This window comes from Candidatus Woesearchaeota archaeon (genome assembly GCA_016187565.1).
GTDB lineage: Archaea > Nanobdellota > Nanobdellia > Woesearchaeales > JACPJR01 > JACPJR01.
The window spans coordinates 57672-115342 of record JACPJR010000010.1 but is presented as its reverse complement, the minus strand read 5'-3'; the positions used below and the strand labels follow the sequence as shown (position 1 = coordinate 115342).

Genomic DNA, 57671 nt, shown 5'->3' with positions numbered 1-57671 from the left:
GTCAATCCAGCCCCCATAAGCTTACCGAAAGAATACCTTCAACGGAACAACCTCTTAGAGTTTACCGTTGATAGCGTTGGCTGGAAATTCTGGAAAACAAACGAATATCTGCTTGAAAATATCAAAGTAACTGGTGACATTACCGATCTTTCACGCCAGGAAGCACGAAATATTTTCCTTATTTCAGCAACAGAGCAGTACAACATGGACAAAGCAACCTTACGATTTTCAGCTGAGTGTACAACCGGGCAGGTTGGTGTGCTGCACGCCTACATCAATAATCAGGAAGTCTTCAGCGGCATTCCCGATTGTGGTGCCAGTCGTCCTCTTGAATTTTCTCCGGCATATCTGGACGTGGGAGAGAACAGTATCCGTTTCCGTACTGAACGTGGATCCTATCTTATCGATCAAGTTAAAATAACCACTCACTTAAAAGAGCTCCGTTATCCCTTGTTTTATTTTTCCTTGAGCACTGAAGAATTTGAGGATGTCAGAGATGGATTTTTGGAAGTAAACATGAGTTTGGAATTTCCTGATGATAATCAGGACCATGCTGCCCGCATTAGTGTGAATGGCAGGCTCTTCTACATTGACACCAGAGACCCTTTCTATGAACGCTCTATCACCAATTACGTTGATCGACAGGAGAATAACTGGATCAAGATCGAGCCAGACGGTATTAGCTTAGATGTCCCCCGTATGGTTGTCTATGTCTATAATGATGAGTGAATTCTCAACGGTTTGTATACGTGAAATATCACACCAAATACCATAATGCACAAAAATCCATACTTTCGTGCATTATACTTCCTCCATGAGATGCATAAATTTATAAACTTTTGTGCAGCATAACTCTAAGAAAAAAGAGCGTACGATGGATGACCCCAACGTTGTTACCAAGAGAAGGGTTTTAGGTGATGATAACACTACAGAACTCACCGCAAGGGCACGAGCAAAGTTAGACGACCATGCGGCATTTGATGCAGATCTCAGAAGAGCTGCACAGGGAGGAACTCTTTCTGCCGAAGATTCCCGAGGAATAGCAAGAGCAATGGCAGCAGAGGCGAGGGCGCAAGAGTCTCCACCATCAAGCAAAGTTACCGTCAATAAAAGCGAGCTGATCGTCGGGCTTTCCGAAGTCATTACCACAGATCACCAAATCCCTGAAGCTGATGTACGGGAGATCGTCAGAGCAGTTGAAAACGCACTTCCTGAAGAAACGAGTCATGAGGAACTTCAGCGTGTTCTCGGCCAAATTCTTGAAGAGTATAAACAGTGGAAAGCAAAACAGATAAAAAACGGTCTTGAGATTCAGCGAAGGCTTGCGACTCACCTTGGAGGGGATGTTGCTGCAGCCCAGCGAATGCATGAAACCGGCATGGGTTATTATGGTGCGCGAGATGTGGGAAAGGCTGCCTATGCTACAGGAAAATTCGCTGCCCGAGCAGTAGCAGAAAGATCGAGAGCCTATGCTCAGGAGAAGGTAGAATATGCGCGACAAAAGCATCTCTCGATACAAGCCTTTGGCCATCTCCTTAAAACCGCTGCATCTGCAGAAAGCAGTTTCAGTGATAAAAGAATGGCATTTGCTGGTATGGGTAGTATGATTAAAGATGCGTTCCAAAGAAATAAACAAGAGGAAGAGCAAGAAAAGAGCCTATTACAACAGCAACTTGCCTTGATTCAAGAACAGCGAGAAGCATTACGAAATTCAACGAATCCAGAAGATAAACTCAAGGAAATTGAGCTTCTCACAAGACAACAGCATGTTGAAGACGAAATCAAAAAAAAGGACGAAGAAAGAAGTGATGAAGAGAACAAGGAAAAAACCGAAAAAAAAGAAAATTGGAAGGGAAGGGGAAAAACAGCATGGGGAGGGATTAAAGGTGGCTTTGGATTGGCGAAGAGTGGTATTACCGGGGCTGTTCGTTCCTTTGGGTTATTTGTGGTCATAGCACTGGTGGTTCATCTTCTAAACGTAACTATTTTTCTATACAGCCCGGTGATCAATCTCATCTTTGCCTTGCTTTTGTTTTTTTATTTCTACCAACGAGACTTCAAATCAATACCCTTTATCATTGTGGGATTTCTCTTATCAACGTTTTACATTCAAAGCCTCTTGAGTAACCTTGTCAAGGGCATTGAAGCCAATATATTCATTGCACCCATTTATGCATTCCCCTGGCTCTGGGCATGGTACATCATCATAGATGCCCTCTACCGGGATACGGTGCTCAAGGACAAGGAAAATCCCTCCACAAAAATCTGGGCGACCTATATGTTTGCTTATGTCGTGTTCTTGCTCTTTACTCCGGGATTCCAAGGCGCATTCCAAGGCTGGATGGGAAATGTTGATCTTCCTGATGAACAACAACAGCTCATTGCCCAAGGAACCGTAAGCAAGAGCCAGCTTGGTTTGTTCTGGAGCAGCACTGTTTCCTGTATTGGCGGACTTTTTTCTGCAGACGCCACTGCATGCGAAAACTTTGGCAAACCGCCTAAGGAAAATAAAAGCCAAGAGCCGTTACTGAGCGGAGGTATTGACACCACAAAAGAAGAAGCAGTTACCGTCGACATTATTGCACCTCGCTACTCGATAGATGTCTACCAGGGAGATCCGGTGTTTGTTGATTTCCATCCGGTCGTGAGCGTTACGCAAGATGTGCTCTTCAGCTTTGGTTGTAAGGTTGAGGATATCTATACTGAAAATACTCCTTTTGCCGACCCCACCGAATGGCAGGTCTCCGTACCAAAAGGATTCACTAATCCACCAGCAACTAAGGAGAACACCGTAGTTATTTGTACCTTTCCGAAACAAACTCTTGGTCTCGAAAATGGGGCTAATAAACTTACCTTCAATGCACGCATGACTGACGGACAACTCAAGGTGGAGAGTAAATACGTGCTTTATTTTATTGAGCAAACTGCCTTGGATGAGTGGAAAACACGTTTTACAACTGATCCTGAATTTAATACCGCTGAAGAAGAGTACAACAAACGTATTACCCGGCATCAAACAGAAGAGGATCTTGTTGCTGCTGAGGTTTACAAATACCAACAATTATTTCCCGGAGTTATTGAAAATGATTACAAAAAAGGAAAGGTAGAATCAAAATCAGATCCTGGCTTTATCAAGCTCATTGTTGTTCCTGATCCACGGGTAGTCGTTGGTGTAAAAAACAGTACCTTGGTAAAGCTCAAGATTGCTGTGGAGAATATGGTTCCGAATGGAAAGCTTCTTGCCCTTACCTCAGGCAGTGTTACCATCCCATCATGGCTTGTACCAGCGACAAACTGCCAGCTCTTAGATCCAGCAAGCAAAATCTGCCAACAAAAAACATGCACCTACCCTATGAAGAAAGAATCATTGCAACGGTATAGCCAGAAAAGTCTCGAAGAGATAGCATACGGGAAACAGAAATCATTAGATTACTGTACGCTGGAAGTCCAAGGACAACCTGCTTTAGCAAACCAGAATAATTTAAACAGCGAAATTATTGATGTTTCGCTTAGCTATGATTATGAAGTAGAATCCTCTGCCAGTATTGTTGCCCATGATGTTCCTGATGCCGAGCTCTATGACACCGAAAAAGCAACCATTGGCATTCCAGCCTCTGGGAGTATGTGGGAACGAGCAATAACAACGCAAGATCCTACTGCTGACAATAGAGTGTACTACGACCTCATCCTTGATTATGTCTCTCAAGATGGAAGTTATGCCAGTGAAAAAAAAGGTGCTGATTTAGTCGCTGGGCTAATTGCGCAGGAATCCGCCTTTAATTACAAAGCAGGCTCGCCAACAGGCTGTTATGGCTTAGGACAGTTCTGTTATAGTACTGCATGTGAATATCAAAAAGCACCGTATCTTCTCTGTGCAAGGAGTGACGATAGTAGTAGGGGTTGTGGAGGAGCATGCGAGCCTTGCGATGAGCAATGTGAGCTTGTCAAGGGACGAGACAATCGAGCAGTACCCCATCGAAGCATCCAGGCAACCGTTAATTATCTTGCAAAATTGCGAAAGAGTTACGTAGGCTACAAAGACCAGGATAAATTTGCAGTAGCTGCCTACAATATTGGTGAAAAAGTTATTACCACGGCAATTCTTGAAACACGTGAAGCAGATCCGACCTGGGATCGAGTCTACCATGAGATTACACCAGAATTTTTGCTTCAGTTTCCTGGCTATAGCGGAACCTTCACTACCTCTAGTGGTAAAACAAAAGCATGGGATGATTCCATGCGTAAGAATAAAGTAAAGGAAGTAGGTACCCATGTTGCACGCGTCATGTATTATTATGAAGACTTCAGCACCAAAGAAATGCCAAGCTTTAGCTAATCTGGTTTGGATAATAAACGTATAACCATCATGAAGACGTCGTCAGGAATGAAGAAAAAAAGAAGAGTTCAGATGTTGTTACTCCTCACCGTAGTTTTCATAGTCCTCCTCGTTGTTGGCTGTCAGCGGCTAAAGCGTGATAACCAAGGCGATACGAGTATTAGAGTACTCGAGCAAAAGACAGGAAGGGATGGTTTAGTCATCACATTTCTGGATGAGATCACTCCCAGAGAAATATGGGCAGGAACGCCAGAAGAGCCTACTCCTTTTCAGATAGGTATTGAGATTAGCAACAGAGGCTACACCGAGGTAACCAATGGCTCTATTGCCCTTATGCGTTTCTCTGATTACATGGAAATTGTCCAACAACAAACCATGAAAAACACCATAATCAATGTTAAAGGCAAGGATCGCTTTAGTCAGACCGAGGGCTATCAGCTTGAAATTTTTGACGTTCGAAATACAGGCATTCCGACTGATGTCGAGAAGGATTTTCTCTTCAAGGCAAAGGTCTGTTATCCATACACCACGCAAGGAAGTGTGGAGGTTTGCATCGATCCATTTATGTATGACTATGCCAACAAGGATAAGGCAACATGCCAAGTCAAGGATGTTGCTATCTCTGGAGGGCAGGGCGCACCGGTGGCCGTAACTAAGGTTGAAGAAACCATCGTAAGCACAGGAAATCCTAATGAGTTTGAGGCACAATTCGTCGTTCACTTTAAGAATGAAGGTAAGGGCCTCGTAACCGGTATTGACCAGTACGCGAGCGCCTGTACGACGATTGCTCCGAGAACTGGGCTTGACAAGGTACAGGCAACCATAGAGCTTTCTGGCGAGATTATCGACTGCACAAACATCATTCAATCCTATGATGATCCGACAACCTCCAAGGCCTACTGTACCAAGACCATCCGTAAGGATCAGGGAAGTTTTGTCACGCCACTTTCCATAACACTCTCCTACGGGTATGTTTCTGAAGAGATAGAGCTAACAATAAAAGCAAAACATAAACCAACATGGATCCCAGATCAACCTCCAGAGCAAAACCCTGATGAAAACCCTCCTGAAAGTGGTACGACTTGCCAGCCTCCTGACGGATACTGTCAAAAAAAAGATATTAACGTGTGTGCAAAGGCGTATGGCACAGAAATTACGGGAAAGACCTGCCCAACTACTGATGAAGTTTGTTGCAGCAAGGAAAAGAGTTTGTGTGAAGAGCAAAAAGGGAGTAGTTATCAATGTATCGATGAGAGTACCTGTAGCCCACCATTCTTTACCGGACTCTGTCCTGGCCCAGCAAACATTATCTGCTGCGAGCCCTCATCCTAACGTACAGAATCTCAGCTTGTTTTATTTTCTGGAGATTCGTAGTTTACTTCTTCTCCTCCATCATGTAATACGCTCCCCTATACGAGCCTATTTTTCGAACATACTTAAACTTCACTAGCTCATTTAAGTCAAAAAAGTAAGTTAAAGTAAACTTAAAGTAATGTCTACTAATAAAAAATAAAATGGATTCTGGTTTCTTTATGGACTGGCAAACCACATCACGAATCGAAATCCTTATATACTCATAACCGTCTTAAAGACAGCAAATAACCAAAAAGCAAAAAAAGGCACGGCCATGAATAAGAAAAAAAGAGTGATGTTCATGTATCTTCTCCTGATCATTATGATTATTAGTCTTACCGGATGTACTGCCTTTAAGCGCAAAGGAAACGAGGATGATAAGCGTACGTATGATGTGCATACCGGCAGTGTCGGACTGGACTTACGATTCGTGAAGGACAATCCACCTGCTAACATCTTTAGTGATCAAGATCTCCAATTCATGATTGAAGTGCGAAATAAAGGGACTGAACCTATTCGAACTCCTGATGATGGCATTCTTTATCTCTCGGGATTTGATCCCATACTCATTCCTCTGTTCACGACAAGTAGCGATATCTTTAGTTGTCTCAATAATGGGCAACTCGAAGGAAAGAGCCTATTCAATCCTGAAGGCGGATACAGTATTTGCGATAAATTTTACACCACGGGGGGTATGGTCCTTGGAAAAATTGACGAATACAAACCAACAATTGTGGCAACTGCATGCTACAAATATGCTACGGATGCCAGTATTTCGCTCTGTGTTGATCCGGATCCAACAAAGATCATGGAGAATGAGGCATGTAAGGTTAAGGATGTTGCAACCACTGGAGGCCAAGGAGCTCCGGTTGCAGTAACCGGTATTTCTGTTGACTCATTTCAAGGTTCAACGTTAGTAAAGATCAAAATTAAAAATGTAGGTACCGGCCGAGTTGTTGACGTGGGCAGTGTACGGAGATCGAGTGGTGTTTCACCGATTACAGGAACATGCCCCTTTGAGCTCAAGTACCAAGGATTGGATAAAGTCCATTATTATTATGATGATATAAGACTTGGTACGCTAATAACGCCTATGAGTCCCTGCCAACCGGCTTCTCCGCTCACGCTCGTCGATGGCGAAGGTATCATTTACTGTAAATTTTATTTGGGTGAAGGTAATACTGCTGCCTTCACCACTGCGCTGAATGTTCGCCTAGAATATGGGTATATGGACTCTATCAAAAAAGATATCCGCATTATCAACACTGAGTTAACCCGGATGAGTTAAGTAAAGCAAAAGATTTATATAGAGGCAACACCCCATCTCTTGAGAACAAAAGAGGAGGATTTTTACCATGGTATCGAGAATGGTATCCAGATCTATCATTATTGCATTGTTGAGTCTTCTTATTTTACTTGTTGGATGTACCACCCAAGAGGATAATAATAACCAGGTATTGGGCTCATTTATCGGAGGCAGTGAAGGTCTTGATATGAATTTCCTTGAAGGAGCTCCTCCACAAGAGGTTTTTGATCACGATTTCCCGTTTGGTATTAATCTCCGTGTTGAGAATATGGGTGAATTTGACGTTCCTATCGAAAAAGTGAACATACAAATTACCGGCATAGATCCAAGCGATTTTGGAAAAACTCAGGATGACTTAAATACAAGCAGCGAAGAGGATATGCGTGGCAGACATAAAGATGTTGAAGGCAATATTATTCCAGGAAGTATTCTTAATTTTAACTTTGACGACCTCCAGTATCAGGGAAATGTCAGCGGCCAGGTTACCTTCAATATCAAAGCAGATGCATGCTACAGTTATGGTACTTTTGCAAACTCAAAGATCTGTGTGCTTGAGGATCTTTTAGGAACGACAAAGGCTGCTGCATTCTGTAATCCAAACGAAGAAAAGATCGCAGAAAGTTCTGGTGCTCCGGTAAAGGTCAGTGCGTTTAGAGAAAATGTAGCAAGCAAGAATAAAGTGAGTTTTATATTTACCGTTACCCATGCAGGAGAAGGATCTCCCCATCAAACTGGCAGCTCCTGTGATGAAAGCTACAGCAAACGAGATTGGATCCATGTAACCATAGATACTGGCTTAAGTGACGGAGACCTCAAATGTAGTGGTCTCAGGAATGGAAGAGCAGTTGGCAGTGGCTATGAAGGAGACTTCCAATTATATAGCGGAGAGCGCTCAATTACCTGCAATCAGGAGATAGATGATCTCGGTGATTATGAAAAACAGGTCAACATTGGGCTTACCTACGACTATAATCAACACATTGTCCAGGAATTAATGGTTAAGCATATCGATAGTTAAGAGAACAGTGATTTCTTTTTTTACGTTTACTAGTGAGGTTCTTCCCGACAGATTATATCAAGAGTTAATTCTAGTTTCTCGTGGTCAGCCAGAGAGGATTTTCCCTTCAAATCTGTTAGACGTGCATATCCATTTACAGGATCGTAAACAAATCGATGTCCTCTTTGATCACAAAGGACACTCAAATCACCAACTCCTGACATCGAACTATTGGCATCAGGACGTGCCTTATCATGATAAGCATCCCAATGAAAAGAGTATGTTCCCCCAGGTTGAGGTGGAGTTTCAGGTAATTTCATTACTTTGCCTTTTCTTTCTCAGCATTTTCAGAACCGAGTAAGGCAACATGAGCGAGTAATGCCTCAAGCTGTACATACTCGTCAGAACCCTCAGTCATCCTAAACTCAATATCGCCACACTTATCTATCAGCGTAACCATAGTTCTACCATCAATTGCCAAGTTCCAGACCTCACGTTGGATCTGTTTAATGATATCAGTACCAGACAAACCGTACTTGAGCATCACATCCAGAAGCTTTGTCCTTGCCTCGATAAATTTGTTGGCCAAGGCAAGATCAAGAACTTGCTTGAGCTCTTTAGGCTTTGCCACTGATGCTAATGAGTAGATCATCTCTTCGGTAATATGTTGGGCAACTGCAGCACAGCTCTGCAAAATATTCTCCATTCGTCGACAATCTCCTTCAGTAACCAGAAAGAGCGCTTCTTTTGTTGCCTCATCAATCTTGAGATGCTCCTCTTTTGCTATATGATCGATAAGGTGAAAAATTTCTTTCTTTTCAAGAGGCTTAAAACGAAAAACCGTACAACGGCTTTGGATGGGTTCAATGATCTTACTGGAATAGTTTGCTGAAAGAATAAAACGCGTTGTTGTCGTATAATTCTCCATGGTTCTTCGCAATGCCTGCTGAGCCTCTCTGGTCAAGGCATCACATTCATCAAGAAAAATGATCTTAAACGGAACATCACCCATCGCTTTAGTACGTGCAAAATCCTTTACCTTACTTCGAATGACATCAATGCCTCTTTCGTCACTTGCATTCAACTCAATGAAATTTTGCCGCCATGTTTCACCGAATAATTGGCGTGCAACAACCAATGCTAAGGTACTTTTTCCAATACCCGGACTACCAGCAAACATCAAATGAGGCAAGTTTTTCTGTTTGACAAAGGCTTCGAGCTTTGCAATGATTTCCTTTTGTCCACGTACCTGAGAAAACAATCTTGGACGATATTTCTCGGTCCAGATGGTAGATTCCATACAAAGGGTAAATAGCGAATGCTTTATATAGGTTTTGTTTACACAAAAACACCAAGGAAAACATCAAAAAGAGAGAGTGGCTAAATAATATCTTCCTCAGCAACTACGAGAAAATCACCGACGGCAATGACTGCACTGAACGGGATAAGGATGTGGCCTTCCCTGTCTTTCTCAAGTTCCAGTTTTTCCGTATAAGGTGTTGCATTTGAAAGAATAAGATGGATAAGTTCTCCTGAGCGTGTTTCAAAGATAATATCACCAACTTCGCCAAACCTTTTTCCACTTTTACTGACTACTGTTTTTCCCAACAATTGTCGTGAAAACTTTTTTTCATCTCCAGCCATAATATAACCCCCGCTTACCCGCGTATAGGCAATTCATACATAAATTCATACATAGTTCTATGCTAAGATTTGACACTGTACAGTGAGCCGTTCTATTTAAACCTTTCTATCAAATAAGAAAAAGTTTTAAAAAGCAGATGAACTACCCTTAAGATTCAGGAACAGCCCCGTAGTGTAGCGGCCAAATCAAGGAGGCCAATCATACAAGGCTCTGGACCTTGTGACCCTGGTTCGAATCCGGGCGGGGCTATATGTTCTTTGCCATAATTAAACATCTACACCAATATACGCACGCACTAGCCAACCAATAAAGAAGCTGATGAGGGCAACACCAAGTGAAATTGCACTCATTTCAACAAATCTCGGCCAAAACCTTGTTCCTTTTGCCGTTGCTATGTAAAAGGTGTAGAAAGCGATAATAGCTATAGTTGTAGAAAGCATGATAACCATAGCTGCCATGACATTGGTAAGCAAGAGAAAGGGCAAAATCAGTAAGGCTACGGTCACAAGATAAGCAACACCCGTGTAGATTGCTCCGGTAAGCGCTTTTTTCTCAGTTTCTTTTTCCTCTTTAGAGGAAAGGTACTCAGATGCTGCCATTGAAAGCGCTGCAGCAAATCCGGTTATCGAACCTATGATTGCAACAAGCTTTCCATTTGCCAAGGCTAAACTCAAGCCAGCAAGTGCTCCGGTAAGTTCTACTAAAGCATCATTTAAACCCAACACAATAGAACCAGCATAGGCAATTCTCTGATCGTGGAGCATGCCTATCAAGGCCTTCTCATGTTTCTGCTCATCCAGAAGCAGCACATCAAAGGGCGCTGTTTTCTGGGTATGGTAAAGTTTCTGAGCAAAAACTTCTCCTTTTTCCATAAATCGTAAACTAAAGGTTACTCCTAAAATGGATGCTAGCAAGAGGTGTTGGTTTACCCTCCAGCGATCTGGTTTTACCTCTTGATGTGTGTATTTCTTTAACAAGCGATAGTGCCGGAGTTCGTCCTTTGCAATACGCTCCAAGATCTTACGATTATGAGAATCATTTACTTTATTGGCTAACGCGTGATAGATCTGGTACTCAGTGATCTCATTTCGTTGGGCCTGCAACATAACATCCATAGACGTCAATAAACACTAGCCCTATATAAATATTTCAACATTTTAATCCACTATAGCAAAGGACACTAATAACCGTAACTTTATGTCCTTTGCTTATTAGGAAAAGACATACAAATTATTACGAAAATTAATGTCTTTTCCTATAGTTCAATGTTATTCCAACTCTTGAACATCATTATTCGGTTTAGGTTCATCGACAGTTGACTTCTTTCTTCCTCTTTTCTTTGGTTGCTCCTGAAGATACATTCTTCGTTTGGCATAATTTACCGGATTCTTGCACCTTGTGCAGATACGATCCTCGCATTTTACGCCAAGAGCAGTGTAGTATGCAGGATTATCGCAGTTAGGCGGCAGTATCTTTTTTTTGTTTGCCTTATGATACCTTATTTGGCCTTTGATAACAACCTCTCGCAATGGCTCATTATTGCACTTGTTCCATGCGAGTAACCGTTGTTCTATTTTTTCATAACTCCATCCAACGCTTTGGAGGAAATTAACAAGAATAAAAACAGCACGCTTACGACCATCAGGAAGGCCCTGTAATAACTTTTGAATACACGGAGGAAAAAGCTCCTCGGGAATAGCTTCTTGAGATTCCATAAACGTAAAGGAATTTTCCTTTTCTTTTCTTCTTTCGATCATCTCCGTAATCTGTGGCTTGTGATCATATGCCTGGACTAATAACTGTGTTGCCTCTCCAAGTTTTTCAGGTGTACGGTCTAAAAATGAATATCGCGAAAGAGGCACGACATCAGGACGAGCCATTACTGGTTGAAAATCAAGGATGCGTTTAGGGTTAATAGGCACTGAAATGAGACCACTTTTTTCATTAAAGGAGTAAGGGCTTCTAAAGAGATGCCGATGGGACAATAACAAGGTGTCTATATCGAGGATAGTAAATGGATCAAAAACGCGTTTATTGAGCAACTCTTCTTTTGGTTTACCTGTTTTTTTTTGGATAGTCTCAAAAGAGTCTTTCTTGAGCAGTTCTTTGCTGAGATGCGGCGCAATCATATCCTTAAGATAACGAGCAATCCGTCGAGGGGCTTCAGGAAACAAATCCTTGGTTGCAGAACCTAAACATCGTTCAGGAAAAGAAGCAAAAGGAACGCCAATATGAAATCCATGGTTCCCTGAGAATTTACACGAAATCGCAGTAATGCCGTGATATTGTAATGCATTAATAATAAGATGACCTGCAACAGCACTGTACTCAAGGATCTGACAATCAATGTCAATAACTAAATCCCATCCAACACGCAGCTCTTCTATCGTATGCTTGTTCATACCCGTTTGTAAAAGCAGTGGGTTATGCCAAAGTTCTTCTGAACAATGGAATGATGTAGCGCCTTCTTTTACCAGTTCAAGGACATCATTTGGATACCGTAAGATATCAGGACGTTTACCAAAACCCGCATTACCAAAGCGGACTGCCACCTCGCGTTGCTGAGCAGCAGCAACAATGGCTTCTTGAATTTCAGGACGCTTGTAAAAGCGTAAAAGCGTTCCTACAGGGATTACCGGATAAACTCTTTTATGCTGATCGTTTGATTCCTGAGGGGTTGGTGATTCCGACAGCTCCATACTCTAAAGAAGGCTTCTTTCCTTTATAAGAGTTGTGTGGGGTTGTTGTGAATCTGCGATACAAAAATATTAAAACTTGGCCACCCATATACTTTTACTGATAGAAAGATAGAAAAAACATGGATGGTGTATCCCTCGCTCGTTATCCTTATGAAAAAAAACCATGAAGTATTTTTTGCCTTGCTTGCCAAAGTAAAGGAAACGCAATTTCCGATTATCGTTGAAGGTAAGAAAGATATGGCAGCACTCCGTTCATTAGGGTTAACCAATACGATTGTTACCTTGAATAGTAAACCGTTATTTAGCATTGTGGAAGAAGTTGCGACCAAGTATCGTGATGCCATTATTTTGACTGATTTGGACGAAGAAGGAAAAAAATTATATGGTTCACTTCATCGAGGTTTGAACCATTACGGTGTACGAATCCACAATGAAATCCGCCATTTTCTCCTTCGGCATACTTCCCTGAGGCAAATCGAAGGATTATCTACGTACTATCAAGAGTAAGTAGAGAAGTAAATGTAAAGTCGCCCAAAAACTCCTCTTAGACCATTAATGCATAAGTTTTTTAAAGCATAAAGGTCTTCATATGCCGGTGATCGCTATGATGAAAAATCAGTTTAAAACATTTATCCTCCTTTCCTTTTTAACAGCCCTGATGCTATGGATCGGAAGCTTATGGGGAACAAGCGGGCTTATTATTGGGCTTGTTTTTGCCTTAGTCCTCAACGTCGGAAGTTATTTTTTCTCGGATAAGATCGTCCTCCTGATGTACCGGGCAAAGCAGGTGACAGAAGCCAAAGAACCACAATTATACCACATCGTTAAGGAAGTGACAACCTTGGCAGGAATTCCTATGCCAAAGATATACATTATTCCATCGTCAACCCCAAATGCGTTTGCAACCGGAAGAAATCCAAAGCACGCGGCTGTTGCCTGTACTGAAGGAATCCTGAAACTGCTGACTAAAGAAGAATTAAAAGGAGTTATTGCCCATGAGGTTGCCCATATCAAAAATAGGGATATCCTCATTCAAACGATTGCAGCAACCATTGCAGGAGTTATTTCCTACGTTGCCATGATGGCTCGATGGTCTGCTATCTTTGGTTTTGGAGATAGAGATAGAGACAGTAACCTCCTTGAACTTTTAGTATTGGCCATACTTACCCCTATTATTGCTACGCTTATTCAGTTAGCAATCTCCCGTTCCCGAGAGTATATTGCCGATGAGACTGGCGCGCGTACTATTCGCAATCCAAAGAGTCTTGCGAGTGCATTAGCAAAGCTTGAGAAAGGTATACAACACGATCCCATGCATTTTGGTAGCCCAGCTACGAGCAGTTTGTTTATTGCCAATCCGTTCAATGCAAAGGGATTCACCAACTTGCTTTCAACCCATCCACCCATGGAAGAGCGCATTAAGCGATTAGAGGCTATGAAGGTATAGAATTTTCTCCAGAACACGGGCAGTAAGTCATATTTATTACATGCATGGAAATATGGTGTTATTGGCACGGTTATTACGACAACACGAAGGCCGCGATGTGCAACTTTATGTTGCACCCCTTTGATCAAACTTTTAATAAAGATTGAGGTGAAACTATGGGAAAAAACATGCGCAAAGTTGTCCATTTTGAGATACCGGCAGACGACACCAATAGGGCACAGAAGTTTTACAAGGAGATTTTTGGCTGGGATATTACTGCAGCACCTGGCATGCCTTATTGGATGATAACGACAACACCAGTAGATAAGAAGTTTATGCCAACCGAAGTCGGCGGCATTAACGGCGGGATGTACAAGAGGGATAAGGATTCAAGCAAAACTCCTGTTCTTGTCATTGATGTTCCCTCGGTTGATGAATACGTAAAAAAGGTAGAGAGTAAGGGGGGTAAGATCTTCCGCAAGAAGGTTGCTGTGGGCGATATGGGATTCTATGCCCAGATCAAGGACACGGAAGAGAATATTATTGGGTTGTGGGAGACGGTAAAACGCTAAGCACAGAGACGCGCATTTTTTTCTTTTTTATGACAATAATACCCGTAACGTCAAGCTAAGTTCGCTAATAGGAACTCGTTTCTGTTCTGTCGTCTCTCTATCCCGAATCGTCACACATCCGTCCTTCAAGGTATCAAAATCTACCGTAAGGCAGTAGGGAATACCAATCTCATCAGCTCGTGCATACCTTCTTCCAATACTGCCGCTTTTATCGTAAAAACAGACAAATTCATCCTTCAACAGAGCATAGAGCTTTCGTGCATCTTCTTCAAGTTTTGCTACGAGAGGGAAAACTCCTACGTTAATAGGAGCTAATCGTGGATGAAGATGGAGAACAATATTTCCCCGTTTCTGATCATTTTCGTATGCTTCAAAGAGGAACACCAAAAATGCACGATCTAGTCCTAACGAAGGCTCGGCCACAACATGAGGAACAACCTTCTGTTTAGTTGCTTCATCAAATAAGGAAAGATCAACCTTGCTGTGTTTCATATGTTGTTGGAGATCAAAATCGGTCCTATTAGCAATACCCAGTAATTCCTTCCAACCAAACGGAAATTTATACTCCAAATCCCACGTATCGAGAGCATAATGGCTCACTTCTTTGGGAAGGTGCTGCCTGATTCGTAAATGATCAGGATTAACGCCAAGACGAACAAACCACGTATGCTCATGGGCAAGCCAATAGCCATGCCACGGTGTTTTAAGAATACCCTGATCAAGAGCTTCCTGAACAGTCATCTTCACCGGATCTTTACCCTGCTGCTGGAGATCTACGGCATACATCAGCAAACTATAACTAAGATAGTCTTTAAGAAATGGACATATCTGTAGCTGATTGGGGTGAATAAAATACTCAATTTCCATCTGCTCAAATTCCCGACATCGAAAAAGAAAATCACGAGGAGCAATTTCATTTCTGAATGCCTTACCGATCTGTGCAATACCAAATGGCAACTTCAGTCGAGCATTATCAGCAACCAATTTAAAGTTTGCAAAGATCAATTGCGCGGTTTCTGGCCGTAGATAGGCAACATAGTCGCTTGTAGGCCCAACATGCGTCTTAAACATAAGATTAAAATGACCAACAGCTTCAAACATACCTTTTGTACATACAGGACAATGAAGATGGTGTTTTTCGATAAGATCCTGGATAGCCTCTGCAGTCAATCCATCAGCAGATTGATGAAGCGTTGTTTCAATAAACTGATCTGCTCTGACTTTATGCTTACATTGACGACAAACAAGGATAAGATCCTCAAAATGAGCAACATGACCAGAGGCTTCCCATACCTTTGGGTTGGTAATAATAGAACCATCGATGCCAACAATATCCTCACGTGAATGTACATGCACCTTCCACCACACTGCCTTGAGGTTATTCTTAAGCTCGACACCTAAATGCCCATAATCAAAGAATCCCGCTATACCCCCATAAATTTCAGCTCCAGAATAAACAAAGCCTTTTCGTTTGCAAAACGACGCCATTTCTTCAATCGTTATACTCATAAAGTTAAGAGAAGGGTTTGCATTTAAAAGCATTTCTCTTATTTCAACGATCGAACAAAGAAGAAACAAAGGTAAGGAACGTAAGAAAAAAGAAAAAAACAGAAAAAACAGTCTATAGACTATATAAAAGATTTAAAGTCCAACTTAATATTTGTCCTCTTCTTCAAATGGTTCGTCGTCCTTGTCGTCTTTATCAGCGTCCTCATCATCATCGTCAGACTCTTCTTCTTCACTATCCTCGTCGTCATCAGATTCTTCTTCTTCAGCATCTTCTTCCATGTCTTCGTCGTCAGATTCCTCTTTAGTTTCTTCAGCATCTTCTTCCATGTCTTCGTCGTATGCCTTCTTCATACATTCCACCTCCTACGTACAGGTTCAGAAAAAGAAGGGAAAATTGAAATTGTTTATAAACCTATCTTTGTCTTTTTCTAAAGATTTTCATCCTTGCCTTATCGCTCGTTCTATTCCCTCTTGAACAATGTGAAAACACATCTCTTGCTCAGGAAGGCTTCGATGTTTTTTTAAGATTGCTTTCCTTAGATTTTTTTGTTCTTTCTGTAATTCAATTAAACACTTACTTCCATACAGAAGAATATCGCCACCAACCATCCGAACTCCATTTGCCTCAGCCACAGCTGAGTAAACTTGATTTGCAACAAGAACAGGGATGTTTCGCTTCCGTGCAATATCAGCCAAGCAGACAAGTTGTTTTCCAAGCTCTCGGTTAAGATCAAAAACAGCCTCGTCTTTAGTAAACTCTAAACGGTACAACATCCCAATTGTATCGACAACAATGAGACCGATTGATTCAGTGGCAATTGTTCTGAGCTTCTCAATGATACGCTTCTGTTCTTCGAAATGACTTGGCTTAAGAAAAAGGATATGGTTAAGAACAGTGGCATAGTGGGGGGTAAGTTGTTGTAGTCTCGCCAAAGAGAATCCCCCCTCAGTGTCAATATATATTACTTTCTTACCACGGTTAATAACCGCAATGCTACAAAGAGTACAGAGACAGGTTTTTCCTACTCCACCCGGACCATAGATCGTGGTAATGACATCCCGATCATAGCCCCCTTGAAGAAAGGTATCAAAAACTTCAGTTCCCGAAGAGATTTTTGTGTCCATACGTTGCTTATCCTCGGGAAAGAAAGGAAAACCTCTATAAAAAGGTTTGTTTGTCATAAATTTGGGCGATACCTTTATTAAGGCAACCCCTCCTAAGATAAAGAGATTCGATAAAGAGAAATTTCGAGTATAAAGAAGAGATCTCAACACGACTCATGATGCTCCTTGAGCAGCAATAATTACCTCATAAAAACGATCCTAGTTTTCATTTTTTTAATTACGCTAGGAATACGGCTGTACGTTGCATTCCAACTAGAAGGATTAAGCGATGCTGATTCATATTTTCTGCTTCGCAATGTAGAGCATATCACCAAAACCGGTACGCCATTATTTCATGACCCTTTAAGCTATGGTGGACGATTTTTACTCTTTAACCCTGTGTATGCCTACCTGTTAGCTTTTTTCAGCTTAGGGATACCTACTCTTCTGGTCATTAAAATCCTCCCAAATATTTTCGCTAGTTCATTTATTTTTATTGCCTATCTTATCGCTGAAGACATCACAAAAACAAAGGATGCAGCATTGTTTACAGCCCTCATTGCTGGGTTTATTCCTATCTTTGTGACCGAAACCTTTAACACCGGTTCGGTGTATACACTTATGATTTTTGGAACCTTTCTTCTCGCCTACCTCTTTATCAAAAAAGAGAGAAATTTTAACCACTTTGTTATTGCATTAGTTGCGCTTCTCCTCTTTCATCCTTCTTCGTTTATTATTCTTCTTGCTATGGGAATTTATCTTATCATTGCGCTTGTTGAACGAATAGAACTTACTCGTGGAGAAATCGAAGTAACTATTTTTGCGCTGTTATTTTACCTATGGTTCTATTTCCTTATGTATAAAGACGCTCTTTTATATCATGGTTTGGGAGTTATCTGGCAAAATATTCCTTCATCGCTATTAGCGAAGCATTTTACACAAATTTCTGTTCTCCAGGCAATTTACCAGATAGGCATTATCCCCTTTATTTGTGGTATTTGGGTGATTTACAAGTCCCTTGTTGGACAAAAGCGAAAAGCAATTTTCTTCTTGCTTTCGTTTGCCATTGCCGTTTCACTCCTGTTATGGTTAAAACTTATTGCCGTGACCGCCGGACTTATGTTTTTAGGAAGTGTTTTGGCTCTTCTCTTCAGTGAATTCTTCAGACGATTCTTTGAATATCTCGAAAAAACAAAGCTTGCACACACCAGAACGCTTGTCATTGTCATTCTCTCCATAGTGTTTGTTATTACCTCTCTATACCCAACCGTGGCGTCGCTCCAAAAGCAACAACAGATGGGAACTACAAAACAGACAATAGCTGCATTTACCTGGCTTGTCAACAACACCTACGCTAACTCCAGTGTTATTACGCCTCTTGAAGAAGGCCATCTTGTTACTGCATTAGGCCAAAGGAAAAATATCGCAGATGCCCAATTCTTGCTCATTGATGATGTCGATGAACGGCTTCAGGATTTAGAGGAGATTTACACGACCCCTTACAAAACCAATGCCATTGCGATTGCTAACAAATATCATGCACGATATATTTTGTTATCAGAACGAACAATGGAACGATATAACATAAATTCCTTACCCTATGCAGACCGAGAATGTTTTGTGTTAACATATGCAGAAGGGGCAAAGATATATGAAAGTCTCTGCATTCTTGAGGAAAGATGACAACTGCATGGATTACCAGACATGAATCACGATGGAGAATAGTACTCCTTCTCGTAGCAGGGCTTCTTCTCTCTCTTCCATTAGCAGGGAGATACTTTACCGGAGAACCATTACCGATTGGAGCAGAATCTTCCTATCATCTGAGAATTGCATCAGGGCTTTTTGATGCTTCACGAATTTCAGCATGGCCATTTTGGTATGACGAACAGGTTACTGGAGGACGTACGTATGTCATTACGCCCTACCATTTTCTTCTTGCCGGTGTTGCTTTACTTGTAGGAATGAATCTTGCTAGTATTCTTGTTCCCTTATTTTTGGGTTTATTATCCCTTTATCTGTTTATGGCTATCCTAAAATACCTTATGCATGAATTTCAGAAATCTCCTAGTGAAAATGCACAGTCAGTAACCCTTCGCTTTATTATCAGTGGACTGGTGGCCATCTCGCCCATTTATATTTTTATGTTCGACACGGTAAACAAAGAAAGCTTTCTTATTTTTCTAAATCTTCTTGGCATTTATCTCTTACTTCATGCGGAACAAAAACAAAAGGATGATGATCCACCCGTACGAGCAAAACAAATGCTTGTGCTGTTACCCTTTATCCTAATAGGCATGCACGATTATCTTGATATTATGATTAGCTTTTTAATGCTTCTCGTACTTACTCTTTTGAAAAAAGAACGTCTGTATCTACTTCTGCTCATCCTCTTTAGCATGGTCGTTACCTCTTCACTACTTCATCTTACGCTCCCGCCCTTGCTTAAGGAAGAGCCTGGAGTAACCGGAACACAATTCTACCAGCAACTTATTGCAGATCTTGGTGCAGCGAGTGGCTTTGGTATTTTCCATTTTCTTTTGGGGATTATCGGATTTGGGGCGTTATGGACAAAGCAATTGAAGCATATTTTTATTAATCTTATTTTGTTGGGTTTTCTTCTCTTTGTTATAGTAACCCAGGTAAAGGTTAATCATTATCTCTTGTTTGTCTTTTCGATTTTTGCCGGAAGCATGATCCTGAAATTAAGCAGTATGCAATGGGAGCTACAAATTGTACGGCAACTAACATTATTGCTCATTGTCTGTGGGCTTCTTTTTTCAACCATTTCCTACCTCAATCGATTTACCACGTTTGAACCATCGAAAGAACAGGTCCAGAGCCTTCTCTGGCTTCAGAAAAATAGTCAAGAGGATGCAGTTGTGCTTTCTCATCCTACCAAAGGATTCTTGATCCAATATTATGCAGACCGAACCGTACTTGTCGACAGCTACTCTTACATCTATGCTTCAAACGATAAAGAATTGAGCATCAAGCGTTTTGCAAAAGTGAATGAGACGTTTACCTCAAGAAATCTGAAAAGAACAAAAGAACTTTTGGATCAAGAAGATGTTGATTATATTTGGGTGGATGAAACAATGAAAACCGGGTTGGTTTGGAAAGGAAAAGAAGAGGGATTATTATTTTTGTTTCGTAATAATGAAACCTTTAGGAAGGTCTATACGAGTAATGACGTAGACATTTGGGAAGTCATGAGAAAAAATGTTACGAAAGATATATAAAAACAAAAATCTCCTGCATGAAGTATGATCACTAAAGCCCTTCATCGAGGATGGAACATTCTTGTTCATCCAGACCGAGAATTTTCTGTAGTCTACCAGAGGCGTTTTGAAAGTGTACTCATCGATTATCTGATACTTCTGGTAACATTAGGAATTGTTGCTGGTTTCTTTAATTTCGGTTTCGGTTTAGCTCGTGCATTCTATTTTGAGATGGCACTTTCTGCTGATGTTCAGTACCTGAGGCTCGTGAACTATCTGGCAGGAATGTCTCTCTCTTTAGCATTTTTGTATTTTTTCCTAGGCACGTTTATTTTATTTATGGGGAGCATCCTTATAAAGGGCCTTTTTGCCATACTGAAAAGGGAAATGAAGTACACACACTTACTCATGACGCTCTTTTATGCAGCAACCCCTTTGTTGCTCTTTGGGTGGATCCCTGTGTTGCCGTATGCCCTGTTTATTTGGAGCATACTCCTATTCATAACCGGTATTTCTTATTATAAAAATCTCTACGGAGTTGCAAAAGATTCTATTGCGTATCGTGATTAACATGCAAAAAAATAACGTTAAGCAACAACGAGTACGTTTGATAACCATAGCCATTGTTCTTTCAATTGTGCTTTATGTGCTTGGCGTCGTCAGTGGCCTTTTTGCGAATAACCTACTCAAAAAGGAAACCCAGCAGGAATATGAAAGCCTCAGAGAATATGTACGCCTGATGGATTCAAATCTTCAAAGTTGGCAGATGGAACAACAATTTCTGAATACACTTAGTGAGAAAGAAAGATGTAATTTTTCACGTATCGCTATGGGAAAATTAACCGATCTCTTGAGTGATTACTGGGCAACCTTGCCTTTTCGACTTGAAGAATTTGAAAAAAATAATGTACTCTCTCCAGAATACCTTGCTCTGAAAAAACAATACACCCAACACTCCATTCGAACGTGGATTGTTGCAAAAGACCTCTATGAACAATGTGGCCATGAGTCTATCGTCGGGCTTTATTTTTATACGCCAACCTGCAATACGTGTACCCGGCAAGGAGAAGAACTCGATGAACTCAGAAAGAAAGTACGGACTGGTGGAAAAGAGCTTATGCTTTTTGTGGTTGACAGCAGTACCGAGGAACTAATTGTCCAAGACTTAAAAGAGTATTACAACATTACTATGACACCTGCCTTAATCTTTTCAGAAGAAGTATACCAAGGACAGGTCTTCACTGCAGAAGAATTAATGAAAAATTTGTCGGATATAAAATCGGACATAAAATGAAGCTTCGTAAACCGCAGTGGATATTGTATGGTCTTATTTTTTTTCTCATTGCCTATATAGCACTCATTGCAACCGGGTTTGCAAAAACAGAGTTTACTAAGAAACCTTTAGCCAAAGAACTCGCTGAAGAGAGGAATGTTGCTGGATTATATGACTTTTATCTGAGCACAACTCCCGAAACTGGAAATAACCTCTGGCATGGAAGTGAAAACGCCAGTATTACGCTTATTGTCTATCTAACTCCAACATCACCTGCATCACAAACATTCATGAGCGTGTATCTTCCCCAAATCGAGAGAGAGTATATTGCCACAGGAAAGGTGAAATTTACCTACAAAAACTACCTCACGACAAGAGATATCCAAGAAAAAAGTGATACCTTTTTATATGCACAGGCCTTTAGCTGTTTATCAAGGATCTATCCAGAACAATACTATCCGCTTCTTCTCGAGGTGTATAGTACCGGAAAAAGGCCCGAAGATGTTGAAAGTATCGTCAAAACAGAAGACAATACATCTACGGCAAGGTTTAATGAATGCTTCAATGGAGAGCCGCTCACTGACATTCTCTATGATATGTCAGAAGTTGAAAATTTTGGGATGAGTGGGATTCTTCCACGCATGTATATTGGTATTCAGGGGAGAGGCAATACGCTTCTCAATGGTTTGCCAACTTATGAAAAAATGAAAAAAACAATACGGGATTATCAAGTAAGACTTGGTGATTAAGATGAGCATGCTCTATGATCTTTCACTGTGGATTTACAATCTCACTCTCGTTCCGATTATTTTTATCTCTGTACTCTTTCTCTTGTTTGTTCTTCTAAACCTTTCGCTTAAACAACAACCTACTCGATATAAGAAATTAAAGACCTTGCCTTTTATCAGTGTTCAGATTCCAACTTATAATGACCCTATTGCGATGCGGTGTGTCAAGCATTGTATGGCCTTTGACTATCCAAAGGAAAAGTATGAAATAATTATCGCAGATGATAGCACCAATCAAGAAACGCAAGAAAAACTCAAACAATTCGCTGATAAACATCCCGGCTTTGTAAAGTATATTCACCGTAATCATCGTGAAGGCTTCAAAGCAGGAGCATTACAGAATGCAATGCAGATGACGAGAGGAGAAATTCTTGTTCTCTTTGATGCAGATTGGACACCAAAGAGAGATTTTCTTAAAAGAGTTATTGAACCATTTTCAGACCCAAAGGTTGCCTTAGTACAAACCAGACAGGGATTTTACAATAAAGACTATAACTTTATCACTCGATTCGCTTCCTATCTTTTGATGGTCTACCACACCATCATCATGCCCATCAACAATAAAATAAACTGTGTTTTCTTCTGCGGAACAGGCGGTGCATTACGAAGAAGCGCCTTTGAAAAGGTAGGAGGATGGAACACGAAGAGCGTAACCGAAGATGCTGATTTGAGTTTTCATCTGCTCATCAACGGGTATACGACTATCTACCTCGATTATGAAAATCAAAGTGAAGTTCCTGAAACCTTCGAAAGTTTTCTTAAACAACAGATGCGCTGGTGCTATGGAAATGTTCGTGTTTTCATGGATAATGCACGGACCATTCTTATTGGAAAAGAGTTAACCATGAAGCAGCGCTTGATGATAATCTACATTACCCTCGGAAATATCATCGCCCCAATAATCATAGCCATGACCTTTTTTGGGTTTGGAGGTTGGTTTCTAGGAGAACCTCAATTGTTCAATATGATGGATATTTTCGATCTGCTCTCACGATTTATGTATACCGCTGGATTTTTCCTGATGGGGATGGTCACTCTTTACAAGCGAGGATTACTTGGGGAGACAAAGTACCTTATAGCAACGACGTTTACGCTCGGAATTGTCCTAGCTATGAACAATACGATCGCTTTTTGCAAAGCACTCATCAATCATCCGCTGCACTGGTTCTGCACGCCAAAAGTTGGCAATGATCATTTTGTCAATGGAAAATGACTATACAACTTCTCACGAATACAATAACCGTCATCTTTTTTGTAGTCATTCTTTCTTATTACGTCCTCTTATTCATCAAGAGAAAATCGGCTATTGCTGAAAAAAAATTCAACAGCATCAGCATTATTATTCCTGCTCACAACGAAGAAAAATATATAGCAGACTGTCTCGCCTCAGTCATTGATGCTCGTTTTGATGGTGATAAGGAGATCATTGTGGTTGACGATGGCAGTAAGGATAAAACAAGCGAGATTGTTGCTCGATTCAAGGTTACCTTACTGAAAACAGAACACACTGGAAAGTCAAATGCAATCAATAAAGCCCTTGCTCTAGCGAAAGGTGATCTCATTGCCGTCGTAGATGCAGATAGCGTTATTCATAAAGATTCTCTTACTGAGCTCACAAAAGAAGTTGAGAAGAAAAATGTTGTGGCTGCATGTTGCCCGGTAAAGGTCAAAAATAGAAAGAAATTCATCTGCTTATGGCTCCATATCGGAGAAATATATTATTCCCTGATGAGAAATATATTTAGCAAGGTAAATGCGAACATTACTACACCTGGGCCGCTCAGTGTTTACCGCAAAAAAGAACTTCTCGAGATAGGGGGTTTTAGCACTGATTGTTTTTCAGAAGATGCTGACGTCACTATTAGACTTATCCGGAAGGGATATACTATCGGTTTTTCAGAAAAAGCAATGGCTGAAACCAATATGCCCTATGATGCCAAAGGGTTTTTCAGACAACGAACAAGGTTTGCACGAGGTCTCATTAAATTATTAAAGAAACATTTACAATTGAACAACTCCATTATTGATCTCTATACCCTACCTTTATTCCTTTTTGGTTATGTCCAATCTCTAATTATGGGTTCGTGGCTTGTTTATCAGATCATTTCTGGATACACTACCTATTTTTATTCTAAAGGAATCTATTTCAATTGGTTGGTTTTGAAATTCTTTTTTGAATGGTTTTCTCTTGTTGGTACCATTAAGTGGATGATAACCGTCTTCCAAGGCCAAACTCCCTTGACCTTCATAACTATTGCAGGAATTCTTGCAACGCTTTTATCCTATCCATTATATCTTATAGCTATTCTTAAGTATGATAAGAAAATTGATCTCTGGCATCTCATTCCCTTATTTTTTATGTTCCCCTTCTGGCTTCTCATGATGATGATTCAGATTATTTGTATTCCAGAGTATTTCAAAAAGGAACAGTACAACAAATGGAAAAAGAATGAATAAGCGAAGCCTGACCATGGACGTTGAAGCCTATTTCAAAAATGGCAAAGTCTATGTCTGGAAAGAAACCTTTGTCATTGTCAAATCAAAGACGACAAGTCCGGATGCTTTTGTAAATATTGTCGATAAGAATGAAACAACCGTTATTATTGATCAATTACAATGCAACAAAAACCAATTCCTTCAAAAAAATGCAATTGCCATTGAAAAGAATTGGAGAATGCTGACTTTTGCTATGGTTTTGCCATTTGAGTTAATTGGATTTGTGGCAACTGTTTCTACAGCACTTGCACAAGAAAAAATTCCGATTATGGTGATTTCTGCGTACTCCACAGATCACCTCATGGTGAAGAAAAGTAACCTAACAAGAGCGATAAAGACTCTTGAAAAGCTTGGCTGTACGGTTGAAAAAAAGTAATGCTCTTTTATTTTTTTGATGAGTTCCACAACACCGTAAAAAATTGTCGGTAAGAATGCGTTACCTCTTTACTCCTTACAAGGGTAGCAATAGGTTGATCTGACCAGACAATTATTGCGATTTTATCCCCATAGATCCAGGTAGTTGCCGGAGTGTCATAGACATGAGGATTAAACCTTATCTGTGAAATGGGAAACTTCGCTGTAGCTTTTTTTTTCCTTGTTTTTTCAGTGTAAATTATCTTTATTGGAATTTTCAATAGTCCTCGTTTCATGTGCCACTGTTCAGCATAATGCTGGAATATGTCAACAAATCTCCCTTCTGCTCCAAAAACCAGCAATTCTTTTTTTGTTTTCAGAACATCTTCAGCTATTGATCTCAATCCTTTTTTTCCTTTATAGATGGTTGCCTCTTGAGGTTCTTTATTTAATTTCCTCCTTGTTTCAAGATCTGTTAAGACAGAATTGACAAGCTCTCTCTTTCTCTTGATTTCCTCTTCTCTTTCGTCAAGATACTTGATAATCCTTGTAGGAGATGCAGCCTCAAAATATTTTCTATTAGCTTTAATCACATAACTCACCAGACCTTTTTCAATAAGCTTGTCTAACGCATCATAAACATTAGTTCTATTTACTCCTGATCTTTTGGTGACATCTCCAGCTAATGTAGAGCCTAAATCTAATAATGCCAGATAAACCTTGGCCTCATTGCCTGCCAATCCTGCTTCTTCGAGTATTGATTTTACGTCCATATGATCCAGTAATACCCACGAGTATTTAAATTTTATTATTGTTGTAATACTATATAACAACAAAAATTTATATATTGATTCTGTTATTGAGTTAGGGTGATGAAAATGATAGAACTTTATGATATGGGAAGAACAACGCACAGAGCTGTAAAAGGGATGTATGAATTTATAGTTAATAATATTGATAGATATGTTAGTGATCAGCAATTAGCAGAAAAGCTAAAAGAAGAAGCGAGAAATAGAGAAGTTCAAGGACATAGCATACCACAAGAGTGTTTCTCAGCTATGTGTACTGTTTGGACTCAGGCATATAGAACTGGCGATTTTCTAATAGATTTAGAAGCAACTATATTTCCAGATACTGTTCCACGATTTCAAAAAGTTAAGGAAAATAGAAGAAGAATTGGTATATTAACCTCAGCTTCAAAAGATTTTACCGATATTCTTTATGGGTTGCCAATTGGAGCAAATCAAAAGCTGTCTGATCTTGTAGATGAGTATTTTCTTGGAGAGGAAATTGGAGATAAAGACTTTCCAGAGACATTTGTAAGGTTATGGGAAAGAACAGAAGGAGGGATTTATGCTATTTTTGACGATAAGCCCTCTGTTTGCAGGGCTGCCTCAGATGGTATCAGGCAAGCCAATGGTTCAGCGAGCATCTATTTAGTTGATAGGAAAAATCAATACTCTGGTGAAGTCTTAGAGGGATTGGTAGATAAGGGCGTGGTTAAAATATCATGTTTTGATGGGGTTAAAGACTACCATGAAAGACCTTCAATATGATTTTAGTGTATTAGAATACAAAACCTATTTTGGTTCAGGACAAGTATTTCAGCGAATAAAGGCTATGATCATATATCTTGATCAAAGTGAAACTTACCACCATTTTGTCGGACATTCTGATACTTTATGGAATACTCTTGGAATGCCTGATAGAAGCAGAAGAGAAATCGTTCCAATTAAACAGCAAAAAAGAATAGCAACAATAGGATTATATTATCCTGCAGAGTGGTTAGTCGAGAAATTCGGGAAAGATAGAGCAGTCACGGAAAGAAGAGAGATGAGATTTCTTCCAGAAGGCATTTCTTTTCCTATTCGCTTTTACTGTTACAAGGACACTGTACATTACATATTTGAAAATGAACGGGACTTCAATTCAGTGGAAGTCAGTGATATTTCTTACGCACGAAGACAGAGAGAATTAGTTGAAAGGATGGTAGTACATAAAAAAAAGGGTGAAAAAGCAAATGTATCAGTATCTGAATTTCCAAATGACATGATTTCGCAATTTGCAGTTTGTTCCTATATGTTATTGGATTTATTCTCAAATCATATTACTGAAGTAGAAGTAAATCTACCCCAAGCAAAAAAAAGACTGTCTGACTTAGTCACTGGATGTCGAGGTATAGATCTGATGGTAAAATAACATGACCTGGGAAAAATTAGTGGAAAGAGAAGGGGACTTTTTGAAGAATTATCTTCTCTATGAGAACTATGTTGAGGATTTCCCACAGGTTCATAATAGACACCATAGCAATTTTTTAACAATAAGAAGAGGAAACACGTTTGCTCATTTTGTTCAGAAGCAAAGTGGAAAAGAATTTTCAAAATTCTTGAAAGATAAAATAGCTCAAAATCCTCAATTCATGAGTAAGATATTGGAAAGAGGGAAATTCCATTTTGAAAACTTGGTTCATTTTTCAGAAGAGATTGCAAAAAGAGATTTAGATAGATTATCAAATAGGGAGCTTAAGGAATTATTAGAGGGATACTTCAGACGATATAAGGCACCTTACCCTTATTTTAATATCACTATTTTTACCGATGGATTAGAAGAAAAAAAGAAAACAATAGATAGAATGGCGGATTTAAGATTCTTAGGAAGATCAAGTTTTAACAAGACACATGAACTTATTGAGCCAGTATTTGAAGAAATTGGAAAAAGGTTTGATGTAAGTACAGATGAAGTAAAATTCCTAAAACCAATAGAAATCATACATTTGCTGGATGGGGATGAGCTAGATGTAAAGAGTCTTATCAGCAATAGACAGAACTGTTATTTCCTCCTTCAAGAAGGTAAGTTTTTTCTAAAGGAAAATGAAAGTTATGTTATTAATGAAGAGGCAAGTAATGAACTTACAGGAAGAGGAACATTCCCAGCATCGTATACAGGGAAAGTAAAAGTAGTAAGAACTATTGAAGATATAGAGAAAATGAATGATGGTGATATTATAGTTTCAAGAATGACAACACCAGATTTAATAGTAGAGGGTGTGAAAAGAGCAGGAGCAATAGTTACCGATGAAGGAGGTGTGACCTGCCATGCCGCTGTACTCAGTAGAGAACTCAAGATACCTGTATTGCTGGGAACAGGAAATGCAACAAAACTTCTTAATGATGGTGACCTGATAGAAGTAGATACAGACAAGGGAACAGTAACAAAGCTTAAACCTAAACCTTAAACTTTTTCAATCGCAAGATAAACGCATTACGGATGAACTCAGTAAAGTCCTTTGCACCTAATTTTGATTTTCCATGTGTACGATCAGCAAAAACAATAGGGATTTCTACAATTTTCGCATTTGCCTGTAATGCTGCTGCCAACAGATCCATCTGGAAGGCATATCCTTTTGCATGTAAAGTATCAACATGAATGCGTTGTAACAGATCTGCACGAATTGCCCGATAGCCAGAGGTACAATCATGAACCGTGTACATTCCTGCAACAATACGTGCAAAAAAGTTTCCTCCAGTACTTATCGCTTTCCGGAAGATACTCCAGTCGTTGATGCTCCCTCCATGGATATATCGTGAACCAATAACAAAATCCGCTCCTTCCTGGATTGCTTGTAAGAAATTACGTAAATTGCTGGGATCGTGGCTTAAATCTGCGTCCATTTCAAACACAACATCATATCCCTGCTGGAGTGCATAGTGAAACCCCCGTATATAGGCCATACCTAACCCTTGTTTTTGGCCAGTCAAGAGATCTATAGCCTGAGGATAACGGCCCTTGTAGGCCTTAACAGCATCTGCAGTACCATCAGGGCTGTTATCATCAACAACAACAAGGTGCATCTGCACTGAAAAAAGACGTTCAAGCACTGAAAATTCGGTCATAAGCTGATCAAAAAGAGGAGCAATATTTGCTCGTTCGTTATAGGTAGGCAAGATGATACAAACTTTCATGAAGACGAAAAAGAGGGACTGGCTATTTATATGTTTCTTTCGTTTACCTTAGAGGACAACAAAATTTAAATAAAGAGGTTACTCTCCTGCGTTACCATGAGCAACAAAGAACAACATTATAAAACATTACAAAAAAAATACAAACTTCCTCTCTATAAAGAGCTTGATGAGGAATTTGAAATAAACGATATCGAAACAGAAAGGTCCCTTCTAGGCGAGATCCGTAAAAAGATCATTGACCGAATTGACCCATACCTGGATATTCTTGATAAGATCTTACAACCGGACCAGGTTTTTACCGAGCTCTATGAGGCAAAGAATTTTGATGAAGAAGAAAAAAAGGAGATGTATGTTTTATATCGACGCCTTATGTGGTATCTGCGCTATGCAACAGAAGTAAGTGTGACAAACACCGAAAAAGAGAACGCCTTGTTTATTAATCTGTTTTGGAAAGAATGGCCAGCTCTTAAGAAAAAAATAGCCCCAATTATGAAAAAAGTAAAGGAAGGCTGGCAACTCGAGAGCGAGGCGCAGGAAAGACTTGCCTATTTCGGCTAAACACACAAATAACAAGGAATTAAGGAGCAGCATATGCAACGGATCGTCCTTTTAGGCCCACCTGGTTCAGGAAAGGGTACACAAGCAAAAAAAATGATGGAACTTCTCAAGATACCGCAGATCTCAACAGGAGACATATTACGAGAAGCAGTAAAGAACAACACACTCCTCGGAAAGAAAGCCAAGGCTTATATGGATGCTGGAGAGCTTGTACCTGACGATCTTATCATTAAGATTATTAAGGAACGGATTACCAAAGAAGACTGCATAAACGGCTTTATTTTAGACGGATTTCCACGAACAACAGCACAGGCAATAGCATTACAAAAATTGACGCCTATTGATCATGTGCTCTCTATTCAGCTCCACGATGAGGAAGCAATTAAGCGCATTTCCCGTCGAAGAACCTGTAGTAATTGTGGTGCAGTCTATCATTTAGATTACCACCCCCCTCATGTTAAGGGCATCTGTGACCAGTGTAAAGGCAAACTCATCCAACGAGATGATGAAAAGGAAGAAACCATCAAAAGAAGATTAGAAGTGTATCATCAACAAACAAAACCTCTCGTTGAGTATTATCAGAAAGCACGATTACTCAGAACGATTGACGGAAGCAAACCCATTCAAGAAGTAACGACGGATATTATGAACCTCGTAAAGAAAGTATAAGTGTTCACACGCAAGAAGATAGTACAAGGACGAGAGCCTACCAAACGTCTGGTCGTTGTGGACTAGGTCTACCATATCCTAACTGAACTAATGCATCATCCAAGGGTTGTCGGGAATGAACATAGGATGGGGAAAGATTCTCACTAATAAGTCGAGCAACAATACCGCTGATACCCAAAAGATGAGTACGCTCTCCTCGAGGGACAGAAAGCACTACATCAAAAAATTCTTTGCCTGGAACATAAAAGAGGCGTACTTGGTCCTCAACTGTATCCCCTGTAGGCACTTTAATATCTGTAAATCCACAGTAGATAGACTTGGCATTCGGTGAAATATCAACGCACTCCACCATAGAGCCATCATCATAGTTTACTGCAACCCCTGGATGAGTGTACAACCCATTTCTCCCTTCAATACTAACCATAGTCCCTCCTTGGCTGACTGTAAGAGGTCTGCTTAGTGTGCCATCATGACCAAAATAATCATCTAAAACCGTAAAATCCAAGGTGGGTTGGTCATCTCGGGGTCCAACATGAAGAACACCTGGTTGAGGTAACCGCTCACAAAGATAAGAAACAAGCCCTGCAGGTACGCCAATCGACAGATGTGGTCTTCCTGCGTCGTCGCGGTCATAGGACAAATGTCCGTTATACTCTGGAGATGCTGTACCCATAAAACAGCTTCTTAAAACAGGTAGATACTTATATTCTTTTACCTTATCAAATATATTGAAATATATCATAATAGTCTTATTATCTCGAAAAATATATTTTCAAAAGTTTTATAAAGACGTAGTTACCTCTTGCGAGCATGAAGCGAAAAGTCATCCAGCAGGGAAACAACACGCTCACGATCACGCTCCCAAAGCAGTGGACGCAACAGTGTGGTATTACAACAAAAACAGAGGTAGATGTCGAAGAACGTGGCAATACCCTCCTTATCAGTTCCTTCGCAGAGAACCGTAAAACAGCACAGCAGATTACTATTGACATTACCGGCTTAGATTATTCTTCGGTTCGACATGAGCTGAGGTCTTCCTACAAGGTTGGTGCTGACGAGATTACGGTACTATTCAAGAATCCCCTGTGTGAAAATTTTGAGATGGGTACAACGGTAAAAACCATCGATGCCATTAAACGTGAAGTCGGTATGCTGGTTGGGTTTGAAATTGTCGAGGAACGAAAAGACCATGCCATTATTAAAGATATTTCAGAGAGTTCGCTGAAAGACTTTGATGACATCCTTCGACGGATTTTCCTGTTAATTCGTGACTATATTGCACAGGTAATGGAAGCAGTAGAAAAGATGGACACGTCATTACTTGCAACCATGGAGGAAAAACATGATGGCCTCACCAAATTCACGAATTTCTGCCTGAGAATACTTTATCGCGCTGGCTATAAAGATTACCGTAAGACCATCTTCTTATATCATATCATTACTGGACTGGATGAGATCGTTGATGTTTATCGTCTCGCTGCCCGACATTTATTGACATTTAAACAAGAAACATTAGATAAAAAAACAAAATTATTAATGAAGGACATTCAGAAAGCCTTTGAGGAATATCATCTTCTCTTTTATGAGTTAAATAAGGAAAGAATCATGCATATCAGTAGATCACGATGGAACAATTTTGCAAAGATCACAGAACTACAAGGGAAAATCCCAACAAATGAACTGATTTTAGTAACTCTCATGCACCACTGCTATGACATCCTCGTTAGCTTAGTTGAATCACGGGTAGGGATGGAACTTTAATACTGTGTATATATATATATTCAATTTGAGATGCCTAAACAAATGCCACAAGAGGATCTATAGGAAAATACATTAATTTTCGTAATAATTTGTATGTCTTTTCCTAATAAGCAAAGGACATAAAGTTACGGTTATTAGTGTCCTTTGCTATAATAGAAGACGACTGGGAATATGAATAAAACAGGATTGGAGTTTATTATCCAGAATGGAGAAGGAATTAAAACAGAGTTCAAAGAGTCTTTTGACTCAAAAAACATAGCAAAAGAGATTGTCGCTTTTACCAATTCAGAAGGAGGCAAGATTTTCATAGGGATATCTGATTTAGGTGAGATAAGGGGCGTTAAGGTAACCAACAAATTAAAATCAGAGATACAAGATATTGCAAGGAACTGCGATCCACCTGTAACTGTTTTTATCGAAGAAATTGACAATGTTTTAGTCATAAATGTTAAAGAAGGAATAAACAAGCCTTATAGGTGCTCTGCAGGTTTCTTTTTAAGGCAAGGAACCAATTCCCAAAAATTATCAACTGAAGAAATCAGGGAATTTTTTAATAAAGAGAGAAAAATATTATTTGATGAAGCAACTAATACTGCATTTGGTTTTCAAAACGGCTATGATCGGAAGAAGTTTAACAATTTTCTGGCACTTGCAAAAATAAGCAGAGTAATTCCTGAAAGGGAAATTCTGAAGAATATTGGAACACTTACTGATGATGGAAAATTCAAGAACGCAGGGGTTCTATTCTTTTGCAAAAATGTGAGCCAATTCATCCCTCATGCGGTTGTTACTTGCGTCCTCTATAAGGGAAAAGATAAAACCTATATTATTGACAAAAAGGATTTTGATGAGGACATTATGTCCAATTATGAAAATTCCATGAAATTTTTGTATACTAACCTTAAAATCATTTATCGGATTGAGGGCTCTGGGCCAAGAAAAGAAATTCTTGAAATTCCAGAAGAGTCCTTAAAGGAGTGCTTAATCAATGCTTTGGCACATAGAGACTATCTGGAAAAAGGCGCAAGAGTTCAGGTTGATGTTTTTGATGACAGGGTTGAAATCAGCAACCCCGGCGGATTGATTATTAAAGAGGAAGAATTCGGGAAAAGAAGCCTGTCAAGAAACCCCCTGCTCTTTAGTTTAATGCAAAAAGCTGATTTAGTTGAGCAGGTCGGAAGCGGAATAAACCGGATAAGAGAAGCAATGAAAAAAGCAGAATTGAAATCGCCAGTTTTTGAATTCGGGAAGTTCTTTGCTGTAACCTTGCTTAGGCCTGATGAAGATAAAATAGGCAAAATTGTCGGAAAGTACTCCCCCCAGAAAACCCCCCAGAAAACCCCCCAGAAAACCCCCCAGAAACCCACAAGGTTAGAGGAAGAAATACTTAACCTTATTTCCACAAACAACGCAATTACCCGTGAAGAGATGGCCCTGAAGCTCAAATTAAGCCCTGAAACGGTAAAGGAATATCTTGCAAAGCTAAAAGAAAAAGGGTTATTAAAAAGAATCGGCCCCGACAAAGGTGGGCATTGGGGGGTAATAACATGAAAAAATCAGCAAATACAAAAAGAAATATTCGCTTATGGAGATAATAGAAAATGTCTAATGCTGAAGAAGAAAAATTCAACTGCAACAAATGCGGAATTGAGATCGGCGGGCATAATAAGTACTGGTATGATGGAATGTGTGATGACTGCTTTTTTTGAGGGATATTTTCCTGAAGATGCACAAGTTCTTGAAATCAGACGAGATTGACCAAGAGAGATTTCAAAAAGTTTAAAACCTCAATAGGATAACAAAAGAAGAACATAAAATCATTGAGGAGAGTTTAAAATGAGTAAAACATACCCAAATGAAAAAGACGTGTTTTTCATAGGTGCGGGGTTTTCTAAGGAGTACGGCATTCCATTAGTAAGTGAATGGTTTGAGCAGATATCTCAATTTGATAAGTTATCTATAAAATTTCTGTATGATTATAATTGGTTGGAGGATAATGAAAAAAAATCAATTTGCGATGATGCTGTGCTTCAAAAAGATATAAGGAAGATATTCAATTTATTAGCAAGAGTAGATTCATCCATAAAAAAGGATATTTGTAAGGCTTTAATTTATCTTCAAAATCAAAAGAATACTACCTACTTAAAAGATTTTATGTGTTTAATTAACTGGATGCTATATCTCAATTATTTGAAATACTTCAAAGACAAAAAAAGATTAGATTTTTATAAAAAGATAATTAGAGAAAAGAATACAATAATAACTCCCAACTATGATAACTTAATAGAACGTGAACTTCCTGGAGGATGTTATGAAAACAAGACCTCTATTTCTAAACTCAAGAATATTCATTGCGGATTTAAAAAAAATAATGAAGAGATAAAATATCCTTTAATCTTGAAGATTCATGGTGGTCATGCTTATGTTGATCAAAGTAAAAAAGAAAGTCATAAAAAAGATTTTTTGTTTATTTACACTAATGATAATAAAAAATTTCTAAGTTATACGGATTGTAAAAAAAAGATGGGCGATTATGGAAATGATATTGGTTTCAAACAAAATGATATAAAATATGAACAAATAATAATCCCGCCCCTAGATGATGGCACAAAAAAGAAGTTGATAAACTCTTTTCAGGCGTACTTTGATACTACCCAGGAAAATGCAAAAAACGAATTAACAAAAGCAAGCAGAGTTTTTGTAATTGGATACAGCTTTAACGAGTTAGACGATCATTTAAATAAATTGTTTAAAGAAATAAAATGCCCTGTTTGGGTAGTACTCCCTGGGAAACCAAATATCTCTGCATTATTAAAAATTTTTCCAAGAGGCTGTAAATATTTACAAATGACTGCTGGAGATTTTGTGCTTTATTATCCAAGTCATTTAGAACAATGTTTTGAAAAAGCAATTGAGATAAAATGCCCAAATCATTAAATCTTCTAAGAGTGGTACCGTATGTTCCTGAAGAACGGCTTGAAAGAAAACCCATGAATGTTAGCTATGGGGCTTTGCCTCCTACAGCAAATTAGCTTCTTGATAAACATAAAAATTTAATGACAATGGTTGCATACGATCCTTGAGGTAGTATGAAAGAGATTTGCACCTTCTTCTTCCCTGGATGTAGTTCATCAGATACAGGAATACCAGTCTTCAGTGAAGCAACATCAAAAAAGAGCTGACGAGAAGTTCCCTCGGAGCTTGCTTCAGGTAATTTTCGTACAATAAAGTCACGAAAGGTTACCTGATATTCCTGCATTATTTTTTGGATAAGCGCTATCATTTCAGGATCGTATGTTTCGAGTTCATCGGGAGTTCCAAATCCGACAAGAGGAGCACCAGCGGCATAGATTGCTGAAGAAAGCCGCTCTGTAGGAAAAAGAAGCTCATTGACTATTACATATTTGCTGATTTTTTGTTGAAGAAACAACGTAACCATACGATTGTAGATTACACTCTGGACACTGTGCACATAAAGCTGGAGAATCCGTTTAGGGTTTCTGCGAAGTTCTTCGAAAGGATGGGTAACTGAAGGATTCATGAGTTTTGCTGCTTGTTCCATGTTCTGATGAAGTAATGCCATACCGATGGCAATGTTCTGGGAACTAAAGCGCTGTACATCAAAATAATTCGGTAAGTGATAATTGATATCTTTAAGTACCAGTAATTGCTGTTGGAGCTGGTCAATATCAGCAGAATCAAGATTTCTGACTGTAATCACAAAAGCATTTCCTTCATGACTTCCCAAATTCAAACGTTCATTTCCTCTGCCGAAATAGCGAAGGGTGATACTCCCATTTGCTCCAAAGGATTTTTCCTGAAATCGAGGAACATAACCACGGATAGAGATATATTGTTCAGTACATGCATACCTATCTTTTGCTCCTGCATAATTAATACGCTTTCTGGGCAGGTGAAGTTGTTGTGCGATTAACGCAACAGCCTTTTCAGTTGTATAATCACACTTCCGCAATAAAAAATAACTATATGTTCCGTTTTCTATAAACGTGAGCTGTTTCTTCTCTTGAACAATAAAATCCTCAGGAATTTTTTTAAGCAGGTACATCTGAGACAGAAAATAGAAAAAGTATTTATAACTTTATGGACTTTTCCCCAAATTATTGATTATAACGGGATAGAAGATTACAAAAAAGATACCAGGGGATGATCATGGCTATGAAAGAATATCTTGTCTATTCTCCCAGAGAACCAAAAGTAAATCAGGCATTTTATGGCTTTCTTGAAATGCATGGACCTACCGTGTCTATTGACGAGCTAACCCAAGAACTGACGAGACTATTTGGTGCTCCACCACCTTGGAGACACGAATTTGATGAAAATGAGATGGTACCTGGCTCTAATGGTACTGCTCGAAAAGTAGAGTTTTACCCAATCAGTGAGGGTAATATCCGTATTGATGACAAGTGCTACTGGATTAGGAGTGATACAGGAACTACTCCTACAACTGAGAGGAGAAGAACGAGAAACGGTTGATGAAACAGATAAATGAGTAAAGAATGTTTCCCAAGAAAACTGAGTAATCGAACAGCAAACAACGAAGAAAAATCAGGGAATGAAAAACGACGACCTGACATGGTGTAGAGTAGATTTCCTAAAAAGATTCCGATCAAGACAACGCCAAACCAGGGAAAGAGAGGAAAATAATCAATTGTTGCAAAATGTTCAGGACGAAACCCCAGCCATAGTAACCACGGAAATGAGAAGGTCGTCTGCTTCAACAAAAAACCGATTCCAATAATCGCCATTCCCCCAATGAGATTTAAAATACCAAAGGAGAGAAATGGATAAGCAAGGATAATACTGACGCCAATAAGATGGAGAATACCAAAACGAACATACTGTTCAGGAAAAATAAACCTGGTTGCTAGGGTAATAAGAAGACCAAAAGCGAAAACAAAAAGACCACGCTTCAGTTGTTTTACAAAAGATAATTTTTTATTCTGAGATCGTGCATGGTATGCGCTCAAGGTAAGGGATATTCCTACGACAAGTAAGAATAAGGTTGCTGTTGCCCGAGCAAAGTACAACCAAAATCCTGAAAGAACTTCTATTGCATACCCCGCAAAAAAAGAAAGATCATAGAGGAGATGATACAAAACCATCATCACAATGGCAATACCACGTAAACTATCTATTTCCCAATATCGCTCATTTGTTGTCATTGCATTTTACCGACCATTTTTAGATCATAGAATAAGAGTATCACGAGAATCATGATTCTAGAGGAGCACTCTCTTTTGGACTTGATAGTCGGTCTGCCATGCATTCTTTACATCCTTTCTTTTCAGGACATTTAGGTGGAACAATCGGTGATGAAAGCAGGATTTGAACTTTCTGAATTAATGCTTTCACTTCATCACGCAAAAAAGGATTGATAGCAAGGATGCGATCATCATGGACTGATGGTATTACATCTAAAGTCTCTTCGTGAGAAGTTCGACGTTCAGCATCCAGATACCGAATAATCCCTTCGTTAATTGGCCTTCCAAAGGATTCTTCCAAAAGTAACGCATAGCCGGTCAATTGTATTTTGTGACTCTTCCAGATTTCACCTTCTGGTGGAGTTTTGCCACTCTTGAGTTCATAAGGAACAATCTTATCAGGATAAATTCTAATCTGATCGACGACTCCATTTAATTGAAGTTTGTCAGAGGTAATGCTTAATTCTGACTTAATCTTCGGTTCAAGACGATCCCACAGTTCCTCACCAAAGATTTGATTGGTTTTCACGAACTGAAAAAGATGCTGAGCCCGTTCTTCGGTTTCACGCAAAACCATAGGCCATGCAAGGCGGAACATCTCTTGATCACTAATACCGACAGCAGCTAAGGCAGGATGATTATTGAGTATGGTCATACGTAACAGTTTTCCATAGGTTGTTTTATAAATATGATAGACCTCTGGATAAGAAATAAATCTTCGCACAGAAGTCACAATGGTTTGCTCTCGCCGATTCATGAGATCTATTATGGCATGCTTAATTGTTCCTTTAACCATAACTTCCCGAGGAGGAGGAACAATTTTTAACACTCGTCGTAAGTAGAGGGTTCTAGGACAAAAAAGATATGCAGAAAGGTCTGTAACTGAAACTGTTACCATTAGAGCGGAGAAAGGTTTTAGAATATATAAGACTTATGGCAAAATTGCCAATAAGCTATACTAATCTGGCATCATGGACAATATATCTTCCGCGGTTAACGGACTCCATTGTTGTTGTTGCTTTGACAATCTCGATGCGCTTGTGAAACATCGGGCAGTCAAGCACGAGACTTTCAAATTCGCCACCCTCTCCCGCAATATTAAGACCGTATTTCTCGTGCAATTTTCGTAAGTCTTCAATCATCATTGCGTCAAGTTTTCTTCCTAACCAATGTTCATCAAGTCCTTCAGCGGCTATAGCTCCGATAAGAACAACAAAGTTATTATCAATAAGCATCTTTAATTCTTCTTCTTGATGCATATGCCATAAGGGTGAAAAGATCTTAAGCCCAAGGGTATCACCGATATGTTCAATACGGTCTCGTTGATAGGTTGAATACAGAGCGCCAGTAATAATTCCATCAAGGTGGTATTTTTCTCGTGCAGTATATAATGCCTGATAAAGATCTTGTAATTCTTCTTCCTTCTGGCCTTCAGTTATTTGTACAACAAGAGGTATGCCCAATGCCTGTGCCTGAAGGTCTGCAAGATCAATGTTTGGTGTATGAAACATATACGAATCGGGGTTGTTACTTTTGATGGTTATAAGACAAGCTATCTCATAATTTTGTCGATGCATGACATACATAGCAAAACAACTATCCTTTCCAGAGCTGAAAAGAACACCGAGGGTAAGGTTTTTTCTTGGAAGAAATTGTTGAAGATAAGCTGATTTATGTGAAAATCCCTGTTGCTTCGCTAGTTGTGCTAATCCCTTATCAACATTGCTTCCATATTGCGCGGCTCGCTTTTTGCGCATTGCTATTTCTTCAGGAATGCCCATCTGCCGTGCAGTATCACGCAAAATCTTCTTGCTTTGAGGATGCTCTTTTTGTGGACCATCTAATTTATATTTCGTCGGAATTTTTAATGCATAAGTTACGAGGTCTTTGTCCAAAAATGGTAATCGCAGTTCAATACCATGATGCATGGTGACAACGTCATCACGATACGTATCTCGTTCGTACAATTTCAAGAGCCCGGAAAGACATTCTTTATTGACGTTAGCTTCCTGAAGTAATGCATTCTTATGACGCTCATAGCCAGCAAAAAGTTCTTCTGAACCCAACCCTGAAAACATTACTTTTATCCCCTCTTTTTTTGCAATTTCACAGGCAAGATAAAAGGGTAATGCTACACCAACCTTCACCACATTGGTATCTTCAATAAGTGGTACTACTTTAGGAAGATATGCTTGCATTTCTTGCAGCGAAATGATTCGTGTTTTTAGTTTAAATCCGAAATGTTCAGCAACTTTTTTTGCCATGATGAGATCTTCAGCGGTCTTTTGCCCAGGCTGAGGAGCAAGGGCTGCTGTGTAACAGGTAAACGGCAATCCTAATTGCTGGCAAATAGAAGCAATGATTGTTGAATCAATGCCACCGGAGAATAAAATACCAAATGGTTGATCCGGGATACGTTTAGCAATTGCATTAGTCAACAAACCCCAAAGTTCTTTTTCCATTCCTCTTTTTAGGGCTGTATGTTCAGGAGTAATAGTAAAAAAAGAGCGTGAAATACTCTGGATCCCTGTTTCAGGAGTGTAAAGCAATACCTTTCGCGGATTTACTTCGGTTATAGGATAGTAATGGAGCACTTCTAAAACCTTACGTTCAGACGCAAATGCAAAATTTGGCTGTGTTGCATACCAAAGAGGCTTGACGCCTAAGATATCACGTGCAAGGATAAGGGTATTCTGACGCCAGTAAGCAAATGCATAGACTCCATCAAGTTCTTCAAGAAGTGCAGGGAACTGCTCTACTGAATGCGTATCCAAGAGCTTGAGCAGAAGCTCTGCATCATTTGCAACAGAAAAACGAGCTGAAGTCAGTGTTGAGGAAGAAACAGAAGAAGGAGTTATGGAAAAACCATATTTTTTGGCTAATGTTTGCCAGTTGTAGATTTCGCTGTTCACCACAAGTGTGCCTTTACCAAGTAAAGGTTGTGGAACAAAACCAACAATCGAATGCAAGCAATGACCAACCATTGCTATTTTATCCGCAAATGCACATCGAGGATGAGATGTCTTCTCTCGGAGTTTTGTCAGTTTTTTTTCAAACAAAAACTGGTGACCATCAGAGATACCATACCCATCCTGACCACGGTTTGCCATCATGGATAGTCCATGCACTAAAGAAGAGGTTGCGTACTTTGTACCAAAGATGCCCATAATACCGCACATAAAAGGAATAAACAGAACGGGCTTTATAAATTTCACGACTAAATCTCATGACTGTGCTGCAGATGCGCTGCAAATTCTTTCTTGCTTAACCGTGGGATGATAGACTACCATAGTGATTCGGTTTCCTGGTGGCGTGTAATAAAAAGAATCCGATAATCGAAAGATCATTACTTGTCCTGTTCCTCCGGATTTACTTAGATGATGCTCTGGAGTCAAATCATGTTGGATTGAAGTTATATCAAATCCCTCTCCCTCGTCAGTAACCCGAAGAAGGTAAAATGCAGGACTAAGGAGATACTCAACCGTGATATGTTTTTGGAGATTTTCATCATGATGCTCTGGAATAGGCAATCCTCTCCGTCGGTACTCCAGAATTTCGCCTGCTTCGTTGCCATGAAGTACTGCATTTACATATACCTCACCAAGGAGAAGCCGAGCATCGTCAACAGCATATCCAGATGCCTCTACCAATGGTTGAATATGCTGAGTAAACAAAGGTTGAAACCGTTCATAATCAGAAGAATCGGTATCAATCCTGAGAGAGATCCCACCCGTATCCAATTGAGAAATTAAGTAATCAAGATGGGTATCGTGCTGGAGTGCATCCTGAAGAAATGGTGGTCTTCGTGAAGGATCGGTAAAATCTTCAAGAGAGATATCTTGTTGCGCAAAACTCAGGAGTGCCATACACCAAGAATAGGAACATTAGTTATAAAGATTGTGAAATTTATTCATCACACTTAATATGTTCTTTGGACGCAAGCCAGTTTCCTAAGTCTTGATACCAATCTGATGGAATTTGTGCTCTTAACTCTGGTCCAAGTCTGTCTAATCCAAGAAGATAGCCTCCTATCCCCTGGTCAGTTATGAGTCCACCGGTGTATCTTCCTTTTACTGAAGTGCTTAAACCATGTTGGATAGTTACCGTAGCTGTGTCTCCCCTTGCATTTCTATAAGTAAGCACCACTTGTCGTCCACTTTCTTCAACAAGCCTTGCTTCCAAAAATTCGTTCTTGCCTTGAACGTGATAAGTCTCTTGCATAGTATTACCTCCTTGTTTTACGGATCAACAGGACGTATTTAAATGTTTCTCAAGGTTACTACTTTAAAGGTACTCCCTCAGAAAATTCTTAAAGTTTTCAGAATCTTGTTTGCATAATTCAAGAGAAACGCCAAAATTATTTTCCTTTCCAAAATTTCCATGCAAGTGTTACTGAAATCAGGGCCAAAACAACAATAAGGAGCGGTAACACCATTGTTTTTGCTTTTGCTGTGGTGGACTCATAAACCAAAGAGTCTCCAGTAACAGAACCAGTTATTTGGGGAAGACCGGAGCCAGTGAATGTATTAGTGAGGGAGTTACCATCATCTTTTGAAAGGTACAATACTTCTGATTCGTTAAGGGTTTTGATGGTTGTCTCATTGGCAAAAAGAACTAAGCGTTGAAATCCCAAGGAAATATTCTGAGAATCAAAGACCGTGGTAAAAAAAACATTTTTCCCAGGATAAAGAAAGGCGGGAAATGCAATAATCTCTGTGCCATTAACCAACACCGAGGTTGCATTTGTAAAGGAAACTCCCTCAACAACAACGGTAACATTTGTTATTTCGGGCGAGGAAAGCGCAACATATAAGGTAATTTCATCGGCAAATTTTCGATGTCTGGTATAAAAATCGGTGATGGAAACAGAGGGCGAGGGTAATGCATTTTCTTGAAGATTTTCTGCGAGTGTTATATTGGTGGTTATCAAATCATTTTCTGTTTTCTGGTCGTCTTTTTTGTACTTGACTTTGAACTGATAGATTCCCGGCTCTGCAGCAACAATCGTGTTGGTCAAAACAAGCGTCACCTGACCACCAGGCTTTATGATTGTTTCTTGCTTATTTGCCTCCCGTTCTCCTGAGTAGGCTTTATTCCCTCGATAAGCATAACTCCAGAGCGTTGCAGTACGTTCGAGAGTTCCACTGTTCGTGATACGAATTTTCGTTGAGAAGGGTGTTTCAAGAATCATATGATCGGGAAGCGTAAGTACCTCAAATGAGAGATCTTTTGGAGGTGGGGCAAAAGAGGAGGTAGAGGAAGAAGGAGAATTTCCACAGGATTGTTGTTGAGGACAGGATGCAGAAGGGCAAAGTGAACTTGTCTTTCCATGAACAACCAAAGAGGTATTTATTTCCCCATTAAGACCTTCTATCTTAAGGGTGTAATTGGTGTCAGGAAATGCGTCATCACAATTCGGTTTAAGTTGTACAGGCACGGTAACTTTGTAGGTGGTATATGAATCGTAAACTCGAACAGAACTTACCGTACTTACCTTTTGTTGATCACTATCCTCAACCCAAAGATCAATACTTGATTTGGTGCTATTCCCTCGAGAGATCGATAGCTTTACCGGAATATCTTCTCCAAAAGCAGCCTCCTCGTCACTACCGAGCATGATGTCCTCAACTTCAAGAACCGGAGAAAATGGCTTTTCTCCTTGAACAATAACCCTTTTTTCAGCCACATTGTCGTCAAGAAAAGAATCATTGCAGGCAAGCATAACAAGGCGTGCCTTAATGCGGTAAACATTAATCTGTTCCTCATCAGGAGTCCATGATTTTTGGTTGGTGTTGCTGGTATTGTACGGAGACTTTACCACCATACCAAAAAGATCCTCAATCCAATATTCAATGGTAAATAAAAAGCTCTCGTTATTGAGCGTTGGTGTAAACTCGAGAGATTCATTGGTGAAATAGAGATCTTTTGGTGTGAGGATTGTTAATGAAATATCACAAGGCTGCAATATCGTATGAAGAACAATGATTTGTTGACAAACCTCATTATTCGACAGATTTGTTTCATTGAGTGGATTTGTTTCGTTAATAAAGGCATAGAGAATACGTCCACACAAGGTATAATTCCCCTCGCCGGGAAAGGTATAATTACCGGTTCCATCATTAGTAACGGAAAGAAGATGGGTGGTAAAATTGCTCTCATACAACCGTTCTTGTTCTCCCGCACTATTAAAAACCGTGTAGTTAACCGTTACCGTAATGTTTTCCTGATCTCCCTCTTGGTAAACAAGATTAGTAAGGGTAAATAAATGGTCGTAGGAAACATTGCTCGAGAGGAGATTGTCGAGCGAAATGCTCAGTTCGAGATCATAGCTCGTTGTTTCATTGGTCTCGTTGCTTTCATTTGTTTCATTTGTCTGGTTAAAACCTGGAAGATTTTCAAGAACACTGTTTTGATAACCAGGAGTTCCGTACAAGGTTAGACTTTCAAAGAACGTTTCGTTTGCATACTCAAGCGAATTACCATTACCATCAGCTCCTAAGGCATCAGTATAGGTACCCGTCAATGAAATATTTTGGGATGGATTCTGAAGAATAATCGTTCCTTCTTCATTCGAAAGATAATCCCAATACCCATCTATTGCAATAGCTGAGAGATTCTCACCATAAAAAGACAGGAAACTATCATTATCCACATCTGAACCATCATGGAGTTCTCTAGCGACAATAACGTAACTGTCTGAAGCAAGATCACCTTCTAAAGTTGTTGTTTTCCCTCCAATGATCAGTTCCCACGCTGAAAGGTTCAATGAATTATTGGATAAAGGGTACAGAGGATCAACATAGTAAAGCTCAACCCATTCCACATCAGAATCATCTCCCATCAGGGTAGAGGGATTGTACATAATTTCGTTAAGCATAAGCTCTGCATGGGTAAAGGGTAGGTTGCTTACTAAAAGTATCATACCAAAGAGTAAGAGAGAAAAGTATTGTTTCGGGTGTCTGGTGTATACTCTGATAAAATCAGCCATACAGCAGTTAGATCTGAAACTATTCATAGGGGTTTTGGTAGGATTCGTAGAAGAATTTCGAAAATATGAGAGAAATCAATGAAAAAGACGAAATTATCATTATGATTAGGGCTAGAATGGCTTAAAAAATCGTTTCTTCGGGATAGATCGTTATACCCCGTTCATCAATCCGCATAGGAAAGATCTTAGCTGCATGCTTGACGCCACGCATCTTAAATATCTCTAAACTTCGTTCACGGATATCCCCTTTGCGGATGTTGTAGAGCAAAATAACCCCGTCAGTTTGAAACTCTGCAATGGTTGATAAATGACGCTCAGGGTCTGGTTCCTGCTCAGCGATAAGTAAAGCCGTAATGCCCCATGAAGCCAGTGTTTCTGCAAGTTTTAAGACCGCTTTTCGCTTTGCAAGTTCAGTTTCATGGAGTAAGGTAAAGGCGGTTAATGAATCTAACACTAAACGCTTTGCACCAATACTTTCAATAGCGTCTCTTACGGTACCACCACCAGACTCAAGCACTTTGGCTACTTGCTCTGGTGTATAGGAAAGGATAGTTAATTTTTTATCCTTTATCTTTTGTTCAATGTTCCAGCTAAAACGATAGAAGTCCCTAAATATATTTGTAGGAGTCTCTTCGAAACTCAGGTAAATGCCCGGTTCATTGTACTGTTCAACGCCCTGAACAAGGAATTGCATACCCAAAATAGATTTTCCACAACCAGCTCCTCCACCAATCAAGGTAACTGATCCAGAAAGTAAACCGCCTTCCATAACCTGATCCAGCCCAGGAATGCCCGTGCACACACGCTGCTGTAACAGAGACTGGGTTTGTAGTTGAGATGGAATGAATGCCTTGTCGGTGTTACCATGATGGAGTTTTTTCTTTATGGATGCCCTGATAGAGGCCATGTCTAAGGAATTGGATGAAGGCAAGACCGTGGTCGTGGTTGAACTTAGGGCTGCTGCATCTTGGAGATTTGAATTCTGTTCCATTGATAAAGGTAGAGAAAGAGCCTCATTGAGCTCAGTTTCCTTAGATAATCCTGGATTTTCCAGCAATATTTGTTCTTTTTTTTCGTCGAGGAGATTGCTCATTCCCGAAGAACCTAATCGATCTTTTTCTCCCCTATCCTCTTTTTTTTGATATTTACCAAGATTTTGCAGTAGTCCCATGGTACAGAGCTTTGTGCTACACAAAGATAAAGGAATCCTGTTCTTTAAATAATTTGTGCTAAACCCCGAGAAGACGTGCAAAGAATAAATTAAAAATTAAGAGGAACTAACTGTTCCTCGCTTGTGAAGTTTTGGTTTCTGCTAAAAAATAAGGGTCAGCTGCTGTTCCTTCACTTAATTCCGTCCTTGTGTTCTCATAGCCCCGTCGCTTAGCAACAACACGCCAGTCAAAGGTTGAACTGCTATTTTCTCTATTTGTCTCTTAAAACATTTTCATTTGAACCTAATTCTTTCAAAATAAAAAGAGTAAAAGAGGTCTATTCACCATTACTTGTATTCCAGACCGGAAAAAATTGAAGAGCATCTGCGAGAACATAACCATTGGCAAAGTCATTCAGAATAACCCCTTGCAGACTCGCAGCATTAAAATCATACACCCCAAGAGAAATCCATGCACTCCCTGGTGCAGATTGATCAACCTCAATCCGGGGACTAGTTCCTTGACGGTGGTAGACTCTATAAGGAGCGTTCGTAGCCATGTCTGGTGAATAGCGGTGACCGAACCTCCAGACAAATACTGCATAGCTCCTTGGAGCAAGAAGGTTATCAACACGCCATCCAACACTTCCACTCCCATTACCAGGAAGCTTATACCTACTCTGCCCATTGTAGGCATCCGTGAGATTAACAGGCCACCAATTTCCTGAAAGTACTAAAAATCCAGGATCACTATCATCGATGATGGTAAAGGAAGGTTCACGAGGGAACCAGTCAATACCCTGACCTGGACCAGATATTTGATAAAACATAGGGTATCCAGGGTTTCGTGCAAAATCTGACCAGTAATTACCATCAGTGCTCAAATTCCATTGATTAAAGCGTGAAGCTACCTCTTCATAGGCGTTTATCCTATTATGTAAAAAATAGTTTTCGAAAAAAAGATTACCCCTTGAACCATCTTCCAGAGAAACACCAGAACGATTATTTCCTAGAATATTATTTTCAAAGAGTGTATTAAAACTAGCATTTGTAAAGACAATACCGTTATCATTATTACTCATACTGTTGCGAGAGATGGTATTGTTTAACCCATGTAAGGTTATACCACTGTCCTTATTATGCATAATCTGATTCTTGGTTATCGTATTGTTATTTGATAATTCAGCGAAAAAAAGACCATGGCTATTATTCTCTAGAGAATTCGTCAAAATAGTGTTGTTATCACCGTAAAGATTAATGCCAGGATACTTATTATTACTCACCTTGTTTCCTAGAACCTGGTTACGAAAACCCAAAGAAATGTCAATTCCATACCCGTTCCCATCAAGAGTATTATTACCCAGAACATTATCACTGCTCGCGCCAAGAAAAATACCCTTTGGATTACGCTGTGAGAGCATTTCCGTAATAAGATTGTTACCGCCACCATGCACTGAAATCCCAGATCCAACATCAAGAATACCATTATCAAGAATCACACCACGTTTAAGAGTATTAGAAAAGCTGTCAAAAAGGGTTATTCCTTCTCTATTTTCGGAAGAGTTAAGTGAAATAAGAGAAGTATTATCGATGTATCGCAAGATAACCCCGTTATTTTGAAGCAATGCAGAACCAACAACAGTAACATTAGTTAACAGAGAGTTGTCTGCATTACAGAGAATTAATCCTGAAAAGATTTCATTATTTAAGACAACGGTTTCATTAAAGTAGACAAAAGGCCTGTTGCCAGAACCCGTATTATTCAAGATTTGATTATTACATTCAGAGATTCTCTCCTGGGCAAGAGCAATATCCCATTGTTTGTTTTCCTGTACGGTATTGTCCACCAACTCGACAGGGAAACTCTGTTCAACATACACTCCCCGATAATCATTTCCGTTAAGGATATTCCGGATAACACGATTATTTCTTGAGTTGCTTCGTAATGAGATACCATCAACAGCATTGTCATTCGCCATGCTAGAGATGAACGTATTCCCTGAGCTTTCCCAGATGTACATACCAAACCAATGGTGAGAACTGGTAATTCCATCAAAGATGGCATTATCAGTAAAGTAGACCATGAATCCGTTATTTTTCAGCGAGTCTGAACCTACGACAGTAATATTAGTTAAGGTAGAGTTATCGGCATCACAGAGAATTACCTGAGAGAATCTCTCATTCTGAGCATGGGATCCGGTATTGAAATACACAAGGGGATGACCTCCAGAACCAATATTATTCTCAATTTCTTGAGCACAATCCTCCACCGTTGTTATGCTAAGAGACAAGTCACTCCCCCCATACTTTCCATTTTCTTGAAGCGTATTGTTACGTATGTCTGTACGCTGTGAATGGGAAAATAAAGAAATACCATTCCCACCGTTGTTAGTCACGGTATTCATAAGAAGCATACTATTCGTACTTGAAACAAGATTGATACCAGAACCTCCATTATTACTAACGTTGTTTGCTTGTAAAAAATTTCCAAAACCTGAAGAGAGGTAAATACCAGCATCACTGGCTACAGAGACATAATTACTTTCAAGAAGGTTATAAGAGCTTGAGAACAGCACAAGACCCTGATAAAACTCGGTAATATAGCAATTTTTGATGGTAACCCCTGTTTTGGTCTGAAGAGAAATTCCGAAGTGATCATTATTTCCATAAGGTTGCCCATCAACGCGATGACCCTTGCAATCAAGGGTGATATTATCTGCTCCGATGATAATCCCACGTTCAGGGCAGTTCATCAAATCTTCAGTTAAAACTGTATCTTCATAAATCGTATCGCCACAACCCAATGCTACCGCAAAAGATGCTGCGAAAAGAGCATACATAACTAACAATAATAAGAAACCACCACGCATGACAAAAGCACGACTGTTCACCGTACCACCCCCTAAGAAAAATGGAGGATGGGGAAGTTAATAAAGATTTCGAGTAAACAGGTCTAGCAATTTCCAATACAGATGTCTCCATCTGACAGAATATTTCCACTAAGTTTAATGTTTCCTGTTACTTCCAGTCTCTCTGAAGGGTTAACGTTCCCAAGGCCAAGGTTTCCTCCTTCCAAAACAAGTGCATCATCGCTTGCTAAACGGAGTCTGGCATCATAATCTACAGCTCCATCATTTGCAAAATCAAGGTACGAGCTTCCTCCATCAGAGCTTCTCAGTTCTGCACCATGGTTACCAGATCCCTCAACAGAAAGCCCTGAAAAAATAACACTTCCAGCTACCTGAAGTCTTGCACCGGGAGATGTAGTTCCAAGACCAATATTTCCATTCCCATCTTCATACAGGACAGAATCACCAACAATAGTATTGCTCGTAAACTTCGTAAGATAACGGGGAGTACCACTTCCTTCAATTCCTCCACCGGGTCCATTTGAAGGCCAAACCGTTCGACAATCATCAGCTATACATAAGCCTGATCTTCCCTTCACATAGCCCTCAACATCAAGCCGTTGAGTAGGAGAGATAGTACCAATGCCTACATTACCATCATTTTTAACTTTCATCCAGATAGCACTTCCATCAGACTGCCTAAAGGTAAATCCTCCGTGGGGATTTGCCCATGCGGTGTTATAGAATGAGAGATCCTTTCCACCATTTCCATTATCTTCGGAAACAACTCTCCTCCATCCATCTCCCAATTCAAAGCTATCACTTTCTCTAATACGAATATTTCCCTCTACATGTAATTTTGCTTGAGGATCCGATGTGCCAATACCAACCTTTCCTGATGCAACATCGATAGTAACTCGATCTTGATTATTATGTGCAGCATCACGAAATCGCCATGCACCGCTACCCCAAAAATTAGAAAATACTTGCCCACCATTAATACCATCTGGACAAATGCTATGTGCATCATTGTCCCCAAGACAATTCCTGTAAGTAATATTTCCATTGACGTCAAGTTGAGTTGACGGAGAAGATGTACCGATCCCTACATTACCACCAGAAGTTACTCTGATAACTTCAGTGCCAGACACAGAAGGATCAGATTCGTTCCAGAAGCCATTTACTCGAACAGTAACATCGCCGTAATCGGTCACTAAACTGGTTAAATCTCCAACCCCGATCCATCCAGTTCTTTTGCCAGAGTTTGTTGCTGCAAGCATGGTTGGATTGCCATTTTGGTCAGCAACATGAACTTTCTGAACGCCTCCACTATGATAGTCCCCTCGTGAACCTGCAAGAATAGTTCCGGCTGCTGATAACTTTGCCTGAGGACTTAAACTTCCAACACCAATATTTCCATCAGGAGTAATAAAAAATCTTCCCATACCTCCAGCATTTTCATCTTCAATCACAAACTTACCTTCACCAGCAGGACTTCCATCTGAAGAGGAAAGAATATTCCATCTTCTTCCATTCTTACCACTATTGCTAAGAATGATGTTGGTTTCAGAATCCGTATCATGTATTTCTACGTTACCCTGTGGCGCTGTTGTTCCAATGCCTACGCTGCCGGTTTCAGTAATACGAACTTGCTCAACCAACTGTTGCCCATTGGCTGTCCAGAAACGAATATTACCTCTTTGGGCATTTGTTTCGCTTGCATGCGCAGAAATTCTTGCAAATTGAGCGTTTTGTCCAAGAACTTGCCCTTCAAAATCAACACCGCCAAGGAACGTTGAGGTCAAAACATCAGAACCGCTTTGACGCAAATTAAGTTCTCCACCAGCGGAATATACTCGCTCAACAGATAACGCTGCATCCTCTCCTCGTACGTGGAGCTTATCTTCAGGAATCAACGTTCCAATGCCCACGTTACCAGAATTAGTATTATGAATATCATCACCTGTCGAAACCCATAATACACCTTTCTCTAAAACTTCAGCTCTTTGTGGAGATGTTCCATTTAAAGCAAAAGCATCAGATGCAAAAAGAACTACTGCAACAAAAAGCAAACTACAAGTAAAGTGTAGAGTTTTCGATTTCATAAGATCACCTCAAGTTAATACAATTTTCCTCCATTTTTTATCAGAACGCCACTTCCCTGTTTGACCAAAAGGAAATGGTTTAGAAAGTCAATATTTAAGGCAGCTATCGGACTGATGGTTAAGACTGCGTTGTTCTGTACAATCACATTACTCGGTACAGTTGCAAATCCTTCAAAAGTACAACTTTCTGTCACAACCCAATCTCCAGAAAAAGGTGGAATACAATCCGGTAAAACTGCTACAGAGAATGCAACAGTTGATGCTCCTTCAATACTTGGACCACGAAAATCATAGGTATGTCCTTGTTCTAACGCGTAGGGTTCCCCAATCCGAACACACACATCAGGCATATCCCAAATATGGTTCTGATCATCGATATGTATTTCAATAAACGTATAAAAATCCTGCTCAGTTCCACAACGCCACTTAAACCGCGTTGGACTTCCCGAATAGCCTCCTCCGGTAAAGACAACGTTTCCGTTAAAAGAGTTATACTCTCTTGTCAAAATCTGACACTTCATAGCTTCATCTTCGCATGTTGTTATTCCATGGACTTCATGAGAAATATCTTGTTTGACACTTTCTCTCCAATTCGCAGCCGTTGTATCTGTAGTATTGAGCGTTTTTCTATTATCGGTTGGTTGAGGCTGCCCCTCGGGAACGCCTAAACGAGTTCCAAAATAATCAAGATCAGGATTAGACCAGTAATTAATTCTCGTGCACGTAACCCCTTGATCCATACATTTATTATCGTAGGCCATAATTGTCCGCCACCGTTGAGTTACATTAACATGACCATGGTTATAGGGAAATGGTGCATTATCTGCTGGATCAATATACCAGTCATGTCGTGCAGAGAAAAGATGTCCCAATTCATGGCCAAAGGAATAATCTCCTGTAGCGCATGAATCCTTAACCACAGCAAATGCATTGTTCCTAAAAGCCAACGAAACTGGATCCATAATGCCAAAAGCTCTTCCACATGCGTCAAGTTGATTTACAATCAAAATAACTGCATCTGTTCCATAAATATCCCGTAAGGTATGAGCCTCATCAAGCTGGCCATCGCCGGGATCTTGAAGACGACGAACATCAGCTTCTGCATTTCCTGTTTCCGTGTATTCCAATTCAGATTTATAAACCACTTTTATTCGCTGATCGATGTTACTGTTACGATACCCATCATTGGTTTCTTGTTCTGCAATATCAATTAACTGGTGAATTTGTGGCGTCCCTCCTGCAGCTCTTTTTGCATCATCAGAATAAACAACGAGTACATCAATAACTGAACCGTCGTCATCCTGAATATCTGAAGGATCTTCAGATGCTTTCTCATCTCCATTCTCCAATGGCTCTGCCTCAGAAGGAAATGCCGACTGATTAATTTCATATACCACATGGACGCCATTCCCCAAAGGACGAATCTGAAAGAAAAGGTTATCTATAATGACATTTCCTGTTGCAAACTCATCAGAAACTGCTAAAATAACCCGACTGTAATTATGACCCTCTATATGACCTTTCCATAAGAATCCACCCGAATCTGATACTGTTGTTTCTTCCAACGTTGCCGTGAAGGTAGCATCTTCAAAGAGGTTTAATATAAGTTCGTCTGCCGCTGTGGAAGCGTTCGGCAATAATGCAAAATCGATAGCAACTAATCTGTTTCGTATATGAAGTGTATCGTTCTCAGGCAGAAGGTTTCCTTCTGGGACCGTTGGTTCAAGCAAGGGAATAACCTCTCCCCCATAAGCACTAACAATAGGAACCCAAAAAAACAGTATGCACAAAAAGAGCGACATTAGGAGTTTGTTTTTCATAACCATCCGTCGCGTTGAAGTAGTCTTATATAAATATTTTATTGATAAAAATATTCTCTTTTGAATTTTCCATCAACCACAACGCTTAAATGGAACAGAAACACCCAAGAGAAGGCATACCGAAGGCATACCATGAAACAGGTGCATCTTATCATTACAGGGAGAGTACAAGGAGTTTCTTTCCGTTATAGCACCAAACAGAAAGCACAAGATCTGGGAATAACCGGTTGGGTACGAAATATTCCCAACAATGCAGTAGAGGTAGTTGCTGAAGGTTATGAGGAAACCCTGCAACAGTTTATTGTATGGTGTCACAAAGGGTCATTGCTCGCAAACGTAACAAGCGTTAAGGTTACGGAAAAGCAGTATACAGGAAAGTTTACGAGCTTTGATATTAGGTATTTATGAAGCTAAATAAACCTTTTAACATTGGCTTATAGCAGAATTCTTTTGATCTTAGTGACATCGGAAAAATCCGCTACTAAAACAGCTAATTTCTTACTTTCGGGATAATTCCCTACAGAACAACAGAGGGTTTTTCCTATCCTTTCCTGAAACTGACTAGAGATATCAACGGTTTCGTGGATATGACCATGAAGCGTGAGCAAAGGGCAGGTGTTTTCAATAAATAAACGGAGTGCAATACTGCCAACATGAACATCACGAGAAATCTGGTCAAGGGCTGTGCCAAAGGGTGGAGTATGGATGATGTAGATTGTTGTTGATGGATGCTCAAGAAAGAGACTTGACTGAAGATCTCGTTGGATAGAATCAGTGGCTGCCATCGAGGGAAGAAATTGGAAGGATTGCCATCCCTGAGGTGTACTTTTATAGCCCGAAAGACGAGCATGAGCTGTACGAACTGTATGTGCATGGATAAATTGCTCAGGAACATCGGTGAGATCAAATTTTTCCCAATCCTTTATGCCAAAGGGAGTAAGAGGCACACACGAATAACCAATAAGATTAAGCCCTGAAAAAACAGAACGATGGTTATGTAAGAGAACAAAACGTTCTTTTGGATACTGCTCACATACGTCCAGATGACATTGACAATCATCATTCCCCAAAAGGTAGAACACCTTTCCCTGAGGGACTACCTCAAAATAAGGGATAAAGAGTTGAGAAAAGACCTCTTGAAAGAAGTGATGCTGTTGGGCAATAAAATCCCCACTTCCTGCTTTAGACCCTAAATCTCCCCCAAGGATAATACAGGATGCCCGGATTTCTTGAGCGTACTGTACCAATGTTTGGTATTGGTTGCTATTGCCGTGTAAGTCGGCAGTATACACGAACCGTGTCATCAGAAGAAAAAAGACTTGTTGCTATATAAAACATATCGTTTCTTTCCTCTGGACTTCAAAAACTGTCCAAATTTCTCTTTGATTTTACAAAAACATAAATATCACCTCCCCTCCTCACGGTATAGGGGAGGCAGAAGTAAAAAAAGATGGTGCTTGAGCAGTATTTCCTGAATCCACAAGGATTATATGCACTTCTCATCCTTGTCCCCTTTATTATTCTCTATTTAATCAGACCAAAGCCCAGAAAAAAGGTTATTCCATCATTGATGTTTCTTGTTAAAGGAGATAAAAACTTCAAAAATAATGCCTTTTTTCAAACCTTTTTGTTTGATCTGCTGTTTTTTTTACAACTTCTTGCCTTACTGATCCTTGCACTTGCCATTGCCCGACCATATTTCTGGGGAAGCGAAGAGATCTCGACAAAGAATGTCATCTTGGTTATTGATGGGTCTGCATCAATGCAAACAGACCAGAACGGAAAAACACGTTTTGCAAGTGCCATTGACTTTGCCAAAGACCATCTTGGAGAACAGAATGCCGTTATCCTTGCAACGGTATTACCCAGCTTAAAGGGGGAGGAAAAAGGACGTCAAGAAACAAAGCTTATCCTTAATAGTTTAGCACCAACTGATGCACCAGGAGATGTCAGTGATGCCATGCTCTTTGCAGGAGGATTGCTCAAAGAGAACACTGAAGTTATTGTACTTAGTGATTTTAAATCCAAGGGAGATGAAGTGGAAATTGCACGTAAAACCCTTGAAGCGCAAGGTGCTGCGGTTAGCCTTATCGATGTTTCTGAACCAACAATGAATGTTGGCATTGTCGAGGTAAAAGCAGCTGAGGATACGACAACTGTTTATATCAAAAATTATAATACCCGAGAAGAAAATGTCACTGTTTCTATCAATGGCAAGGTCGAAGGAGTACCTATTAAACCAAAATTTGTTGAGCCTTATACCTTTGTCACACCACCGAATACAACAACCATAAGCCTTCTGGGAAGGGATAGTTTTTCGTTGGATAACACCTTCTATCTAAGCGCGCCAGAGCAAAATCAAATCCGTATATTGATGATCACCAATCAACCACGAAATCATCTGTACTATGCATTATCATCGGTTCCAAAGGTAAATATAACCATCATCGAACCACCTGCCACTATTAAGGATATTGACCACGATATTATTGTCGTGAAAGGTATTGACAGAACATTGACCCTACCCAGTACCTTTATGGCGATAGAAGATGCTGTCCAACAAGGGTCATCGCTGATTATTGCTGCCCAGGATGACCTTTTCTTACTAGGCATTACTGATCTGCTTCCCTTAAGCTTTACCGAAAAAGGCAACAATCGCACCTATCTGAAAAAAAGCACTGATGTTCCCTTTACTGAAGATATTGAGTTTGGGTTTGTTGAAGAATACCTTAAAGGCAATGAAAAGCAGGGAGTAGTAAGCATAGTAACTACCGAGAATAATAATCCCATCATTACAACCCAAAGCTATGGTAGCGGCAAGATCCTCTACTATGGTATCATGGATAACCATGCTGATTTTAAACTAACGCCGAGCTATCCACTGTTTTGGTATAACGCTGTCCAATTTCTGAGTAATCGTGTTGAGGTTCAAAGCTTAAATCACCACACCGGAGAGATCATTACTTTTGAAACCGAAACAGAGATAAAAACTCCAACAGATACGCGTAAAGAATCACGTCTTGTTTTGGATGAATCAGGTATCTATGAGTACAATGACCGAATAATAAGTGCTAACCTTGTCAACCTGGAAGAATCTGACGTGAGTGCAGTAAGTACGATAAACACGGTACGTTCTGAAGGATACGATCTTCTCAAATCCCAAAAAGAGGATGAAAAAGAATTAGATCTGTGGTTTATTTTTGCGGGCATTGTTTTCATTCTCCTTGAGCTCATCTACATCAAACTACGAGGCGATTGCTGATGATCAGTTTTCTTTATCCCAAAATTCTTCTGTTGATTATTCCTGCACTCTTAATTCTCTTTGTTATCCTCGTCTATGATTTTGTAAAGATACGGGAAACAGACCTTGAGAATTACAAAAAGCTCGTCCGAAGAAGAAAAGCTGATAAAATGTTTATCGGTATTTTACGGGGATTAACGATTATTTCATTGGGAATTGCACTCGCAACGCCCTTTACCGAACAAGAGAAAGAAATAGAAGGTGATCCGACCATTACCCTCCTTACTGATAACTCGTCATCTTATAGCCTGTATCAAACAGCCTCTGTTGACGAGCTTAAAGACCAGATTGAGCAACAACTGCCCGTAAGAACAGGAACTATTGGCCATGACACGATTTCTGATATCGGTGATGGAATCCTTCAATACCTTGGAAGAGACAGCAACCTCCTGGTGGTAAGCGACGGACAAAACAACTATGGCACAACATTATCAGAAATTGCTCTATTTGCACGAAACATCAACGCAACCATCAATATCCTTAAGATCGAACCCGAAAAAAAGGATTTTGCAGTAACGATTGAAGGTCCATCAAAGACTGTTGCAGATATTGATAATGGTTTTGCAGTTGTTATTAAAAGCGCAAAAGAAGAAGAAGTTTCAACAGCAATACTCTTGACCCTTAATCTCGATAATGAAACCATTCTGGATCAAGAAGTTAGTATGGGTGAGGGGGTTACTGAATTGCGCATTCCCGTTACCAAAGCCTTGAGTTTAGGTACTCATCAAATGACTGCCCGTATACGGGTAGATGATACACTTTCCCGTAATGATCTGTTCTCTAAGAGCATTACCGTCGTAGAGAAACCAAAAATACTGTACATCACTGACAAAGAAACAAAATTAAATGATTTCATCACCGTGCTTTATGACGTAACCAAAAAACCATTCTTCCCCCAAGATAAGGAAGAACTCAACCAATATTACGCGGTAATAGTAGAAGACATACGAGCTGAACGTATCCAGAATATGACCTTACTCAGGGAATACCTTGATAATGGAAACGGATTAGTGGTCATCGGAGGTCAGAATTCCTTTGATCTTGGTGATTATAAAAACTCTGAATTTGAAAGCTTTTTGCCCGTCTATGTGGGAACCGGAGAAAAACAACGATCAACAGCCAATATTGTCATTGCTATTGATATCTCGGGGAGTGGTAAGGGCAATCTTGAAAGTGGCTCCGGAACCGCAAAGGGAGACGTCCAGAAGGCCCTAGCGCTTTCTGTTCTCGACAGTATTAATGTCAATAACAAAGTAGGCGTAGTTGCTTTTAATCTCCAGGCCTATGAAGTAGCTCCTATCCAAACCTTGTGGAGCAACAAGGCAGTACTTCAAGATCGTATTCCACGACTCATTAACGAGGGGCAAACACTGATTTATGCAGGACTACAAATGGCATACGATATGCTGCTTGAAACAAAAGGGGATAAAAACATTATTCTTATCTCAGATGGTATGGATCCCTATTTCCATTTTACTGCTGACTTCATGAAAGAAGCATGCAAGGGTTCAATAAAGATTTATACGGTCGGTGTTGGAGAAGACACTGAGGTAAACGTTATGAAACGTATCGCAGAACAGTGTAATGGTGTTTATTTTCAGGCAGATGCCAACAACAAAATAAAGATTCTCTTTGGCGAAAGCGATGATGAAAGTTTAGAGACAGAGTACACACTTGCGATTTTGAATGCCAACCATTTCATTACCCAAGGAGCATCAATCGATGCCACGGTTGCTGGATATAACGATGTTGTTCCGAAATCAAATGCGCTTTCCTTAATTACCTTACAAACTGGAGAGCCCGGACTAACCGTCTGGAGGTATGGTTTAGGAAGAGTAGCTACAATAACTGCGTTTGGCGAAGAAGATCCGCTCGGCTACCTGCTTACCCAAAAGAACTCAAGGGTCATGGCAAAGACCATTAACTGGGCAATAGGGGATCCAGAACGAAATAAAGAAACCTATGTCCAGGTAAGTGATACACGAGTAAATACACCAACAACTATCGTCGTCAAGGCAGAGAAGTTTCCTGAAGCAGAAGGATTTACCTTTTACAAATCTGATGAGGATATCTATGTCAGTACCGTAACGCCAACAACGAAAGGCTTCCATGAGGTTCTTGGTAAGGTATATGCGGTAAATTATGAACGTGAATTCGAGGCATTGGGGAATAACCCTGACGTAGAGAATCTTGCGCTCATGACGGGA

At 39.9% G+C, this 57671-nt stretch carries 51 protein-coding genes and 1 tRNA gene (2 of these 52 cut by a window edge); 28 read left to right on the top strand and 24 right to left on the bottom strand.

The window, feature by feature from the left end; genetic code table 11:
* From HYW21_03245 to HYW21_03225, 5 genes are all read left to right on the top strand, one after another.
* A protein-coding gene (locus HYW21_03245) for a hypothetical protein (protein MBI2548341.1) crosses the window boundary here: on the top strand, nt 1-729 show its 3' portion. 486 nt of this gene lie to the left of the window's left edge; 729 of the gene's 1215 nt are visible here — the last part of the coding sequence; the start codon falls outside the window, past its left edge; its stop codon occupies nt 727-729.
* A 145-nt stretch (nt 730-874) separates the two neighbouring features.
* A complete protein-coding gene (locus HYW21_03240) occupies nt 875-4336 on the top strand; it encodes a transglycosylase SLT domain-containing protein (GenBank protein ID MBI2548340.1) in 3462 nt (1153 codons plus the stop codon).
* Between the two features lie 48 nt (nt 4337-4384).
* Entirely contained in the window at nt 4385-5668 is a 1284-nt protein-coding gene (locus HYW21_03235) for a hypothetical protein (protein ID MBI2548339.1), read from the top strand.
* A gap of 295 nt (nt 5669-5963) precedes the next feature.
* The gene (locus HYW21_03230; protein MBI2548338.1) at nt 5964-6977 is read left to right on the top strand and encodes a hypothetical protein; all 1014 of its coding nucleotides are present in this window, start codon (nt 5964-5966) and stop codon (nt 6975-6977) included.
* A 67-nt stretch (nt 6978-7044) separates the two neighbouring features.
* The gene (locus HYW21_03225; GenBank protein ID MBI2548337.1) at nt 7045-8013 is read left to right on the top strand and encodes a hypothetical protein; all 969 of its coding nucleotides are present in this window, start codon (nt 7045-7047) and stop codon (nt 8011-8013) included.
* Between the two features lie 29 nt (nt 8014-8042).
* Here HYW21_03225 and HYW21_03220 read toward each other — a convergent pair whose 3' ends face one another.
* The 3 genes from HYW21_03220 to HYW21_03210 all read right to left on the bottom strand — a co-directional run bounded on the left by HYW21_03220 (nt 8043) and on the right by HYW21_03210 (nt 9636).
* Nucleotides 8043-8312, bottom strand: a complete 270-nt coding sequence (locus HYW21_03220; protein MBI2548336.1) for a hypothetical protein — start codon at nt 8310-8312, stop codon at nt 8043-8045.
* Entirely contained in the window at nt 8312-9292 is a 981-nt protein-coding gene (locus tag HYW21_03215; GenBank protein MBI2548335.1) for a replication factor C small subunit, read from the bottom strand. Before HYW21_03215 ends, HYW21_03220 begins: the two co-directional genes overlap by 1 nt.
* Before the next feature lie 80 nt (nt 9293-9372).
* Nucleotides 9373-9636 carry a PRC-barrel domain-containing protein gene (locus HYW21_03210; GenBank protein ID MBI2548334.1) on the bottom strand — a complete coding sequence of 88 codons (264 nt, stop codon included), beginning with the start codon at nt 9634-9636 and terminating at the stop codon, nt 9373-9375.
* A 163-nt stretch (nt 9637-9799) separates the two neighbouring features.
* Between HYW21_03210 and HYW21_03205 the strand changes: the two genes are divergently transcribed.
* Nucleotides 9800-9886 (top strand) — tRNA-Gln (locus tag HYW21_03205).
* A 17-nt stretch (nt 9887-9903) separates the two neighbouring features.
* Here the strand turns inward: HYW21_03205 and HYW21_03200 are convergent.
* Both HYW21_03200 and HYW21_03195 read right to left on the bottom strand, forming a co-directional pair.
* Nucleotides 9904-10752, bottom strand: a complete 849-nt coding sequence (locus HYW21_03200; GenBank protein MBI2548333.1) for a VIT1/CCC1 transporter family protein — start codon at nt 10750-10752, stop codon at nt 9904-9906.
* 153 nt (nt 10753-10905) lie between these two features.
* Nucleotides 10906-12336, bottom strand: coding sequence for a hypothetical protein (locus HYW21_03195; GenBank protein MBI2548332.1), 1431 nt, complete (start codon nt 12334-12336; stop codon nt 10906-10908).
* Between the two features lie 150 nt (nt 12337-12486).
* Here HYW21_03195 and HYW21_03190 point away from each other — a divergent pair, with 150 nt between their 5' ends.
* From HYW21_03190 to HYW21_03180, 3 genes are all read left to right on the top strand, one after another.
* Nucleotides 12487-12843 (top strand): toprim domain-containing protein, encoded by a 357-nt coding sequence (locus HYW21_03190; protein ID MBI2548331.1) that lies wholly within the window; start codon nt 12487-12489, stop codon nt 12841-12843.
* Nucleotides 12844-12943: 100 nt separating this feature from the next.
* Entirely contained in the window at nt 12944-13783 is an 840-nt protein-coding gene (locus HYW21_03185) for a zinc metalloprotease HtpX (protein ID MBI2548330.1), read from the top strand.
* Nucleotides 13784-13950: 167 nt separating this feature from the next.
* The gene (locus tag HYW21_03180) at nt 13951-14334 is read left to right on the top strand and encodes a VOC family protein (protein MBI2548329.1); all 384 of its coding nucleotides are present in this window, start codon (nt 13951-13953) and stop codon (nt 14332-14334) included.
* 27 nt (nt 14335-14361) lie between these two features.
* Here HYW21_03180 and HYW21_03175 read toward each other — a convergent pair whose 3' ends face one another.
* The 3 genes from HYW21_03175 to radB form a co-directional block, all read right to left on the bottom strand.
* Nucleotides 14362-15843, bottom strand: coding sequence for a glycine--tRNA ligase (locus HYW21_03175; GenBank protein MBI2548328.1), 1482 nt, complete (start codon nt 15841-15843; stop codon nt 14362-14364).
* A 144-nt stretch (nt 15844-15987) separates the two neighbouring features.
* The gene (locus HYW21_03170) at nt 15988-16194 is read right to left on the bottom strand and encodes a hypothetical protein (GenBank protein MBI2548327.1); all 207 of its coding nucleotides are present in this window, start codon (nt 16192-16194) and stop codon (nt 15988-15990) included.
* A gap of 87 nt (nt 16195-16281) precedes the next feature.
* Nucleotides 16282-16968, bottom strand: a complete 687-nt coding sequence (gene radB / locus HYW21_03165) for a DNA repair and recombination protein RadB (GenBank protein ID MBI2548326.1) — start codon at nt 16966-16968, stop codon at nt 16282-16284.
* Between the two features lie 165 nt (nt 16969-17133).
* Here radB and HYW21_03160 point away from each other — a divergent pair, with 165 nt between their 5' ends.
* The 8 genes from HYW21_03160 to HYW21_03125 are packed head-to-tail and all read left to right on the top strand — an operon-like array spanning nt 17134 to nt 25101.
* Nucleotides 17134-18630 (top strand): glycosyltransferase family 39 protein, encoded by a 1497-nt coding sequence (locus HYW21_03160; GenBank protein ID MBI2548325.1) that lies wholly within the window; start codon nt 17134-17136, stop codon nt 18628-18630.
* Nucleotides 18627-20189: a hypothetical protein gene (locus HYW21_03155; protein MBI2548324.1), complete on the top strand. Its 1563-nt coding sequence runs from the start codon at nt 18627-18629 to the stop codon at nt 20187-20189. The genes HYW21_03160 and HYW21_03155 overlap by 4 nt, the downstream gene beginning before the upstream one ends.
* 24 nt (nt 20190-20213) lie before the next feature.
* Nucleotides 20214-20738, top strand: a complete 525-nt coding sequence (locus HYW21_03150) for a hypothetical protein (GenBank protein MBI2548323.1) — start codon at nt 20214-20216, stop codon at nt 20736-20738.
* Nucleotide 20739: 1 nt separating this feature from the next.
* Nucleotides 20740-21462 carry a hypothetical protein gene (locus HYW21_03145; protein MBI2548322.1) on the top strand — a complete coding sequence of 241 codons (723 nt, stop codon included), beginning with the start codon at nt 20740-20742 and terminating at the stop codon, nt 21460-21462.
* Nucleotides 21459-22190, top strand: coding sequence for a thioredoxin domain-containing protein (locus HYW21_03140; protein MBI2548321.1), 732 nt, complete (start codon nt 21459-21461; stop codon nt 22188-22190). Before HYW21_03145 ends, HYW21_03140 begins: the two co-directional genes overlap by 4 nt.
* Before the next feature lies 1 nt (nt 22191).
* Nucleotides 22192-23442 carry a glycosyltransferase gene (locus HYW21_03135; GenBank protein ID MBI2548320.1) on the top strand — a complete coding sequence of 417 codons (1251 nt, stop codon included), beginning with the start codon at nt 22192-22194 and terminating at the stop codon, nt 23440-23442.
* Nucleotides 23439-24686, top strand: a complete 1248-nt coding sequence (locus HYW21_03130) for a glycosyltransferase family 2 protein (protein MBI2548319.1) — start codon at nt 23439-23441, stop codon at nt 24684-24686. The genes HYW21_03135 and HYW21_03130 overlap by 4 nt, the downstream gene beginning before the upstream one ends.
* Nucleotides 24687-24699: 13 nt before the next feature.
* Nucleotides 24700-25101, top strand: coding sequence for an ACT domain-containing protein (locus tag HYW21_03125; GenBank protein MBI2548318.1), 402 nt, complete (start codon nt 24700-24702; stop codon nt 25099-25101).
* 7 nt (nt 25102-25108) lie between these two features.
* Here HYW21_03125 and HYW21_03120 read toward each other — a convergent pair whose 3' ends face one another.
* The gene (locus tag HYW21_03120; GenBank protein ID MBI2548317.1) at nt 25109-25852 is read right to left on the bottom strand and encodes a hypothetical protein; all 744 of its coding nucleotides are present in this window, start codon (nt 25850-25852) and stop codon (nt 25109-25111) included.
* Between the two features lie 99 nt (nt 25853-25951).
* Between HYW21_03120 and HYW21_03115 the strand changes: the two genes are divergently transcribed.
* The 3 genes from HYW21_03115 to HYW21_03105 are packed head-to-tail and all read left to right on the top strand — an operon-like array spanning nt 25952 to nt 28314.
* Nucleotides 25952-26635 carry a hypothetical protein gene (locus HYW21_03115; GenBank protein MBI2548316.1) on the top strand — a complete coding sequence of 228 codons (684 nt, stop codon included), beginning with the start codon at nt 25952-25954 and terminating at the stop codon, nt 26633-26635.
* The gene (locus HYW21_03110; protein ID MBI2548315.1) at nt 26616-27278 is read left to right on the top strand and encodes a hypothetical protein; all 663 of its coding nucleotides are present in this window, start codon (nt 26616-26618) and stop codon (nt 27276-27278) included. The genes HYW21_03115 and HYW21_03110 overlap by 20 nt, the downstream gene beginning before the upstream one ends.
* Before the next feature lies 1 nt (nt 27279).
* Entirely contained in the window at nt 27280-28314 is a 1035-nt protein-coding gene (locus tag HYW21_03105; protein MBI2548314.1) for a hypothetical protein, read from the top strand.
* On the opposite strand, the gene HYW21_03100 is transcribed toward HYW21_03105, so the two are convergent.
* The gene (locus HYW21_03100; GenBank protein MBI2548313.1) at nt 28304-29041 is read right to left on the bottom strand and encodes a polyprenol monophosphomannose synthase; all 738 of its coding nucleotides are present in this window, start codon (nt 29039-29041) and stop codon (nt 28304-28306) included. The two genes, HYW21_03105 and HYW21_03100, sit on opposite strands and share 11 nt — an antisense overlap.
* Nucleotides 29042-29137: 96 nt before the next feature.
* On the opposite strand from HYW21_03100, the gene HYW21_03095 reads away from it, so the two are divergent.
* Both HYW21_03095 and HYW21_03090 read left to right on the top strand, forming a co-directional pair.
* Nucleotides 29138-29599 carry a hypothetical protein gene (locus HYW21_03095; protein ID MBI2548312.1) on the top strand — a complete coding sequence of 154 codons (462 nt, stop codon included), beginning with the start codon at nt 29138-29140 and terminating at the stop codon, nt 29597-29599.
* Between the two features lie 33 nt (nt 29600-29632).
* Nucleotides 29633-30268 carry an adenylate kinase gene (locus tag HYW21_03090; GenBank protein ID MBI2548311.1) on the top strand — a complete coding sequence of 212 codons (636 nt, stop codon included), beginning with the start codon at nt 29633-29635 and terminating at the stop codon, nt 30266-30268.
* Nucleotides 30269-30305: 37 nt separating this feature from the next.
* On the opposite strand, the gene HYW21_03085 is transcribed toward HYW21_03090, so the two are convergent.
* Entirely contained in the window at nt 30306-30941 is a 636-nt protein-coding gene (locus HYW21_03085; protein ID MBI2548310.1) for a hypothetical protein, read from the bottom strand.
* A 137-nt stretch (nt 30942-31078) separates the two neighbouring features.
* Between HYW21_03085 and HYW21_03080 the strand changes: the two genes are divergently transcribed.
* The 3 genes from HYW21_03080 to HYW21_03070 all read left to right on the top strand — a co-directional run bounded on the left by HYW21_03080 (nt 31079) and on the right by HYW21_03070 (nt 34966).
* On the top strand, nt 31079-32029 hold the full coding sequence (locus HYW21_03080; protein ID MBI2548309.1) for a hypothetical protein: 951 nt from the start codon (nt 31079-31081) through the stop codon (nt 32027-32029).
* Between the two features lie 171 nt (nt 32030-32200).
* Nucleotides 32201-33580, top strand: a complete 1380-nt coding sequence (locus tag HYW21_03075) for a putative DNA binding domain-containing protein (GenBank protein MBI2548308.1) — start codon at nt 32201-32203, stop codon at nt 33578-33580.
* A 285-nt stretch (nt 33581-33865) separates the two neighbouring features.
* Nucleotides 33866-34966: a hypothetical protein gene (locus tag HYW21_03070; protein MBI2548307.1), complete on the top strand. Its 1101-nt coding sequence runs from the start codon at nt 33866-33868 to the stop codon at nt 34964-34966.
* 91 nt (nt 34967-35057) lie between these two features.
* On the opposite strand, the gene truD is transcribed toward HYW21_03070, so the two are convergent.
* From truD to HYW21_03010, 12 genes are all read right to left on the bottom strand, one after another.
* Nucleotides 35058-36095 (bottom strand): tRNA pseudouridine(13) synthase TruD, encoded by a 1038-nt coding sequence (gene truD, locus HYW21_03065; protein MBI2548306.1) that lies wholly within the window; start codon nt 36093-36095, stop codon nt 35058-35060.
* A 163-nt stretch (nt 36096-36258) separates the two neighbouring features.
* A complete protein-coding gene (locus HYW21_03060; protein ID MBI2548305.1) occupies nt 36259-36375 on the bottom strand; it encodes a hypothetical protein in 117 nt (38 codons plus the stop codon).
* Nucleotides 36376-36456: 81 nt separating this feature from the next.
* A complete protein-coding gene (locus tag HYW21_03055) occupies nt 36457-37212 on the bottom strand; it encodes a DUF1624 domain-containing protein (GenBank protein ID MBI2548304.1) in 756 nt (251 codons plus the stop codon).
* 49 nt (nt 37213-37261) lie between these two features.
* A complete protein-coding gene (locus HYW21_03050; protein ID MBI2548303.1) occupies nt 37262-38149 on the bottom strand; it encodes a Dna2/Cas4 domain-containing protein in 888 nt (295 codons plus the stop codon).
* 55 nt (nt 38150-38204) lie between these two features.
* Nucleotides 38205-40430 (bottom strand): diphthine--ammonia ligase, encoded by a 2226-nt coding sequence (locus HYW21_03045; protein ID MBI2548302.1) that lies wholly within the window; start codon nt 40428-40430, stop codon nt 38205-38207.
* A gap of 45 nt (nt 40431-40475) precedes the next feature.
* Nucleotides 40476-41117, bottom strand: a complete 642-nt coding sequence (locus HYW21_03040) for an ATP-binding protein (GenBank protein MBI2548301.1) — start codon at nt 41115-41117, stop codon at nt 40476-40478.
* A gap of 40 nt (nt 41118-41157) precedes the next feature.
* The gene (locus HYW21_03035; GenBank protein ID MBI2548300.1) at nt 41158-41472 is read right to left on the bottom strand and encodes a hypothetical protein; all 315 of its coding nucleotides are present in this window, start codon (nt 41470-41472) and stop codon (nt 41158-41160) included.
* Nucleotides 41473-41608: 136 nt separating this feature from the next.
* On the bottom strand, nt 41609-44239 hold the full coding sequence (locus HYW21_03030) for a hypothetical protein (protein MBI2548299.1): 2631 nt from the start codon (nt 44237-44239) through the stop codon (nt 41609-41611).
* A gap of 121 nt (nt 44240-44360) precedes the next feature.
* A complete protein-coding gene (locus HYW21_03025) occupies nt 44361-45410 on the bottom strand; it encodes a hypothetical protein (GenBank protein MBI2548298.1) in 1050 nt (349 codons plus the stop codon).
* Between the two features lie 317 nt (nt 45411-45727).
* The gene (locus HYW21_03020) at nt 45728-48280 is read right to left on the bottom strand and encodes a right-handed parallel beta-helix repeat-containing protein (GenBank protein ID MBI2548297.1); all 2553 of its coding nucleotides are present in this window, start codon (nt 48278-48280) and stop codon (nt 45728-45730) included.
* A gap of 62 nt (nt 48281-48342) precedes the next feature.
* Nucleotides 48343-50343, bottom strand: a complete 2001-nt coding sequence (locus HYW21_03015) for a hypothetical protein (GenBank protein MBI2548296.1) — start codon at nt 50341-50343, stop codon at nt 48343-48345.
* Between the two features lie 14 nt (nt 50344-50357).
* The gene (locus HYW21_03010) at nt 50358-52163 is read right to left on the bottom strand and encodes a hypothetical protein (protein MBI2548295.1); all 1806 of its coding nucleotides are present in this window, start codon (nt 52161-52163) and stop codon (nt 50358-50360) included.
* Between the two features lie 132 nt (nt 52164-52295).
* On the opposite strand from HYW21_03010, the gene HYW21_03005 reads away from it, so the two are divergent.
* A complete protein-coding gene (locus HYW21_03005) occupies nt 52296-52571 on the top strand; it encodes an acylphosphatase (protein MBI2548294.1) in 276 nt (91 codons plus the stop codon).
* A gap of 26 nt (nt 52572-52597) precedes the next feature.
* Here HYW21_03005 and HYW21_03000 read toward each other — a convergent pair whose 3' ends face one another.
* On the bottom strand, nt 52598-53467 hold the full coding sequence (locus tag HYW21_03000) for a hypothetical protein (protein ID MBI2548293.1): 870 nt from the start codon (nt 53465-53467) through the stop codon (nt 52598-52600).
* Nucleotides 53468-53613: 146 nt separating this feature from the next.
* Here HYW21_03000 and HYW21_02995 point away from each other — a divergent pair, with 146 nt between their 5' ends.
* A complete protein-coding gene (locus HYW21_02995) occupies nt 53614-55425 on the top strand; it encodes a BatA domain-containing protein (protein MBI2548292.1) in 1812 nt (603 codons plus the stop codon).
* A protein-coding gene (locus HYW21_02990; protein ID MBI2548291.1) for a VWA domain-containing protein crosses the window boundary here: on the top strand, nt 55425-57671 show its 5' portion. It continues 174 nt past the right edge of the window; 2247 of the gene's 2421 nt are visible here — the first part of the coding sequence; it begins with the start codon at nt 55425-55427; the stop codon falls past the right edge of the window. The genes HYW21_02995 and HYW21_02990 overlap by 1 nt, the downstream gene beginning before the upstream one ends.

Excerpts from the sequence above, each read along its gene's own strand:
- HYW21_03240 (MBI2548340.1), top strand. The coding sequence starts at position 875 with ATGGATGACCCCAACGTTGTTACCAAGAGAAGGGTTTTAGGTGATGAT.
- HYW21_03235 (MBI2548339.1), top strand. The coding sequence starts at position 4,385 with ATGAAGAAAAAAAGAAGAGTTCAGATGTTGTTACTCCTCACCGTAGTT.
- HYW21_03230 (MBI2548338.1), top strand. The coding sequence starts at position 5,964 with ATGAATAAGAAAAAAAGAGTGATGTTCATGTATCTTCTCCTGATCATT.
- HYW21_03225 (MBI2548337.1), top strand. The coding sequence starts at position 7,045 with ATGGTATCGAGAATGGTATCCAGATCTATCATTATTGCATTGTTGAGT.
- HYW21_03220 (MBI2548336.1), bottom strand. The coding sequence starts at position 8,312 with ATGAAATTACCTGAAACTCCACCTCAACCTGGGGGAACATACTCTTTT.
- HYW21_03215 (MBI2548335.1), bottom strand. The coding sequence starts at position 9,292 with ATGGAATCTACCATCTGGACCGAGAAATATCGTCCAAGATTGTTTTCT.
- HYW21_03210 (MBI2548334.1), bottom strand. The coding sequence starts at position 9,636 with ATGGCTGGAGATGAAAAAAAGTTTTCACGACAATTGTTGGGAAAAACA.
- HYW21_03200 (MBI2548333.1), bottom strand. The coding sequence starts at position 10,752 with ATGGATGTTATGTTGCAGGCCCAACGAAATGAGATCACTGAGTACCAG.
- HYW21_03195 (MBI2548332.1), bottom strand. The coding sequence starts at position 12,336 with ATGGAGCTGTCGGAATCACCAACCCCTCAGGAATCAAACGATCAGCAT.
- HYW21_03190 (MBI2548331.1), top strand. The coding sequence starts at position 12,487 with ATGAAAAAAAACCATGAAGTATTTTTTGCCTTGCTTGCCAAAGTAAAG.
- HYW21_03185 (MBI2548330.1), top strand. The coding sequence starts at position 12,944 with ATGAAAAATCAGTTTAAAACATTTATCCTCCTTTCCTTTTTAACAGCC.
- HYW21_03180 (MBI2548329.1), top strand. The coding sequence starts at position 13,951 with ATGCGCAAAGTTGTCCATTTTGAGATACCGGCAGACGACACCAATAGG.
- HYW21_03175 (MBI2548328.1), bottom strand. The coding sequence starts at position 15,843 with ATGAGTATAACGATTGAAGAAATGGCGTCGTTTTGCAAACGAAAAGGC.
- HYW21_03170 (MBI2548327.1), bottom strand. The coding sequence starts at position 16,194 with ATGAAGAAGGCATACGACGAAGACATGGAAGAAGATGCTGAAGAAACT.
- radB (MBI2548326.1), bottom strand. The coding sequence starts at position 16,968 with ATGGACACAAAAATCTCTTCGGGAACTGAAGTTTTTGATACCTTTCTT.
- HYW21_03155 (MBI2548324.1), top strand. The coding sequence starts at position 18,627 with ATGACAACTGCATGGATTACCAGACATGAATCACGATGGAGAATAGTA.
- HYW21_03150 (MBI2548323.1), top strand. The coding sequence starts at position 20,214 with ATGATCACTAAAGCCCTTCATCGAGGATGGAACATTCTTGTTCATCCA.
- HYW21_03145 (MBI2548322.1), top strand. The coding sequence starts at position 20,740 with ATGCAAAAAAATAACGTTAAGCAACAACGAGTACGTTTGATAACCATA.
- HYW21_03140 (MBI2548321.1), top strand. The coding sequence starts at position 21,459 with ATGAAGCTTCGTAAACCGCAGTGGATATTGTATGGTCTTATTTTTTTT.
- HYW21_03135 (MBI2548320.1), top strand. The coding sequence starts at position 22,192 with ATGAGCATGCTCTATGATCTTTCACTGTGGATTTACAATCTCACTCTC.
- HYW21_03130 (MBI2548319.1), top strand. The coding sequence starts at position 23,439 with ATGACTATACAACTTCTCACGAATACAATAACCGTCATCTTTTTTGTA.
- HYW21_03125 (MBI2548318.1), top strand. The coding sequence starts at position 24,700 with ATGGACGTTGAAGCCTATTTCAAAAATGGCAAAGTCTATGTCTGGAAA.
- HYW21_03120 (MBI2548317.1), bottom strand. The coding sequence starts at position 25,852 with ATGGACGTAAAATCAATACTCGAAGAAGCAGGATTGGCAGGCAATGAG.
- HYW21_03115 (MBI2548316.1), top strand. The coding sequence starts at position 25,952 with ATGAAAATGATAGAACTTTATGATATGGGAAGAACAACGCACAGAGCT.
- HYW21_03110 (MBI2548315.1), top strand. The coding sequence starts at position 26,616 with ATGAAAGACCTTCAATATGATTTTAGTGTATTAGAATACAAAACCTAT.
- HYW21_03105 (MBI2548314.1), top strand. The coding sequence starts at position 27,280 with ATGACCTGGGAAAAATTAGTGGAAAGAGAAGGGGACTTTTTGAAGAAT.
- HYW21_03100 (MBI2548313.1), bottom strand. The coding sequence starts at position 29,041 with ATGAAAGTTTGTATCATCTTGCCTACCTATAACGAACGAGCAAATATT.
- HYW21_03095 (MBI2548312.1), top strand. The coding sequence starts at position 29,138 with ATGAGCAACAAAGAACAACATTATAAAACATTACAAAAAAAATACAAA.
- HYW21_03090 (MBI2548311.1), top strand. The coding sequence starts at position 29,633 with ATGCAACGGATCGTCCTTTTAGGCCCACCTGGTTCAGGAAAGGGTACA.
- HYW21_03085 (MBI2548310.1), bottom strand. The coding sequence starts at position 30,941 with ATGGGTACAGCATCTCCAGAGTATAACGGACATTTGTCCTATGACCGC.
- HYW21_03080 (MBI2548309.1), top strand. The coding sequence starts at position 31,079 with ATGAAGCGAAAAGTCATCCAGCAGGGAAACAACACGCTCACGATCACG.
- HYW21_03075 (MBI2548308.1), top strand. The coding sequence starts at position 32,201 with ATGAATAAAACAGGATTGGAGTTTATTATCCAGAATGGAGAAGGAATT.
- HYW21_03070 (MBI2548307.1), top strand. The coding sequence starts at position 33,866 with ATGAGTAAAACATACCCAAATGAAAAAGACGTGTTTTTCATAGGTGCG.
- truD (MBI2548306.1), bottom strand. The coding sequence starts at position 36,095 with ATGTACCTGCTTAAAAAAATTCCTGAGGATTTTATTGTTCAAGAGAAG.
- HYW21_03055 (MBI2548304.1), bottom strand. The coding sequence starts at position 37,212 with ATGACAACAAATGAGCGATATTGGGAAATAGATAGTTTACGTGGTATT.
- HYW21_03050 (MBI2548303.1), bottom strand. The coding sequence starts at position 38,149 with ATGGTAACAGTTTCAGTTACAGACCTTTCTGCATATCTTTTTTGTCCT.
- HYW21_03045 (MBI2548302.1), bottom strand. The coding sequence starts at position 40,430 with ATGTGCGGTATTATGGGCATCTTTGGTACAAAGTACGCAACCTCTTCT.
- HYW21_03040 (MBI2548301.1), bottom strand. The coding sequence starts at position 41,117 with ATGGCACTCCTGAGTTTTGCGCAACAAGATATCTCTCTTGAAGATTTT.
- HYW21_03035 (MBI2548300.1), bottom strand. The coding sequence starts at position 41,472 with ATGCAAGAGACTTATCACGTTCAAGGCAAGAACGAATTTTTGGAAGCA.
- HYW21_03030 (MBI2548299.1), bottom strand. The coding sequence starts at position 44,239 with ATGGCTGATTTTATCAGAGTATACACCAGACACCCGAAACAATACTTT.
- HYW21_03025 (MBI2548298.1), bottom strand. The coding sequence starts at position 45,410 with ATGGGACTACTGCAAAATCTTGGTAAATATCAAAAAAAAGAGGATAGG.
- HYW21_03015 (MBI2548296.1), bottom strand. The coding sequence starts at position 50,343 with ATGAAATCGAAAACTCTACACTTTACTTGTAGTTTGCTTTTTGTTGCA.
- HYW21_03010 (MBI2548295.1), bottom strand. The coding sequence starts at position 52,163 with ATGAAAAACAAACTCCTAATGTCGCTCTTTTTGTGCATACTGTTTTTT.
- HYW21_03005 (MBI2548294.1), top strand. The coding sequence starts at position 52,296 with ATGAAACAGGTGCATCTTATCATTACAGGGAGAGTACAAGGAGTTTCT.
- HYW21_03000 (MBI2548293.1), bottom strand. The coding sequence starts at position 53,467 with ATGACACGGTTCGTGTATACTGCCGACTTACACGGCAATAGCAACCAA.
- HYW21_02995 (MBI2548292.1), top strand. The coding sequence starts at position 53,614 with ATGGTGCTTGAGCAGTATTTCCTGAATCCACAAGGATTATATGCACTT.